Consider the following 57671-nt stretch of genomic DNA (forward strand, 5'->3'; position numbering starts at 1 on the left):
TCTTTTTGACTTCGAAGCTGACATTTATGGAGAAAAACTTGAAATTTCGTTATTAAAATACCTTCGCGAAGAACAAAAATTTGGATCGGTTGATTTGTTGAAAGAACAGTTAAATCTGGACAAACAAACGGCATTAGAATTCATAAGCAAAACTAAAAAACTCTAACACTATACTTTTCGTTATTTTTAAATCATTGTATTTATTTTTTTAGTAAATTTAATATACTTTACTGTTTACCAAATATTTACTATTAACCGCTTTAAAAATAACCATCATGAAATTACCAAAAGAAATTGTCAACGGATCACTAATATTCCTTGGCATAGGCATTTATTTTTTATTGATGAATGTACTAGGTTTAGCCGATTTATTTTATTTACGTACCCTGAATGTATTGTTTATTTTTTACGGAGTAAACAGAACCATGCAGATGAACCTTCACGAAGGAGAAACTAATTTTGTATCCAATGCTGTTTCAGCTATGGCTACGTCTGTAGTTGGTGTATCGATGAGCGTTTTCGGTCTGTTAGTTTACAGCTATGCAAGAGGCGGAGATGCTTACGTTCAGTCTTTATCTGAGACTTTTATGTTTGGAGGAAATCCTTCAGTACCTACTTATTGCATCTGTTTATTATTTGAAGGACTTGCATCTTCAGTTATTGTTACCTTGATGATGATGTTATACTGGAACAACAAATATATAGCCGATTAAATTTTTAAAATATAAAAGGGTTATTAAGCACTCTAAAATCATAAAAAACTACAATTCTATGATTTTAGAGTGTTTCTTTTTTGAAAATAACTGCCAAATATTCATTTACAGCAATCACCATTGGTTGATTAGAACAATTTAACTACTTTTGAAGCTTCAAAAACAATGTAGCAATGAGCATTACAAAACACAACTGGACAAAAGACGAAATAATCGCCATATATAACAAACCTATGATGGACCTGCTGTATGAAGCAGCAACGATTCACAGACAAAAACACGATCCGAACGTAGTTCAGGTTTCTACATTATTATCTATTAAAACCGGAGGCTGTCCGGAAGATTGCGGGTATTGCCCACAAGCTGCACGTTATAACACAGGAGTTGAGGGAAATGATTTGATGAGCGTAAGCCAGGTAAAAGCTCAGGCCTTACGTGCCAAATCGAGCGGATCATCCCGTGTTTGTATGGGAGCTGCCTGGAGAAACGTAAAAGACGGTGAAGAATTCGATCAGGTTTTAGAAATGGTTCGTACCATCAATAAACTCGATATGGAAGTTTGCTGTACTTTGGGTATGATTACCGAAAATCAGGCACAGCGTCTGGCAGAAGCAGGATTATATGCTTACAATCACAACTTAGATACTTCTGAAGATTATTATAAAGATGTTATTTCAACACGTGCTTTTGAAGACCGTTTAGAAACCATTGAAAATGTTCGTAAAACTAACGTTACAGTTTGCAGCGGCGGAATTATCGGAATGGGGGAAAGTATAGAAGACAGAGCCGGAATGCTGGTTGCGCTTTCTACTTTAAACCCACAGCCGGAATCAGTACCAATTAATGCTTTGGTTGCCGTTGAAGGAACTCCGATGGAAGATGAAAAACCGGTTGAAATCTGGGAGATGATTCGTATGGTAGCCACTACCAGAATCGTAATGCCTGAAACCCAGGTACGTTTGTCTGCAGGAAGAACTAATATGAGCCGCGAAGGACAGGCAATGTGCTTTTTTGCAGGAGCTAATTCTATTTTTGCAGGAGACAAATTACTTACAACTCCTAATCCGGATGTAAACGAAGACATGAAAATGTTTGAAATGCTGGGATTGAATCCGCAAAAACCTTTTACAAAAGTATCACAACCTAAAACAGTTGAAGCTGCTGATTCGCAATTTGCTCCTTTAGGCGAAAAACCAAAATGGTCAAGACCTGGACACACTATTGAAAGAAATGTTGAAGCTTCGGGAAAACTAAAAGTTTAAGTTTTTTTTTCAACCCATAAAAAATGCTTTTGGCTCATTGTCAAAAGCATTTTTTTACGTTTTTATCATTTGAAATGGATTTCATTCCTTTAAATGAATTAGTAAAGTTATTTTTCTCATAGTACAAGTATATAATCTGCCGGTTCTATAGTGGCTTTGCTATTCGCAATCACGCATTGAAAACTATGCTTTTAGTTTTTTAACGTTTTATCTGCAACTATAATTCTCTCAAGCGCTTTTGGATTGTTATCGCTACATACATGATAAATCCTATCACCTTCAAATTCTATTTGATACTATAATGATCTTTTACATTTGTAGTATCATAAACATAATAAATACTTTTTCCACAAGATAATAAACTACAGCAAAGAAAAATAAGGGTCAACTTTTTCATTAATAATATACTATATGTTTATTTCTTTCTTTTAGGGCTATTCAAATTCAAATGCTGAATTTTTTTTCCAAATTTTGTATAATCAATTTTATCAACTTTTACCATATAAGGAGGGAACCATTTTATGCCATTTTCTTTAAAACCTTGTCCTTCTTTTAAATATTCAAAATCATTATCAGCGGTACTATAAATAGTATCACTTACTCCTCTACGATAAAGAACTGAGTAACCAGGTTTATCTACAAAATGTATAAAAAAGTGTTTAAATTCTGGTTCGTATCTGCTTCTAATATAACTTATATCAGATATACCCGAAACAAAGCTATAATGATTTTCATTTATATCTGTTGCAGATTTATCACTGTAGATATAAATATAACTATTCCTAGGATCACTTAGAGCCCAGTATTTATATGATGCTGCTCTGTAAATGATCTCTTTTTTACTTGTGATTTCTAAAGTACAATAACTGTAATGGTCTTCATCCTTACTAGTATCATAAACATAATAAATACTTTTTCCACAAGATAATACACCCAGATAAAGAGCTATTAATATTATTTTTTTCATTATTTTAGTTATTTAACTTCCTTAAAATAATTATTTTGCTTTCCAGTTTTTTGCATTTCACACCACTGCCATTGATAGTAAGATTTGCGTTCAAAATTAGAATTTGTGTTTCCACTGGAATCCTGATAGTAATCCATATAATTTTCTTGTGTTTTAGATAAGTTAGTTGCTTTACTATATATTTTTGCTTCTTCAGCATTCTTTCTTTCTATTTGTAACTGTACTAATTTTTCCTTTGCTTCATTTATTTTCATATCAATTTCAGTAATTGACATACTTGTTCTGTCAGAAGCAACATCAAGTGAGTTCGCTTCAATCGCAACGGCGCTTTCATTATCTGAATTTAGATGCCTGATAAAAGTACTTTCAAAGTATTCAATTTCAAATGAATTTTTCGAATCTATACAATGTTGTAATACTGAATATTTCCCTTTTAATCTTGAAAGCATCATAATTTCATTTTCATTAGCATTTGTCTTTTGATTTTTTTCAATATTCTTTTTTTGATTTTCTAATATTCTTATTTCTCCCAAATATCCTGTTTTTTTATCCCCTTCCAAAGAAGCGATTTCTTTCTCAATATCATCTTTATATCTTTTTCCACTTTCTTTTATGGAGTAAGTCCCTAAATCTTCACGATCAAAACTATGATGTAAGCTTAAACTGTGTCCTAATTCGTGAAGTATAACTGAATTTGCATCTTGACTTTTAATTGCAGATTCAAAAATATGTGCAATTCCTGAAGATATTGATGAGTATGCTAATACTTTGCTTTCTGGATTTTTCCCAGCATGAATATCGTTAGTATAAAAAAAATGTAGCATTCCAGCTTTGTTTAATCCAATGCTGTTACTACCAAATACTTCATAATTTGATTTTGAAATTTTATAAGCTTGATAAGCTTTTTGAACTTTAGGGTCATTCCACGCTTTTGTTGCAATTTTATCTTGATATTGTTTCATCGTGTATTTAGTATCACCATCTTTCTTAAAAGAATATTCTTTGTCAAACTGTATTAAAACCTCTTTCACCGACATCTTTAATCTCTCTTCAGCTTTCTTTTTTTCTATTCCTCCTTTTACAAGTGAAGCTGCATAACGTTCCTCAATTTTATCATTATAATCCCCCGTTGACTGATCGGTTTCACTATCTTTTTTTAAATACAGTTTACCATCTTCTTTTGTTGAGAGTAATCCTTTATTCTCAAACTCACTTTTATTTAAAGCAATTTTTTTTGTACTTAGAGCTAACTCTCCATAAATATATGCTTGATTAAAAGATTTGTTATTGAAATCCTTTACCAAATTTTGAATAAATGTGGTATGAGATATATCTGGTATTCCAAAATTTTCAGTTGATCCAAAACTTAATTCAACAGGTTGTATTATTGTCTTGTAAATCACTGCATTTGATTTTATAATCAATCTGCCCAATATTTGGGATTCCCCTTTTACCTTAGCTTCAATAAAAACATCTTTCTCGAAAGTACCTTTACACTCAATAATAAGTGGTTTTGCTTCTCCATTCAAAACCATATTTATAGTAGAAGAACCATTAATTATAATATTAGAATCAGAACATACAAATTCAATATTAGCATTGTTTGCCAATTGTGTAAGTACTTCTTCTGCTTTTACATAAAGCGTAACCTTGCTTTTTGCATTGTCTTGGTTACCCTCTACGTTAGGAGGCCAAATAGAAAGGTAAGCACATAGGTATTTCTTGATTCCTGAAATTACTTCTATTTTAGGCACTATGCCTTTTAAATCCTGATATTCTCCTATTAACCCTTCAGCGCAAACTTTTTTGTCGAATTTATCAAAACCAAATGATCCCTTATAAGAAGAATCTGCAACTCCATATTTCCCAACAGCATGTTCTTTTGATCGATAAAATTGAATACAACCAGCAAAAGTTATATTTTCTTTAATTTCTCTCTTCTTTCTCTCAGTTGGCTCATAATTCCCATAACTAATTCCCATCTACTTTTATTTTTTTTGCACTGTTAAACTGTAAATTACTTTCGGTAGCTTCTATCGTTACTTTTTTAGCGGTCATTGTAAAATTTCCAGCATAAATGATATCTGCTTTTTTAATGGTTATATGTATATTTTTAGCTTGCTTTATAATTGCCATAATTTTATCTTTTTTAACTAATTGTTTTTTCGCCACTATTCAATTGTACTACAGCTTTACTTTTTAAAAGCATATCTTCATCTGTACTGTGAACTGTGACTTTTTTAGAAAACACATCGGCGGTCTCTCCAATATCTCTTGTATAATCTTTCTCTACTATTTCTATCTTACTGTCTCCGCTTTCTATTATATCTCCAGCTGCATTTTGTGTAAGATCATGACCTGCCGTTTGAACTATATCTTTACTGGCATCAATTTCAATATTCTCACCTGCACTAACAGAAACATTTTTACCAGCAGTAATATTTACATTCTCCCCGGCATTCAAAGTAAAATTCTTTGGCGCATTCACATCAATATTTCCCTGACCATCCATTTTCCAGGTATTGCCGCTCGGGTCTTCAATCAGAATACTTCCCTCTCCGTCGTTCAAAATAATTTTAGTACCTGAACGTGTATGAATCGCTTTTACATTATTCTGACCGTCTGAATAACCGCTGGTAGCGCTTCCATTGTATTGTGTTCCCAAAATATACGGATTCTGTGCATTGCTTCCTTCAAAGCCTACCAAAACCTCTTCATCGATTTCCGGAATAAAATAAAAACCTTTTCCTGAACCTGAGTGTGGCTGTATCATACGAAGCCATTCGCTTGAATTGTTTCCGCCTGCCCAATTGAACTGTACTTTTACACGTCCTAATCCTTCCGGATCGTTGTTGTCTTTTACTTTCGCGGGCTGTGTTTCGGCTTTCGCAAATACATGTACATCTGTAAAATGTGGTGCTGCAACATCTGCCGGAATGGCCTTGAAATTACAGGAGTAATTTCCGTGGACCTGAGAGATGTGTGTTACTTCTGTCACGATCAGTTCATGTTCTACAGTTTGGTTTATGATGCTGAAAACCTGTCCAAGACCTAACGGAAAATAAGAGGTTCCGCTGTAATAAACACTATTGGCATCGCTGCCTGCTGTCTGCAGTTTGACCATTTCCTGGATTTCTTCGCTGCTTTGGGCATTGGTGGTGTAAGCTCCGTTATTAAGGTCGTTTTGGGTAACGGTTCCCTGATTATGTCCTACAACAGCAGAGAAGCTGTCTTTGCTTCCTGCTGAAGTTCTCAATGAGGAGTTACGGATATTGGCAGCACCATTGTAATCATACCCTCCCAAAGCAATTTTATGGGAAGCCATGTTGGTCTGGATTTTAAAACCATGCAGCGAAGATCCGTTGATGAGTTTTATTTTACTGGTTTTGGTTTGTCCGAACTGCATTCGCATTCCGTCAAAATAGAACCATTGTCCGTAACGTCTGGCCAATCGTTTTAAGAAATCAAAATTGGTTTCATTGTACTGCGCCAGATATTTGAATTCCTGAAGGTAAGTGGCTTTTATAGCATCTCTTTCGTAGAATTCTCCCGGACCTTCTGCTAAAATATCCAGCACGATATCATTCATGCCTCTTTGCTGATAGGTTCTTGATTTTTTCATGTCATCCAGAACGATAGTATGACTAATTCCTTTAACATGTAATCCTTCGGCGCTGCCATGAAGATCTATAGAAGATAGTTCTGTTATGATTCCTTTGCTCATTAACCGGATTCCGGTAAGGCTTTTAAAGGTAAAGATAACTTCGTCTCCAAGATACTTTCGCAATGCCTTTGCCTGATCTGCCGGATTGATGATCGCTTTGCCTGTATATTGCCATACAAAAGAAAAATGATGGTGATCTGCCATCTTTTGCGACAGTTCTAAATTATGATAAACCACGTTTTGGGTAAAACTCCCTATGCTGATATGTACCTGTTCTGAAAAATGTCCCATAAATGATTTGTTTAATTTATTAGTAAGATTTTATTGTAAAAATAGAACTTTAAATTACTTAAACAACGCATGCGTCGAAAAAGTATAGCTCTTTTATTACAGAACTCTACAGGCATTTACATTCAACTTGTCACACAAATTACTCGTTAGGCGAAAAACCTAAATGGTCAAGACCTGGACACACTATTGAAAGAAATATTGAACATTCGATTAAATCAAAAGTTTAAGATTTTCTGCCAACACTATAAATAAAAATGCTTTTGACTCATATTTGTCAAAAGCATTTTTTTATTTCAATCATTTGAAATCGTTTCTCTTAATTTATTTCCGAGTTTTTCAAATTCTCTAAAAGTATTTCCCGAACTTAATTCTTTGTCGACATTCATTTTTAAACTGCCTTTTTTAAAAGTGACGCCATAGACAATTTCATCGGCATCCAGTTTTTTCCAAATCAAAACTTCACCTTTAGAAATCAGGTATTTCTCGTCCAAATGATCCATTAGCATTCTTTTTATTTTATCATTTTTATCAGAATCAAAAGAAGCTTTGAAACTATAAGATGAATCTGAATCCTGAACCGAAACAGATGAACTGGAACTCGTAGTTTTTGTTTCTGATTTTTTAACTTTTGGAGGATTTGGCACTGTTGGCCTACTCTGGCTATGCGCTAAAAAACTAATCGCTGTAAAAATAAGTACTATAATAATTTTCATAATCATTTGATTTAATTGTTAATCTTAAATTCAAAACCCAGGCCTCTTACACTTAAAATACTTATAGCAGGATCTTCTTTAAAATATTTCCGTAAACGGCTGATAAAAACATCCATGCTTCTGCCTGAAAAGAAATCTTCGTTGCCCCATATTTCCCTTAAAATCTCTTCCCTTTTTATAAGCTTATTTCGGTTCTCATGTAAAAAAATGATTAATTGCGCTTCTTTTTCAGTAATTCGGTGTATGATTGCATGATGTTTCAACAAGTAATTTTGATAATCAAAAATATAAGTGCCAATTTCGAACGTCTGTTCTAAAACAATTTTTTCATCATTTTTTTGAGAACGTTTTAAAATATTACCTACTCTTAAAATTAACTCTTCTACTTCAAAAGGTTTTACGATATAATCATCTGCACCCAATTTCAGCCCTTTGATTTTGTCCTCCTTCAATGATTTTGCCGTTAAAAAAACAAATGGAGTATCCGGAAATTGATCCACTATCTTTTCGGCTAAAGTAAAACCATCCATTTGCGGCATCATTACATCCAAAATACAAATATCCGGTTTGACAGAAGAAAGAGATTCTAAAGCTTCTTTACCATTCTTTTTCCAGGATACTTTAAATCCTGAAAACTCCAGATATTGTTTCAAAACTGAAGCATAATCAAAATCATCTTCTACTAATAAAATATGTTTCATTATAACGGAATTGATATTAAAAACAAAGCACCTCTATTTTCTTCACTTATTACTTTTACATTTCCACGATATGCTTCCACTAATTGTTTTACATAAAACAATCCCAAACCAAGACCTTTTGTATTGTGAAGATTTCCTTTTTCTACTCTGTAAAACTTATCAAAAACGGCTAAGTGTTCTTTCGAAGAAATCCCTTTTCCATTATCTTTTATACTGAGTAAAAAATTATTATCCATACTTTTCATTTCAATATTTATTTCTGTAGCACCATATTTTACGGCATTATCCAAAAGATTAATCAAAATTGTATTGAGATGAAAACGGTCTATTTTTAGCGTGATGGTTTCCTGATTCTGCTGGCATGTAATGAGAATATCAGGTTGAGAAAGTCTGAAATCCTCTATTATTTCTTTAATTTCAGTACAACTTATTTCGATGGAAGAACTTACATCAGATACTGGATTAACTGAAACATTCGCAACCTGCTGAAACAGTTTCTGAAGCCTGCTGTTCTGTCTTTCCAATAAAGATAAAGTCGTTTTATATTCTTCATTCGACATTTGATCCTGCTTTCGCTGCAATGTTTTGATTGCAATATCCATTGTGGCCAAAGGTGTCTGAAATTCATGTGTAATGTTGTTTACAAAATCTGTTTTTATATCAGCAATCCGTTTTTGGTTAATTAAGTTTTTAATAGAGAGATAATACAGGTACACGACAAAAAACATTAACACTAAAGAAAATAATAACAATCCGGCCATTTGACCCAGAATCGTTTTTTGCCAGCTGGCAAAACTGTAATATTGTTCTGTTTTCAACATGAGTGTATATTTTTTCTTTACAGAACCTGGATTATCTGATTCATTCGTATTTTGCCACTTTCCGGTAGAAGAAGAAATCTCATTAGTACTTTTTACTTTATTATCAAAAATCAACAGTTTACCATTATAAACAGAATCCGTTTTATTATTGTTTACAATTACAAGAGACGTTAAATAATCGCTGTAACCAATTTCAAAATCTTCTGGTTTTTTAAACTTTTCCATATACCTCTTCATAGCATCAGAAAGGGAATCCTGATTTTTCTGAATAAGTTTTAGATATTCTTTTTTTGCTATTTTTTTATACACATATTCTTCAGATAATTTGCCGGTTTGCTCCATCCAGCTATCTTTTATGGCATCAAATTCAGGATGGTCTTCCAGCTCGGTTATTTGCTTTCTGATTTTTGTATTTACTTCCCTTTCGGTCAATTTATAAGTATTGTATATAAAATAGCCCTGAATAGCCGCCAATGCTATTACAGTAAAAATACATGCTCCGATTAAATACGCAATTTTCCTTTTGTTTTGCATGATGTAACAATTAACAAAAACAAATTTACCTTAATAATTGTTTTATGCTTTTAATAAATAACCGATTAACCCTTTATTAACCCAATGTTGAAATGAATGTCTTAAAAAATTGGGAGTTCAGCTTATTTTGTTTTTTCAAAACTAAACTATCCAAAACTCTTTAACCCATCATTAACCGTCTATTAACCCAATACTCCGTAGCCGTTTCAGAGATTTGCTCCAAACAAATCATCACATCATGAAACACTATCTTTTTATATTCTTACTCTTTCCTTTTATCGGAACTGGACAGCACAAGATTTCAGGAACTATTCTGGACGCTAAGAATAATCCCGTAGAATTTACCTCTGTTTCGTTATTAAAACACCAGGATTCAGTATTTTACAAAAGCACTCAAACTAACGAAAAAGGCTTTTTTGAAATAGCAGACGCTGAAAAAGAAAAATACATTTTGAAAATCAGTTCTTATGGACATTCTGAAAAATACCTCCATATTGATGTACAGTCAGATCTCCAACTCTCTCCAATTCTACTGGAACAAAATGCAGAACTACTAAATGATGTTACCATTACGACATCAAAACCAATCTTAAAAAGAAAAATTGACCGAATAGAGTTTACTGTAGAAAACTCTTCACTTTCTACTAATAATGCCTGGGAAATCCTGGGCAAAACACCTGGTGTGACTACAATGAGCAGCGGCAATATGACTGTTCGCGGAAGCAATAGTATTTTGGTCACTATTAATGACAAAAAAGTCTATTTAACAGGTGATGAATTAAAACAGTTTTTAGAAAACACAAACGGTGAAGATGTAAAATTAATTGAGGTCATTACAAATCCACCCGCTAAATATGAAGCTCAGGGAGCAATCGTATTAAATATCAGGTTGAAAAAAAATGTAAAATTAGGTTATAAAGGAACGGTAAGCGGTTCTTACACACAATCTATTTATGCAAAAGGAAATATTTCTACAAGCCATATTTACAAAGGAGAAAAACTATCACTATCCGGACGTTATACCCTTGGTACTGGTACGTATGTGAGAGAAGGAGAAGATTTCATTCATTATTTGGATAATTCAGGCGAAACGAACTCGATTTGGGAAAGCACCCTGAGAAGAAAAAACAAATCGGCATCGCAAAATTCATTTCGAGTGGATTCAGAATATGAAATAGATAATTCAAATACAATCTCTTTTGGCGTAACTGGTTCTATCAATCCAAATGTTCATGGGTTTTATAATGTGCCCACTTCTATTTATGACCGTAACAGAAATCTGGATTCGCTTTATGTGACTCAAAACAACAGAAAAAAAACTTCCCGAAATAATGATTACAATTTTTCTTATGATCATAAATTTAAGGAGAAAGAGAAACTTTCTTTTTCTTCAGATTATACGCATTACTATTACAATGAAAATCAGGATATTTTCTCTTCATTTTCATTACCCAATAGTCCTCCTTACCGACAAACGCGATTTGTAAGCGACAACACGCAAAAAATTCAGCTTTTTTCAGCACAATCCGATTATGCAAATGAAGACAATGGAATCGAGATGGGAATGAAATTTGGAAAAGTAAAAGCAGACAGTCAGCTTATTTTTAAAGATGAAATTAATGGCGAATTAATTGAAAACACAAACAGAACTAACCAGTTTTTATATGATGAAACCATTTTTGCAGGTTATACAAGCTATAGCAAGGAAATAGAAAAATGGACGCTGAAAGCCGGATTAAGAGGAGAGTACACCCGGCTAAAAGGCAATTCGGTTACGGTAACTGAAATAAACCAGCAAAAATATTTTAAACTTTTCCCCACTTTTTATGCGCTTTACAAAGCCAATGAAAACCATCAAATTGGATTTTCATACGGAAAACGGATTAGCAGACCTCAATACAGCTGGCTTAACCCATTCAGGTCTTACTACAATTCCTATTCATATTTTGTTGGAGATCCAAAGCTTCAGCCTACCATCATTCACAACCTCAATCTGACTTATACTTTAAACGACAAATACAACTTTGATTTGTACTACCGACATGAAAAAAATCCTTCAATGGAAATCTCGTATCAGGACTACGAAACGACAACAGTTGTCTATCATCTTACGAATATCGAAAAAAATACTGCATTAGGATTAGAATTCAATGCCAATTTAGTTTTCTTTGACTGGTGGGAATCCGGAATTCAGGCCGGTATCAATTATACTCAGGATACCTTTTTGGGAGTTGATGAAAAATTATATCAAAACAAACGTTTGCAGTATAATGGAAGCACCAATAACCGATTTACGTTCAACAAGAAAAAAGATTTTACCGCCGAAGCCAATTTTTATTACAACTCAAAATCTGTTCAGGGCACTTTTACTATTAGTCAGTTTACCAGTTTAGATTTTGCATTTCGAAAAAAGATATTTGATAACAAATGGGAATTTTTTGCCATCTTTTCAGATGTTTATCGCGGAGAAAAACAAACGGTTACCACTAAATATGCAAATCAGTATAATTATTTTACAGATTATAGCGATACCCAGAGTTTTAAGATTGGCTTTAAATATAATTTTGGGAATCAAAAATTGAGTGAAAAAAACAGAACACAAACTGAAGAACAGAAAAGAATTTAACTCACACGAATTATTCTATCTTGTTGAATGACTGAACGTACTTCAATCAAGTCAAAATTTTAATTAATAGAGTTAAAAAATCTCAATAAATATTTTTAAATTGCTTATAGCTAACACTATAAGCAATTTTTTTTATTTTAAAACAGATGAAATTAACACAAATTGAAAGGGTAAAAAAAATCTCAAAATCTGAGTTTATATCCCAATATGTAAAAAATCAAATACCGGTTGTTATTGAAGAGCTGACTGAAGACTGGCCGGCTTATGAAAAATGGAAATTATCTTATATCAAACAAATAGCAGGCGACAAAGTTGTTCCTTTATACGATGACAGACCGGTAAACCATGAAGATGGTTTTAATGAAGCACATACTTGTATGAAGATGAGCGATTATATTGATTTACTTGAAAAAAAACCAACCAATTACCGCATTTTTCTTTACAATCTAATGAAAGATGTTCCTGTCTTAAAAAATGATTTTTTATGGCCGGATATTGGCTTAAAATTAGTCAAGCAAATGCCTATGCTGTTCTTTGGCGGTCAAAATTCTAAAGTGTTTATGCATTTTGATATAGACTACTCCAATATTCTTCATTTCCATTTTCACGGAGAAAAGCAATGCATGATTTTTCCTCCTGATCAGTCAAAATATATGTATAAGGTTCCTCATGCGTTAATTTCGAGAGAAGATATTGATTTTGACAATCCCGATTATGAAAAATTCCCTGCCCTGAAAAATGCACAGGGATACATCACAAACCTGAAACATGGTGAAATGTTATATATGCCTGAAGGTTACTGGCACTATATGAAGTATCTTACACCCGGGTTTTCTATGAGTTTACGCTCTTTTCCTAAAAACATTACCAACTTATCTAAGGCTGCTTATAATGTTTTTATCATGCGACATTTTGATATTTTGATGCGAAAATTCAAAGGTCAAAAATGGATTGACTATAAAAATGAAAAGGCAATTCAGAATACGCATGAAAATTTGCTAAAAGAAGCTGTCTAAATCCACTGAAAAAGATGAATTTAAATCTGATTTAATTTATCTATAATCGGAGTCAAAGACTTTTAAAAAGGAAAAAACCTTTGACTCCATTGTTCTTCTATCTTAATTTTACCGATAATTAATATATTATTTTTTCCGTTTTCAGGCTTTCTTCTGTTTGAATTTTAAGTAAAAGAAGCTGATTTTCTGGTTTCAGATTAGAAATTATTATTGAATTTTGATTCGTATTTTGCTCTAAAATCAATTTTCCACTTATATCGAAAACCTGAACTTTTTGAATATTTGAATTTTCTGATTCTACCACTAATTGTCCCTTCTTTTGATAAATTACAAATTCTTTTTTATTTGGCGAAATATCTTTTAAATGCAATGTTTTATCTATAAATCTTAAAACAAAACGAGTATTAAAAATTCCTTTTTCAGTTAAAAATACATAAGGTTCTTTTTTTAAATCATGTAAAATCATTTTGTCCTTATCTTCAAGATAAATGGATTGGTCCGTAAAAGTTTGATCCAAATGATCTATACTTATCGTGAAATTTCCCTTGATTTCAGTTTTATAACCCAGAACTATTTCATCTGAATCTTCAAAAGGGAATTCCCTGCCTTGTATAGTCCAGCTTTTTTCTTCATTAAAACTATAAAAATCAATATACTTGTTTCCATTGAATGACTCTCCGTCAAAAGCCGAATCATACCCGTTTGTTGCTCCTTCAATATAACCAATTAAAAGCTGTTTGAATGCACTTTCTTCATTCGTAAGGTTAAGCCATATTCTGCTTCTCTCTGGTTTTTTCTTTTTTTCGGAAATCTTAGCAGGTTTAAAAAATTGTGAATTTTGTTCTATAACACGCATACTATTTTCAAATTTCACTTCCCCGGCAATTAAACTCTGAACAAAAAAAGATTGTGCTGAAGCAATCTTTCCTGCCGGCAAAGTTTCATTTTCACCAGAAGCCATTGCTGCTCTTGTTCCTACACCTCCTAAAAGTGTATAAACTGCATAATCATCTGTATTATATTTATTATAAGAGAGTGGTGTATTATGAGTCCAGAAATATAGTGTTCCTTTAATAACATCCATGTTGTCTTTCAAAAATACATCTGCATCAATAGCGGATGGGTATGGATTGCCTAATAAATTGAAACTATCCGTATTGCAAACATTTATTTTAATTTTTCCGTTAACCGGTATTCCTTTAAAAACCGCTTCATATTTTTCAGGAACAGAATCTGAAAAATTTTGCGGCCCGCGAATAATATAACCTTTACCTGAACTCATAATTGTTGAAGGAATTTCCTCTTTCCAATAATTTACTTCAGGATCAAATGAAAAAAACTTATCTGGTAATGTAGCCGGCGAAACATCTGTCAAATTTTGACCTTCAACTGGAGAAGACCAATAGGTATAATCGGACTTTCTCATAGGTGTAGTTTTCCGTTTAAGATGAATAATCCCGGTATTGATCATTTCATCATCATATTGGTACAAAGATGCAGTATCTTCTAAAATCAACCTTCCGGATCCCGAATAATCTAAGTTTAATCCCAAAGTTTTTCCGGCTGAAACCGTTACTGTCTTTCCAGAGTTGATATGACAGCTACATGCATTTGTTGAAGCAGAAAACAAATAATCATCTTCAAAATTTAGTTCTTTTTCGACTGAAGGAAATCCATTTGACCAATTCGTACCATTCCATTTTGAGCTATGAGTACATAATTTCAAACGGGCAATTCTATGTTTTGCCACTCCTGATACTGAGTTAAAATTCCCCCCGATAAGCAGTTTATGATCAGATGTAAAGCCCATAGTATATAAAGTGCCGTTTAAACCAACTGAAAAAGAGGAATCAAAAACGCCATTAGAAGATAACCGTAATAATCGTAAAGAAGCTGTACCGTTATAATTTCCTGAAAATGCGCCTCCAACAAGGATCCTATTGTCTGGCTGTACTAAAATACTGCGAACATCTCCGTTACTAAAACCCGTTCCGGAGTTAAAAGTTATGTCTAAAGTACCATCTGAATTAAGTCTTAAAATTCTTTTTTTTGAAGTTCCATTATAATCTAAAAAAGAACCACCCACAATAATTTTTCCATCAGATTGCAATTCAAGTGCATACACATTTTTGTCAAATCCAGTACCTATAGAAAAACTGCTATCTATACTTCCGTCAGCATTTAACCGTACTAACTTCGAATATACTATGCCGTCGAATGTATCAAATCTTCCTCCTAATATAATTTTTCCGTCTGGCTGGACTATCATAGCATCTACAATTGCATTTGCAGCTACAGCAGCATTAAAACTACTATCAATTGTGCCGTCTTGCATGAGACGCACTATTCGGCCAAATGTAACGCCATTATATTTTGTGAAATTACCTGCTGCTAATATTTTCCCATCCGATTGAATCGATACCGAATATACCTGACCATTAAAACCGCTTCCGGAAACAAAACTATTATCTAAACTCCCATCAGGTAAGATTCGGGCAATGCGATTACAAATTGTATTGTTGTAAGTCGTAAAACTTCCAGCTATAATCATTTTTCCATCTACTTGCCGGACTGCCGTTTTTATAGTATTATTAGCCCCTGACTGTGCTGAATTAAATCTATTATCTAAATCTCCCTCTGGCAAAATACGCGCAATTTTTGAACATGCAACTCCGTTAAAATTTGAGAAATTACCAAAAACCATTGTATTATTATTAGGCAATGGTAATACTTTTGAAACCGAATTATCAAACCCGGCTCCCGCCGACAGATAACTTATATCATGAATTCCACTAGCATCTGTTTTAGCCAGTTTTCCCTGGTTCAAATAATCAAATACTGAAAATGACCCACCAATGTACCAACTGCCATCATCTGAATTTTCTAAACTAAATACTGATGCTGAGCCAGGTCCGCCTCCTGCATTGAAATCCGTTTTAATTGTGCCGTCTGGATTTAAAAGTAATAATCTGTTTACATCGCTTCCATTATATAAAGCTGTAAAAGAACCTCCGAGCATAATATTTCCTGACAAATCCGTTTTTATAACGTTTACAGTACCGTTATTAAAACCTGTTCCTGAAAGAAAACCAGAATCGATTGATCCATCTGAATTCAACCGAATAATCCTGTTAGAAGCAATTCCGTTATAATCTGTAAATTCACCACCCAGTATAATTTTTTCATCTGATTGTAAACACATTGCATGGATTTCATCATTAAAAGCAGTTCCAGCATTAAAACCCATATCAATACTACCATCTGAATTTAAGCGAACTATTCTATTGACATCGGCACCATTAAATTTTATAAAATTTCCTGACAGAATAATCTTCCCGTCGTGTTGGATCTGAACACAATTTATATTTGAAGGAGCACCTGAACCAGTTAAAAAAGTGGCATCTAAATTTCCATCAGGTAAAATCCTGGCTATCCTGTTTACAGTAATTCCATCATACTTTGTAAAGCTTCCAACGATTATAAATTTTCCATCTGATTGCTGGGCAATTTGATTTATAATGCCCGTACCTGCTGCTATAGAAGTATTAAAAGTGCTATCATGCGAGCCATCATTATTTAAACGAATTAATCTGCCTGCAGCAACTCCATTATAACTGGTAAAATTTCCTCCAATAATAATTTTGCCATCATTTTGTATGTAAGATGAATATATCTTTCCATTAAAACCTGAACCTGTATTAAATTCTTCATCTATAGTTCCGTCTGTTTTGAGCCGTGTCAAATAAGAAAGTGGTTTTCCGTTAAAGCTCAAAAATTCACCTCCCACAATTAAATTCCCATCTATTTGCATTGACAAGGTTCTAACTGCATTATTAAAACCATCACCATTAAAACCATCATCATAACTATTAAAACTGACGTCTGGTTTACCTTGTTGGGCTTTATTTGAAATAGAAAATAAACTAAAAAGAATTATAAACAAACAATGTAATTTTGATTTCAAGATATAATGATTTGGAGTTATAAAAATTCAGGCACATTCTGTTAATAAGAATTTACGTGCAATTTATAATTATCATTATGCTGTTACAATACCAACATTTAGTGATTTTTAAGAATATAAATATTATCTGTTAACACAAAAAAACCGATAACTTATTGAACATGCCCCAAAAAGTTAGACACTATTTGGGGCATTTTTTATGAACAGAAAAGTAAAATTCAATTATGCATTTAAGTTAGAATGTGTAGAATTAGTTTTAAAGAAACATTATTCGAACGTGTATGTTTCAAGATTGAAGGGTTTGGACGAGTCCAATATCCGTAAATGGGTAGCTTTTTATAAAGCATACGGCAAAGACGGCTTATTACCTAGAAGGAATCATAATTATACGGTTGATTTTAAGTTAAAGGTTCTAAAAGCCATTAAAAAAGAATCACTTTCCTTACGCGAGACCTCGGTGAAGTTTAATATTGCCGATGCAGCTATTCTGTTAAAATGGCAAAAAGATTTTGCTAACTTTGGAGTTGAAGCATTACAACCAAAACCCAAAGGCAGGCCCAAATCTATGAGCAATTTCAAACGTAAAAAACGCAAATCAGACAAGCCATTATCCAGGGAAGAAGAACTTCTCTTGGAAATTGAAGCCCTGCGCTGTGAGAACGATTTGCTAAAAAAGCTACAAGCCTTAATTCAAGCCGAAGAAGCAGCCAAAAAGCGCAAGCCATAATGGAATTAAGGCATTTATATGATTTAGATTTACTTTTGAATCGTACTAATATGGCACGTAGCAGTTTTTACTACTATGAAAAACAAAACAAATCTGTGGATAAGTATCAAATCATAAAAGAATTTATAAAATCCATTTATCACAAGCACAAAGGTCGTTATGGCTATAGAAGAATTACCGACGAATTGAACAATAAAGGGATAACTATCAATCATAAAACAGTTTTCAGATTGATGAAGCTATTAGGGCTAAAAAGCATTATTAGAATAAAGAAATATAAATCATATAAAGGGGAACAGGGCAAAATCGCACCTAATATTTTGGAACGCAATTTTAAATCAGAAGCTCCAAATAAAAAATGGGCAACCGACATAACCGAGTTTAATGTATCAGGAAAAAAACTATATTTATCGCCTATTATAGACTTATTCAACCAAGAAATTATCAGTTATGAGCTAGCGGAACGACCCGTATTTAGTCAAGTGGTCGTGATGTTAAAAAAAGCATTTAAGAAAATACCAAACAATACTAATTTGACCTTACATTCTGATCAAGGCTGGCAATACCAAATGAAACAATACCAGCATTTATTGAAAAAAAAGGAATCGTACAGAGTATGTCCAGAAAAGGGAATTGTCTGGATAATGCGATTATAGAAAACTTCTTCGGGATATTAAAATCCGAATTGTTTTACCTTAAAAAGTACAGTTCTATAAGTCAATTAAAACAAGATATCGAAAATTATATTATCTATTACAATAGAGAAAGAATCAAGTCAAATTTAAACAAAATGAGCCCGATACAATATCGAGCTCATCATTATCAAAATTAATTATAAATTTGTCTAAACTTTTGGGTGCAGTCTATTATGCTATCGGTTTTTCTAATTTATAGTTTGTAGTTTTATTTAAAGATCACTTTTTTGGTCGTCTGGTAGCCATTCCCCAGCACTACTTTGATCAGCAAAACCTGTTGTGCAAAGGGCTGGTTCTGAAGAATCAATTCAAGATTGCTAACCTTATCTTTACTATACAATTCTTTTCCCGAAACATCATAAATAAACACCTTGTCAATGTTTTCTGTGGTCGAATTTACTGTAATGGTTTTGTTCTGGGCAACAACCCAAACAGCATCATCAACCGTTTCTAAATCACCGGTCCCCAATGTTGTGTTCTTGTAGCGAAGCACAAATCGATTCTTGAAGGTACCTGCCTTGGTCGTAAAAGTATAGTTTTTCGCCGTCAATTCGTTTATTGTTCCGGTCTGCTTGTCTTCCAGATAAATTCTCTGCGTAGCCAGCTTACCATCGGCCTGATCTATTGCAATGGTGAAATCTCCCGCAATTTTCGAACGATACCCTAAAGGAACAACATCTGAATCACTGAATGGCAAGGCACGTCCTTGGATGGTCAGATCGGTAGCATCGTTGATACTATAAAAATCAATGTAACTGTTGCCGTCATAACTCTGTCCGTCGAAAATCTTATCATATCCATTGCTAGCACCTTCTATGTAGCCAATAAGCATTTGTTTGAATGCACCTCCTGCATTGGTTAGGTTAAGCCACAAACGGTGTTTCTCCATCAATGCTGGTTTCGAGGTGTTACCAGGTTTGAAAAACTGCGAATTATTGGTTCCGCCAAAACGCATTTCATTTGTGAACTCAACATGACCAGAACCAGATTCTGCACTGGTGAAAAAAGACTGCCCTGCAGCAATGTAACCAGTGGGTTTCATTCCTTTATCTACTCCGTTAACACTGTGCTTTGGATCACTAAGCGCAGAGGCAACACCTCCTGTAAGGTTGTAGCTCGCATAATCATCCGAAACATAAGCATACTGGGCACCAACTAGTTTGACTGCCGTGTTATGAGTCCAGAAATAAACCGTTCCACCTAAGATACCACTGTTGTTTGCATTATCATACAAAAACGAGTCTGCAAAGATAGCTGAAGGATAAGGATTACCTATAAGGTAATATTTATCTTTCTCCATATACTGCCCGCTGGTAATCTTTCCGTTATTGGGTTTGCCTATAAATGAAAGATTCTGTACATAGCTGCTGCCATTCCAGGTCTCACCGTTTGGATATACTGTTTTTATATCAGGAACACGGATGGCATAACCGATACCAGCTTGCATCACAGTCGAAGATGGCTCTTCGTTCCATCTGTCTCCTGTATAGGACAAATATTTATCCCAGCGCGTATTAGGAGATAAATTATACAATGTTTGGCCTTCTACAGGTGAGGACCAATACGTGGAATCGTAATTCTTCATCGGCTGAGAACTACGCTTATAGATGATTTTACCAGAATTGACAGCATTCGTCAGCTGAATTAAACTAGCATTATTCTCAAATATTAAATTTCCATCTGTATCAACTGTAACCCCATTTGTTATAGTCAAAGTACGTCCTGTTTTTATAGTAACTTTTGTAGTGCTTCCTGAAACCCTGCAACTGCAGCCATACAAATCAACATTTGGATCGACAGCAGGCGGATAGTTACCAGTGAAAACAATATTTTGATCTAAAGTTGGTACAGATCCTGTCGACCAAGCAGTTCCGTTCCAGGTATTCGTTGTCTGACTAATAATTGAAGCAGCAGCTGTTAAAGGTGATTTACAGCCGCTACTATTATCCGTTACCCTAAAAGTATAGGTTCCAACTGCTAAACCAGTGACAGTCGTTGTAGATCCGGAACCGGAAGTATTTACCGTACTGCTACCTGAATTTATTTCCAGGGTCCATGATCCTGAAGGTAAACTGCTCAAAGAAATAGTTCCCAATGAATTACAAGTTATGTTTTTTATTGTTCCTATCGTTGGAGGGGTCAATAAATTAGTTACTGTCTGGATATCATCTCCGATAGAATTACCTGAAATATCTTCAACCGTGTTCGCTGAAGGATCTACCGCTGTAACTTTTGCAGAATTGACCACTCTTCCTAAGGCTACATCAGCTGCGGTAATAGTATAATCTGCGGTTAAAGTTGTCGTTGCACCAGCGGCTAAGGAGGCGATAGGAGAACCTGATATTGTACCAATCATAGGATCAGTTACTACTACATTAGTTAACGGAACGTCTCCAGTATTAGTAACTTCAAAAGTATATCTAATTTTACCTCCTACTCCGCATCCCAATAATGTTGCTTTTTTTACTAAAGCTAAAGTTGCTATTTTTAATGAGTTGGTATTAAAAGCAATGAATGCACAATCAGAGCTTCCTGAAAAATTAACCACAAAGCGGTCTATCTGTGAGGATGTAGCATCTGTAATTCCAAAAGCACTCAAATCAAAGGCAAGCAAACGAATATCACGGGTGTCATTTGCACTGAAGCCAGTGGCCGGAGCACCGTTATTAGTATTAAATAAATCCAGTCTGTAGGTCCCAACAGCCGGAATGGAACTAGAAGTAAAATCTACATTAACAGAATTACCAATAACAACTCCTGCTGCATTAACAAAACTGAATTTGTCAACTACTGAATTTGGCTGAGCAACCTGACTGACTATAATATCAGGAATTCCATCTCCAATTATTCCCAATTGTATATTATTTGTACCTATTTTGAATTCAGCCAAAGTATTTGCTTTAATATTTGCAATCCCTGTACCCAAAGCCAATCCATTAATACCGTCTGTAAGTCTATAAGCTAATTCGGCAGGCGTTGATAAAGCTCCTCCCAGAGCAGGAGTTAATATCCTATTAGTTAAAGAGCCATCAATATTAGAGCCTTGCAAGTAGTAGCTGGATGCGTCATATGGTAAAGATTGTATTTTTAAAGCTCTGAAACGACTATTCACAAAATTAACAGAATTCGCAGTCAAAACAGCATTATTAGCACCTGTTGCATACGTTTTTCCCTGCCAGTCAAAGGCAAGCAAATTATTTTCTGTATTAGGCTGATTTGCCACAACATTAGTCGCAGAATTTGAAGTAAAATAAGTATTCCAATCGGTATATATTCTTGTTACCGAAGTTTGGCTTAACGTTTTGGAAGTAATGAGTAAAAAAAATAAAACAATAATTTTTAAAAATAAAGAACGTTTCATCAAAAATAATTTTCTAGTCATTGTATCGGCTTATAAAGATTAAATTAGTCTTATGGAAATACTTCCTTATATGTAGTTTTTCTAATAATTTTTCACCGTTCGATATTAAAACAATTGAAAAAATATCTTTTAATACCCACACTAAGAAGCATATAAGTCACAAAAATAATCCTTTGTGCAACTTATTTTAATTGAAACGGGACAAATTCGATTAAAAGCACATAAACCCGATGTAGAACATATGTATTTTATAACTGAAAAATTATATAAGTAAAAAACTACATGAAAATACACTCAATTCTATTAAATCATTCATTTTTAACCATAAAAGATTTTTTTAAATTGAAATTGGGTAGTTATGATATTTAAAACAAAAATCCGATAACTTATGCTATCGGATTTTCTAATTTATAGTTTGTAGTTTTATTTAAAGATCACTTTTTTGGTAGTCTGGTAGCCATTCCCCAGCACTACTTTGATCAGCAAAACCTGTTGCGCAAAGGGCTGGTTCTGAAGAATCAATTCAAGATTGCTAACCTTATCTTTACTATACAATTCTTTTCCCGAAACATCATAAATAAACACCTTGTCAATGTTTTCTGTGGTCGAATTTACTGTAATGGTTTTGTTCTGGGCAACAACCCAAACAGCATCATCAACCGTTTCAAAATCACCGGTCCCCAATGTTGTGTTCTTGTAGCGAAGCACAAATCGATTCTTGAAGGTACCTGCCTTGGTCGTAAAAGTATAGTTTTTCGCCGTCAATTCGTTTATTGTTCCGGTCTGCTTGTCTTCCAGATAAATTCTCTGCGTAGCCAGCTTACCATCGGCCTGATCTATTGCAATGGTGAAATCTCCCGCAATTTTCGAACGATACCCTAAAGGAACAACATCTGAATCACTGAATGGCAAGGCACGCCCCTGGATGGTCAGATCGGTAGCATCGTTGATACTATAAAAATCAATGTAACTGTTGCCGTCATAACTCTGTCCGTCGAAAATCTTATCATATCCATTGCTAGCACCTTCTATGTAGCCAATAAGCATTTGTTTGAATGCACCTCCTGCATTGGTTAGGTTAAGCCACAAACGGTGTTTCTCCATCAATGCTGATTTCGAGGTGTTACCAGGTTTGAAAAACTGCGAATTATTGGTTCCGCCAAAACGCATTTCATTTGTGAACTCAACATGACCAGAACCAGATTCTGCACTGGTGAAAAAAGACTGCCCTGCAGCAATGTAACCAGTGGGTTTCATTCCTTTATCTACTCCGTTAACACTGTGCTTTGGATCACTAAGCGCAGAGGCAACACCTCCTGTAAGGTTGTAGCTCGCATAATCATCCGAAACATAAGCATACTGGGCACCAACTAGTTTAACTGCCGTGTTATGAGTCCAGAAATAAACCGTTCCACCTAAGATACCACTGTTGTTTGCATTATCATACAAAAACGAGTCTGCAAAGATAGCTGAAGGATAAGGATTACCTATAAGGTAATATTTATCTTTCTCCATATACTGCCCGCTGGTAATCTTTCCGTTATTGGGTTTGCCTATAAATGAAAGATTCTGTACATAGCTGCTGCCATTCCAGGTCTCACCGTTTGGATATACTGTTTTTATATCAGGAACACGGATGGCATAACCGATACCAGCTTGCATCACAGTCGAAGATGGCTCTTCGTTCCATCTGTCTCCTGTATAGGACAAATATTTATCCCAGCGCGTATTAGGAGATAAATTATACAATGTTTGGCCTTCTACAGGTGAGGACCAATACGTGGAATCGTAATTCTTCATCGGCTGAGAACTACGCTTATAGATGATAGGCCCTGAATTATTATTTACATTATTAATTTGTACCAAACTGGCATTATTATCAAATGTCAAAGAACCATTAACTGTTACTTCATTTGTTATAGTTAATGTAACTCCTGATGGTACTGTTGCTACTACACCTGGGTTAATTGTCAAAGCGCAAGCTACTAAATCTGTTGTAAAAGGAGAATTAGGAATTACTGCAGCTATTATAACATTCATAGAAGCATCAGGTTGTACTCCTTTACTCCAGCTACTACCATCCCATGTATTAAAATTATTGAAAATGGTAACTGTACTCACTGCTGAAGTACATCCATCAGAATTAGTTACGGTGAATGTATAACTTCCGGCTGATAGACCTGAGATAGTTCTGCTTGTTGTATTAGGAATCGTATTACCATAACTTGCAGCAACATCTCCCGTTTGATTAATTGTCCAATCACCAATTGGCAGATCTCGTAATTCTACACTACCCGTATTTGTTGTACAATTAATATGGGTTATTGTACCTACAGTTGGAGCTGTTGGATTTTGATTTATTGTTATTGATTCACTATTACTATTAGTTGTACCACATCCATTAGTCGCATAATATCTGATTCTTTTTCCATTGTCAGCGAAAGAAACCGTATAAGGAACTATCAAATTGGAATATGAACCGCTTCCCACTGCAGTTTCTAATTGCCAGCCGGAAACTAAAATAGCAGAACCGTTAGCTGTAACTGTTGGAACAGAAGGATTCAAAGAAGTTCCTGAACATAATGGAGATAGTACAGAAATTGAAGCTATACTAGGTACATTATTTACTGATGTTATATTTATTGGCATACTTACAGAACAGCCAGCAGCATCTGCATAATTTAAAGTATAACTTCCAGAATCTAATCCTGTTCTGTTTAACGTACTTACAGCGTCTGACCATGTAACATCCAACACATTTACATCTATAACATTAGTTCCGGTAACACCTCTCAAATCAACCGTTTTTGCATACACAACATTATGGGAATTGTCAAACAACTCCAATAACATATTCTGACCTCTAAAAGCATAGGCATCATTACGATTATAAATTCGTAGATAATCTATATTTTTAGGCGAAGCCAAACTTATTTCCAGATACTCGTTTCTATTTGGTGTATTACTATGATACATATTTCCGTTATTCCCATCTATAGCCAGTGAAGGACCATAGGATGCAGCATCGTTCAAATAAACTGAACTTGCCGCCGCACTAGCTCCATTAGAACTCAATGCCACATTTTGACCAGTAAAAATTTCAAACGCATTTACCTCTCCAACTTGTAACCATGCATCAGGATTGTCAAATTTTTGAGTTAACCTTATATATCTCACATTAGCAAGACCACCTGAAAATGTTGGCGAAATAGTTCCATTATTTGATGTAGGACAAGTTTCATCAACTTTATTAGGTGTAATTACAGGTGTAGCATTTAACATTACCGTAACATCCAATCGAGTTGTACTCTCACATCCTGAAGTTTGCGAAGCATAATAATGATTTCCACTTATTAGCGGCGTTGCTGCTGCCAGCTGATTTCCTCCTATTAGTGCATCATACCATTTTACACCTGTTCCTATGGCTGTCAGATTTGCTACTGTTGGCGAACCTGCTGCACAAAATGTTTGAAACTCTGAACCTGTAGGCGCTGCTGGTACAACATTAAATGTTATTACTACATCATCAGTAGAAGAGGTACATGGTGAATTAGAAATTGTCCATCTCAATGTGTATGTTGACCCTGCTGTACCGGTAAATGTGCTTGTAGGACTTGATGGATTTGCAATTGTTCCTCCAGTTCCACTTACAATAGACCATGCACCTGTTCCAACTACAGGGGTATTCCCCGCTAATGTTACTGAAGTCAATCCACACGTAGAAATACCATTTTGGTCTGAACCTGCGTTTGAAACAGTTGGATTTTGATTAAAAGTGATTACGACATCATCTGTAGAAGAACACACACCGTTTGTAATTGTCCATCGCAATGTATAGGTTGAACCTGCCGTTCCTGAAAAAGTACTATTTCGGGTAGATGGTGATGCAATTGTTGCGCCTGTTCCGCTTACAATAGACCAGGCACCTGTTCCAACTGTAGGATTATTACCATTTAAGGTTACTGATGTCACACCACAGGTTGCTGAATTTGTTTGATCTGCACCAGCATTTGCTACTGTTGCTGTAGCATAATTAGTCAAAACAACATCATCTGTAGAAGTACAAGTTCCATTAGTAATTGTCCATCGTAATGTCGCACTGTTTCCTGCGGTAATTCCTGTAACCCCAGATGTATTTGAAGTTGGAGTAGTAATAGTTGCTGTTCCGCTAACTACTGACCACACACCTGTTCCTATCGTCGGCGAATTACCAGCTAACGTAAATGAGGCTGAATTACAATTGGATATATCCAATCCTGCATTTGAAACAGTTGGAGTAGCATAATTTGTCAAAACAACTTCATCCCTTGCAGTACAGCTACCATTTGTAATTGTCCATCGCAATGTTGCGCTGGATCCTGCAGGAACTCCAGTAACCCCAGATGTATTCGAAGATGGAGTAGTTATAGTAGCCGTTCCGCTTACCACACTCCATAAGCCTGATGTCCCAATTGGCGCAGCAGTTCCAGCGAGGGTAAAAGTAGCATTGTTACATTGGACTTGATTAGATCCTGCCGATATTACGACTGGGACAGTGCTCACTGATAATGTTGTAGTTATAGTAGTAAAATTTGCAGTACAATTTGGAGTAACACTTGTAGTGGTAACTCCAGTTATTCGTAAAGTTTGGCCACTGTTCAAAACAGTTAAAGCTGTGCTTGTAAAACTCCCCGCTCCAGAGCCATTAGCAACAACTCCTGTTATTGGCGTTTGTACAATATTAGCTATAGTATAACTAATTGTTGAAGTACTATTTGGTAACAACCCTGTTAAATTAATTAAGTTACCAGTTCCTAGACAAGCCGTTCCCGATCGTGCTGCTCCAGTTAAAGTTGGGGTTGGATTAATTACAACACTTCCACTCATAACTTTACATTCCGTAGTTCCAACTACAGCCATTACTGTATAAGTACCCGCTGTAGATTGAGTTCCAAAACTGATATTTGTTCCTGTTCCAGCAACTGCAGTACCTACATTTGTCGTACCATTACGTTTTAATTGATAATTAACTCCTACTTGAGAATTATTAAGCCCCATTGTAATATTAGTTCCTGCGCATCCATTTGAGCCAGTCATCAAATAATCTGTTGGATCACTTGCAGTCAATTTAACATCATCGATTAGCCAGTCATCTCCACCGGTTGTACTGCTACAATTTCCTGTTCCAGCAGAGCTGGTTGAAGATGATGCTACAAATTCGAGATCGGCAGTTACTCCTCCTGCCCAAGAGGGAATCGTAAGTGTTATTGTGCCTTGACCTAAACTACTTTCGGGCATACCTGGCTTAGTTGCTGAATCCCTACCTACAGCTATTGGGAAACCTGATGCTACATAGCTTGTTCCTGGAACAGGTGTGGTAATATTAGCTGTAGTAATTACAGCATAACCTGCATTAGTAGTATTAAATGATGGGTTTACAATAGTCATGTAAGTAATGCCCCCAAGTTTTATATCAATAGTTGCATTTGTATTACAATTCAATCTATCCGCATTTTGTCCTTTAATTTTAAAGGTAAGCGTTAAGGAACTACCTAATAAACCCGTTACAGATTGCTTTAGCGATATATTGCTTGTACTATTTACATCGATATATGCCTCATTCCCATAACGAAACCAACCAGTATTAGAACTTTCTGGCAATGTCCAATTACTGCCATCAGCAGAACTATTAAATTCTCCTCCTTTAACAACATTACAACCTGACTGCCCATAACCCATTTGAAATACAAAAAAAGCAAAACAAAGACATTTAGCATTATTACTAAATAAGTTTGTTGCTATAATTTTCGGAGTATATTGATTTTGTTTAAAAAAAAATGAACCAATAATAGTAAGTAGTTTTTTAATCATGTTTGGGGCGGATTAAATTTAAAAAAAGTAAACTTATTTTTATTAAAATTGTTTTTTTGACAAATTTTATCAAATAACAACTTATAATACCCTAAACTGAATTAGTATTAAAACTGTAAACACATTGATGTCCTGATAATCAAAACATAAGAATTAAAAAACAAATACTAAATTATTTGGGGCTAATTTATAGAACAAAAATAACAGTTCTGAATGGTTTTTTTATCAAATTTTAAACTATTCGATAAAAAGCAAAAAAAAGCGATAAAAAGAACATTTTATTAGATAAAAAAAAATATTTACATGTAAAATCTTACTAATTGTGAAATTTATTTGATATTAATTTATTTCGTTATCACACTTAAAAATTTTTTACGATAAATTATGCTTAAAAAATCCGATAGGATTACTATCGGATTTTTATGAAAAACAATTATTCTTATTACCTGAATATGATTTTTCTTGTTTGTTCGTTATCGTTTTCAAAAAACACTTTCACAAGCAAAACCTGTTCTGCTGTATTTAACTGTGTGATTGAAAATTGATTGCTATTTATCTTATCTTTTTTATAAATCAATTTCCCAGAAATATCATATAAAAAGACTTTGCTGATATTATCATCATTTAAAGATGTAATGTTAATGACTTTACGATTCACTGTAACAATCAGATTATTTTTATTATTGTCTAAATTACCTGAACCTAAATTTGAATCGCTGTATTTCAGGACAAAACGATCATCAAAAGTTCCGGCTGCAGTAGTAAACATATAATATGATGATTGCAGATTATGTATAGTCTGTGTTAGTTTGTCTTCAAGATATATGGCCTGATTTGATAAATTACCATCAGTCTGATTTATTGCCATCGTAAAATTTCCTTGAATTGCACTTTTATATCCCAAAGAAACAGTGTCAGTATCTTCGAAAGGCAATGCTCTTCCCTGAATTACAAGTTTTTTGTCTTCGTTAATACTATAAAAATCTAAATATGGATTGCCGTCAAAAGTAATTCCGTCAAACTGATCTTCATAATTATTAGTTGCTCCTTCAATATAGCCTACTAAGGTTTGTTTATAAGCTCCTTGATCATTACTCAATTCAAGCCACAAACGATGTTTTTCTATTCCAGAATCCTTTCCGGGTTTGAAAAACTGATTATTATTTCCTGAAACACGCATTGCATTTGTAAATACAACTGTACCTGCTGCTTTTGAAGTAACAAAAAAGGACTGTCCGGCAGCTATTTTCCCTGTTGGTTTTCTGCCTAGATCCAAATCAGGATCATCATTATGCCCCGGTGCGCTTTTTGCGGATATACCTACTCCTCCCGTAGAGTTATAAGAAGCATAATCATTTGAACTATAAGCATATTTTGAACCAATTAGTCCTATTGGTGTATTATGAGTCCAAAAATAAATGGTTCCTTCTAAAGCTGTATTATTTGCAGATAAAAATAAACTTGCGTCAAGAGCTGAAGAATATGGGTTGCCTATTAAGAAATACCGAGTAGCCGCAGCCGGAGTTATTTCCTGAGCAAAAACATTACCATTATTAGGAACCCCAATGAAGCTTAGTTGTTGGGAATAAGGAAAAACCACATTTTCTCCATTGCCCCAAATTCCTTCTTCAGGTGTCCTGATAGCATAACCTTTTGTAGCTGTCATGCGATTCGATGGAAGTTCTTCCTGCCAATGATCCAAAGTTGAATTGTATGACAAATATTTGTCAAATCTCGTATTTGGCGACAACGCAATGAGTACCTGATCATCTATTGGGGAAGACCAATATGTAAAATCATACTTTTTCATTGGCTGAGAAATTCTCTTATATATAATATTTCCCGTATTACTGACATCATTTGTCTGTAAAAGACTTGCATTGTTTTCAAAAGTTAGCGTTCCTCCGGTTGTAACTGCATTGGTTATAGTAAAAGTATGACCGGAATTTACTACAACTGAAACACCGGAATTTACAGTACAGGTACAGCCACTTAAATCTCCTGTTGAAGTATAATTACCAGCAAAAACAATATTATTATTAATTGTGGGTGGGGTAGACCAGCCAGAACCATTCCAGGTCGAGGTTGGAACCATTAAAGGATCCAGTACAATATTAGCTGAACTAGGAGAATAACACGCATCTGTCTTAACGGCAGCAGTAAAGGAACTTCCCGGGGCAAGGTCAGATATAGTAACACTTGTCCCACTTCCTGAAAAAGTCTGGCCTGTTGAAAATTGTAATGTCCATTCTCCGGCCGGAAGACCATTCAATACAACTTTGGCGGTTGGATTAGCACATGTGGCCTGAGTTATTGTCCCTACAGTAGGAGCTGTAGGACCTGTACTAACTAATATTGAAATGGTATTAGACGAAGTTATCATCATACCACAGGAAGCATTTCCTGAACGAGCCCTGTAATAATAGTTAGTATTAGAACTCAGCCCTGTAATTTCAACACTCGTTACATTTCCCACATTTGAACCATTATAACCCGTAACAAAACTGCCAAAAGCAGGATCTGTAGAAACGTCTAAATAATAGGCATTAGCACCGGCAACTGCATTCCAATTGGCTCTAAAACTGGTACAGGATAATATAGCAGCAGCAGTTGCAACCGGAGTTTTAACCTGTTGCGTCTGATATTCAATTACATTAGAATTAGCACTTACACCACAACTTGTATTTCTGCGCACTCTGTAATATATAGGTCCTGGAGGAACGTTATTGACAGCATAGGTTGTAACCGTCCCGACATTTAAGCCATTGTAGCCCGTAACAAAATTAGTAAAAGCAGCATCTGTAGCTACATCCAGTACATAACTTGTAGTTCCTCCAACTGCATTCCAATTTGCATTAATAGTAGTAGTACAATTCGCTCCTGTTCCGGCTATTGCAACAACTTCTGCAGCTGAACCCACTGTAAAAACTTTAGCATTTGGACTGCTTACACCTGTAAGTGCTACTGTAACCCTATAATCACCAGGAGTCAGACTAGTCAGGTTTTTAGTAGTGGCAATAACAGTATTATTTCCTACTCTTTGCCAGGCATACGTATAAGGATCAACCCACTCAGGAGAATTTACAAATGTACCATTGAATCCCGCAGGTATAGAGGTTAAGGTAGTTCCTGAACCATCATAAAAGTTATAACCTGCAATTATTCCGGGTTCAAAACCAGAATATACAGTAGGTCCGAATGCTAGGCTCTGAATTCTTGATGCAGAAAGAGCGGTGTTATAAAACGCAGCCTTTAAAATACTACCGGTAAAAGTTTCACCATTTGTATCAGAAAAAACACGGCTTCCTATTTTAGTAGTAAAGGTTGACGCTCCATAATTGGTGGTGCTCACTACCCCTCCAGTTACGGGTACACTGACACCATCAATATAAATCCTTATACGTGCACCATCACCTGTAACTGCGATATGGTGCCAAGCTTCGTTTCCTAATGTAACGGGAGTAAAGGAAGCCGTTACAGGTCCCGTTACTGAAGTCCATAATTCAAACGTTGATGGAGATGAAAAACCAAATTCTATTGCATCATTCTGACCAAACAAGCTCATTCTGCCTGTTATATCAGATGCCTTAAACTTTATCCAGCCACCCATGGTAAAAGCTGCTCTATTAGACAGCATCTGACTTCCCAGATCTATGTAATCATTATCTGCCGCCACAAATCTGACACTGTTGTTCATATTGGTTATGGTGATACTTCCATCATTTCCGGTGGAACAAGAAGCAACTCCTACAGTTCCTACAGGCTGTGGTAACAAAGGAAAAATTGTCATCTCTGTAGTGGCAGTTACGCAGCCTCCCACATTGTAGGATATGGTATAAGTTCCTCCTAAGCTTGCTGTTAAATTTACCTCACCAGTTGATGTACTTACAAAAGACAGACCAGACGGAGTTGCAGAATAAGTACCTCCTGTATCTCCGGATTGTGTAACTGCTACCGTACCTGTTGCTATAAAAGCATTTCCGGGATAGGAAATTGTGGGAGGAGGCGTAAATCGATAGACCTGTCCTGTAGCAGGTTTTGCATTAAGGGTAAATATAAAAGAACTGGAAGTTGTTGTTGGACTCGCGGTCACATTATTCAAAAGCAAATATTTTCCATTGGCATCATATAAACCTATAGTAGCACTTGGATTTCTCAATGCTCCCGCACCCTGCTTATAAATGTATTCTATAACGTTACTTTTTTCATATAGCCATACCTGAAATGAAATGGCATCAGTTGCTCCTGCATAATCCCACTTCTGCTTCGAAAATTCAAGTTTAAAAATTCTGTTAGGTGCTGTACCCGAAACCTGGTATTTTGGAATTACGGTAAGTTCAATATCATCCCACAATGGAAATAACGCGGGTTTTATAATATTAGCATTCGCAATATTATTGGTATAATTTTGTGATGCTGTTGGAGTAGGTGATGCAAATGTAATCCAGCCATTACTGGAAACCCTTATATTAGAATAGAAAGCTCCTGCAAAATTGAAGCTAAAAGGTAAAGCAACCGTACTTGAAAGTACATCATCTGAACTTGCAGCCAGAGCGGGTACATCTGTAGCTGACAATAAATTATCATAGGTCCTTGAACTTGCAGAAAAACAGTAATTATTAGCCTCTAAACCTCCGGTAACTGGTGGAGTAAATCTATAAATTTGACCTGTTGCAGGTTTTGTACTAATGTTCGTTGTAAAAACATCCGGTTGGGCAACAGGTGTCCCGCTGGAATTATTTAATGTCAAATATCTGCTGGAACCATCATATATTCCTATTGAAGCTCCGCCGGAAGACCCAGTATTTGCTGCTACAGCTCCCTGATTGTACAAAAACTCAACCACATTTGTTGTCTCAAATAACCACAACTGAAATGAAATCACATCTCCGGCAACTCCATTATTCCAGCTTTGCTGACTCCACTCTACCTTGAACCTTCTGTGAGGGGCAATTCCGGTTGTTACATAACGTGGTGCAACATTACATTTTAAATTATCCCATAATGGAAATAAAATTGGCTTTCTTGTTTCTGCATTTGCCTGAGTATTATCATTGGATTCAGCCGGTGTTCCTGAACCTAAATATATCCACCCATTAGGAGAAACCCTTATAGAAGTATAAGCTGTTCCAGCAAAAGTAAAGGTAAAAGGAAGTGTTATTGCGTTAGAAATTCCTTCATCTGCTGTGGCTGGAATTGAAGTATCGGTTACTCCGGCAACACCTGTAAGCGAAATATAATTTCCCTGGATTGACGTAAAAGTGTAATTGCTTGCCGATTGCCCATATGAATATATAAAAATTAAAAAGAGACCTAAAGTTATATATATGTTTTTCATTTTAATTTATATTTAGATTAAGTTGTTTCCTACTCAATAAACTACCTCAAAATGCATTTATGACTTTTGTAAATCTTAAAACACATTATTAAACACAACCTAAAGTACTGATAATCAATACGAAAAATTAACTTGAATAAATTAAAGATTATCCCAAAAAAAAATATTTTAGAATATTATATGCATGACAAATCATCTATTTAAATTTAATTTTAAATAAATGTGAATGATTTTATAAACTGGATTTTACAAAAAATCCGACAAAACAATTTTGTCGGATTTTTTAAAGAGTAGTAATATTTTTATTTAAACAGTGTCTTTTTAGTAATAGATTTTCCATTCTCTAACAGCACTTTTACTAATAAAATTTGCTGTGTAGCCGATAAGTCCGTAATCATTAACTGTGTATCTTTAATGTTTTCTATATTTGATAATTGTTTACCTGTAACATCATAAACAAAGATTTTATCCATATTTTCAACATTTGAGCTTATCGAAATTACATTATTTTTAACTCCAATTGAAATTATATTATTTGCAGATTCAAAATTATCTGTACTTAATGTATTACTAGTATATCTTAAAACAAACCTATTATTAAAAACCCCTGTTTCAGTAGTAAAAGTATAATCATTTTGTCTTAAATCAATAATTGTATTATTTAATTTATCTTCTAAATAAACAGGATGAGTGAAAAACATACCATCCACTTCGTCAATAGAAATAGTAAATTCGCCCTTTATAATAGTACGGTAACCCAAAGGCACAACATCAGATTCGTTGAAAGGCAGAGCACGGCCCTGAATCACAAGATTACGATTTGAATTAATACTATAAAAATCTATATACGGATTCATATCCAAACTTATTCCGTCAAATTTACTGTCATATCCATTTGTTGCCCCTTCAATATAACCAACTAATAATTGTTTAAAAGCTCCTTCTGTATTTGTCATATTAAGCCAAATACGATGTTTTTCTAAAGCACTGGTTTTAGAAGTTGTGGATGATTCAAAAGATTGAATATTGTTCTCAGAGATTGCATTATTGAATGCATTTGTTTTTGATTGTCCAAACGAGCATATACTCACCAATATGCCTACCGTAATAAAAATCTTTTTCATCTCAATTAAATTTTAAATGAATAATTCAGTTTTAACAAAAAAAGGCACCAAAAATTCCTTTTTGAGTATTTATCAAAGAGCACCATTAAGGTAACATTTTTTTTATTCCGTAATCGTTGAAAAGCATAAAAAATCGATTAAATGCATTTATATAATTAATTTAACAAACTGAAATAAATAATTCATTAAAAATCAACAAGATAGAAACAAACATTAAATGAACAAAAGTTGAGCATAATGTTAAATTTCAGTAAAAGAAAATACTAATTAAAAGCTTTTGTAAGTTTTTTTTTCTTATCGAAAAACCTAAATAAATCTTTTTAGCTGTTTTTTAAATTTTTTTCAATATTTACAATATTTAGAAGTTAATTATTTTGAAGTAGCTATAATTTTTTATTTACTATATTATTGTGTGTTAAAATGATTTTAAGTAGCAAGATTTCATTTTTTAAATTGGAGGTTACTGATTAAACTTCAGAAGCTAAAATTTCTGAATCGCTATAAACTAATTTTCCTGTAAGATCATACACAAACACTTTATCAATAGTTTCTTCAAGAGAATTAAATTTTAAGCTCTTTTTATTTATGAGTGGTATTGAAAAAGCCAATACTGTCAGAACTGTGGGGTTTGTCTGCAACAGCTACTTTTGCTCAAAAAAACATATTCACTAAACAACTGAATTTGAGTTGCTTCTAATGGGGTTTCCAAAAGTATAAAAAAAACAATTCCAATATGTTAAATTTTCTTACTTTTTTTTACATTCATTAAAGCTTTTCCACAATTATATTAAATAAGCTACTTTTGTTTTTAATTAATCATTTTCATTTTTAAGTATGACCATCAAAGAAGCATTACAAAAACTAGAACATTTTTGTGCCTATCAGGAACGTTGCCATGATGAAGTCGTAACTAAACTATATTCTTTAAAAATGTCTCCAGAGGAAATCGACATTATTATTGTCAAACTAATTGAAGATAATTTTTTAAACGAAACACGCTTTGCCTGCAGTTTTGCACGTGGTAAGCACCGTATTAAAAACTGGGGAAAAATTAGAATAGTAAATGAACTTAAAACAAGACACATCTCTACAGCCAATATTAATCTGGCTTTAAAAGAAATTTCCGCTGAGGAATACGCAACAACATTTGATGAGCTTTCTCAAAGATGCTGGGAAAGTTTAACAGAACGAAATACCCTAAAAAAACGAAAGAAATTTTGCGATTATCTACTGCGAAGAGGTTATGAAAACAATTTAGTTTATGACAAGGTAAAAGAACTTGAACTACTGAGTTGAGTGAATTGTTTAATCTACTAATAAAAAATCCGATAACTTATGCTATCGGATTTTCTAATTTATAGTTTGTAGTTTTATTTAAAGATCACTTTTTTGGTCGTCTGGTAGCCATTCCCCAGTACTACTTTGATCAGCAAAACCTGTTGCGCAAAGGGCTGGTTCTGAAGAATCAATTCAAGATTGCCAACCTTATCTTTACTATACAACTCTTTTCCTGAAACATCATAAATAAAGACCTTGTCAATGTTTTCTGTAGTCGAATTTACTGTAATGGTTTTATTCTGGGCAACAACCCAAACAGCATCATCAACCGTTTCAAAATCACCGGTCCCCAATGTTGTGTTCTTGTAGCGAAGCACAAATCGATTCTTGAAGGTACCTGCCTTGGTCGTAAAAGTATAGTTTTTCGCCGTCAATTCGTTTATTGTTCCGGTCTGCTTGTCTTCCAGATAAATTCTCTGCGTAGCCAGCTTACCATCGGCCTGATCTATTGCAATGGTGAAATCTCCCGCAATTTTCGAACGATACCCTAAAGGAACAACATCTGAATCACTGAATGGCAAGGCACGCCCCTGGATGGTCAGATCGGTAGCATCGTTGATACTATAAAAATCAATGTAACTGTTGCCGTCATAACTCTGTCCGTCGAAAATCTTATCATATCCATTGCTAGCACCTTCTATGTAGCCAATAAGCATTTGTTTGAATGCACCTCCTGCATTGGTTAGGTTAAGCCACAAACGGTGTTTCTCCATCAATGCTGATTTCGAGGTGTTACCAGGTTTGAAAAACTGCGAATTATTGGTTCCGCCAAAACGCATTTCATTTGTGAACTCAACATGACCAGAACCAGATTCTGCACTGGTGAAAAAAGACTGCCCTGCAGCAATGTAACCAGTGGGTTTCATTCCTTTATCTACTCCGTTAACACTGTGCTTTGGATCACTAAGCGCAGAGGCAACACCTCCTGTAAGGTTGTAGCTCGCATAATCATCCGAAACATAAGCATACTGGGCACCAACTAGTTTAACTGCCGTGTTATGAGTCCAGAAATAAACCGTTCCACCTAAGATACCACTGTTGTTTGCATTATCATACAAAAACGAGTCTGCAAAGATAGCTGAAGGATAAGGATTACCTATAAGGTAATATTTATCTTTCTCCATATACTGCCCGCTGGTAATCTTTCCGTTATTGGGTTTGCCTATAAATGAAAGATTCTGTACATAGCTGCTGCCATTCCAGGTCTCACCGTTTGGATATACTGTTTTTATATCAGGAACACGGATGGCATAACCGATACCAGCTTGCATCACAGTCGAAGATGGCTCTTCGTTCCATCTGTCTCCTGTATAGGACAAATATTTATCCCAGCGCGTATTAGGAGATAAATTATACAATGTTTGGCCTTCTACAGGTGAGGACCAATACGTGGAATCGTAATTCTTCATCGGCTGAGAACTACGCTTATAGATGATTTTACCAGAATTATTGTTTACAGTCGTATTAACATCTTGTAACAAGCTGGCATTGTTTTCAAATGTCAAAGTACCTCCGTTAACTGTTACCTCATTTTTAATAGTTAATGTTCTTCCTGAAGTTACAATTACATTGCCCGAATTTACTGTACAGCTACAACCCGATATATCACTTGTTACATTGTAATCACCCTCAAAAACGATTTTATCTCCGGCAGTTGGTAATGTTGTATCACCTGTTTTGGACCATTTCGAACCATCCCATGTATTTGCCACCTGACTCATATTTAAAGTTGCAGAAGCATCAGAGATACAGTTTCCTTCTTTAACAGTAAAAGTATAAGTACCAGCAGGCAAACCTGTAAGCGCATAACTTGTTGTATTAGGAGTTGGATTAGTATAGATTGGCGTTGGATTTCCATTTCTGTATAATTCCCAATTTCCAGTAGGTAAATTATTCAAGACTACACTACCCGTTGCAACTGAACATGTAGGATAAGTTGTTGTACCTAAAGTTGGCGCATTAAAGGCGTCTATGTTAATTCTGGATTCTATAGAAGTCTTAGTACAAATACCACTTTTCAATATAACCTGATACGTTCTAAATGCACCTGGAAATGCTGTTGGTGTATAAGATATTTGGCCTGCAGTTCCTGGAATATCATTCCAGGTCGCATTATTTAAGTCGTCACTGTATTGCCATATTAAAACTAATGAAGAATCCGGATAAACTGCATTTCCTGCATCATTTCGCAAGGTTAAAGTTGGTAAAGGGCTTCCTTTACAAATATGTGTTCCGCCATTTACCCTTCCTCTGTCCAAAACAGTTACGTTTGTAGTGTAAATAGCTGCTACTGCACCATTACATCCATTAGAATTAGTATAATTAACGGTAACAATTTTAGAACCCGCAGTTAACCATTCAATCACAATATCATAATTTGTACTTGTACCTCTAGCAATAAGTCTATAATCTGTATTCAGAACTCCTGAAACAGTCCAAGTATAATTAGATTGTCCACTCTGGGTGGTATAACTCATATGTTCTCCTGCACATGTTTGCACCTGCGGAGCGGTTGTGAATGTTGGCGTTGGAGTTGGGTTAGGTGTAATATTTCCTGTAGTTGATGCAGAACTTGTACCACATGTATTTGTTGCTGTTACAGATACTGTCCCTATCCCTGAACCAGCTGTAATAGTTGCAGATGTAGTTGTTCCTCCTGCTGTTACTGACCAGCCTGTTCCTGTTACTGACCAGGTATAAGATGTAGCCCCTGCTACTGGTGATATGCTAAAGGTATTTCCTGTTGAACCTGCACATATATTAGCTGGCTGTGTAATTGTTCCCGGTGTTGCTGGAGCTGTAGTTGGAGCAACACTACCTGTAGTAGAAGCTGAACTAGTACCACAAGCGTTAGTCGCCGTAACAGAAACTGTTCCTGAACCTGAACCAATTGTAATGGTTGCAGATGTAGTTGTTCCTCCTGCTGTTACTGACCAGCCTGTTCCTGTCACTGACCATGTATAAGATGTAGCCCCTGCTACTGGTGATATGCTAAAGGTATTTCCTGTTGAACCTGCACATATATTAGCTGGCTGTGTAATTGTTCCCGGTGTTGCTGGAGCTGTAGTTGGAGCAACACTACCTGTAGTAGAAGCTGAACTAGTACCACAAGCGTTAGTCGCCGTAACAGAAACTGTTCCTGAACCTGAACCAATCGTAATGGTAGCAGAAGTAGTTGTTCCTCCTGCTGTTACTGACCAGCCTGTTCCTGTCACTGACCAGGTATAAGATGTAGCCCCTGCTACTGGTGATATGCTAAAGGTATTTCCTGTTGAACCTGCACATTTAGTAGCTGGCTGTGTAATTGTTCCAGGTGTTGCTGGAGCTGTAGTTGGAGTGATATTTCCTGTAGTTGAAGCAGAGCTGGTACCGCAAGCATTAGTTGCCGTTACTGAAACCGTTCCTACTCCAGAACCAATTGTAATGGTTGCAGATGTAGTTGTACCTCCAGCTGTTACTGCCCAGCCTGTTCCTGTTACAGACCAAGTGTAAGATGTAGCTCCCGGTACTGAAGTTATACTAAAAGTATTGCCTGTTGTACTTGCACATTTATTGGTTGGCTGGTTAATTGTTACTGGTGTTGCTGGTACTGCTGTAACTGTTATAGTCCCCGTAGCATTCCTTGTGCCTCCACAACTACCACCCGTTAATGGAATAGTGTAATTAAAAGTTCCTGAAACAGTAGGAGTACCGCTAATAGTCAATGTATTGCCTGATAAAGATGGAGATACTCCAGATGGTAAACCGGTCACAGTTCCAATACCTGTAAAGCCAATTACAGTATGTGTTATTGGGGTTAATGCTGTATTAATACAGACTGTTGGGGTTGATGAAGCTGCAGAAATAGAATTATTAACTGTTACTAATACCGGATTAGAAAATGAACTGCAATAAGAATTAAATTGATTTTGTACAACAGCTCTAAAATAAGTACTTGTAGTTAAAACACCAATTTTAGCAATAGACAAAACATTTGTTGTTTCAGAAATATCAGATACATTAGAAGTAAATCCTATATCACTTGCTTTTTGCCATTTTACTATTGCCGTATTTGTAGTTGTATATCCACTTAATGTAAGGTTGGATGTTAGAGAATTTCCTGCACAAATAGTTTGCGCCGGAGAAACCGAACCTCCAACAGGAGCTGTTGTTTGAAAACTTACAACATTAGAATTTCCTGTTACTATACAATTATTGTATGCTCTCACTCTATAATACAAAGTACCAGCAGGAAGATTATTCGATGGACCAATTCCATTATTACCTGTAACATTAAAACCATTGTATCCTGCTACAAAATTTGTAAACCCGCTATCTGTAGCAATATCTAAATAGTATCCTGTTGCATTAGCTACTATATTCCATTGAGGTTCAGCATAATTACATTGTACGTTACCACTTATAGAAGTTGCAACCGGAACTACTGGGCTAGGTGTTGTTGCATAAGTCATTACAGAAGAACTTGTACTTGTACCACAATTACCATATGCTCTAACTCTGTAATAATAAGTAGTTCCTGGATTTAAACCTGTTATAGGGTATACTAAAACATTTCCAACATCAAGATTAGTATACGATGGAAGTATAGTTCCTGTACTAAAACTACTATTTGTTGCGACATCTATAAAATATTTTGTCGCTAATGCTGTATAAGCCCATTGAGCATTAAAACTTGTACATAATGGACTATCAGGATTAGCTGTTCCTGGTGCGGCAGGTGCTCCAGCAACAGTTACATTAAAACCAGCTCCATATCCACTTCCACAAGCATTAGTCGAATTCACAACTATTTGTCCTGAAGTAGCATTTGAAGCAAAAGTTGCAGTAGCAGAACGTCCATCGGCTGATGTAACAAAAGTAACTCCAGTACCACTATAACTCCACGTATGATTATAATTAGCACTATTAGATGTTACTGTATAATTAGCCGAAGTATTTTGACATTGTGAATTAGAGCCATTAATAGCGCTTACTCCTCCTCCTGGTCCATTAGCAACATATACATTTCTTGTAGCTGTAACACCTGATCGGGTATAAGTAATTGTTGCAGTTCCTACTCCAGCAGCTGTGACTAACCCTGTCGAAGAATTTACAGTAGCAATTGAAGTGTTGCTGCTAGACCACATGCCCCCTGATGATGTAGAACTAAAAGTCGTTGTATTGGTACCATAAGTACAGATATATTGATTACCTGACAAAATACCTGCCTGATTTATACCTCCATTCGAAACAATTTGAGTAAAAGAGGGTACATTGCTTCCATTACAATTTGCGACAGCAGAACCACCGATTGTTATTAAGTCAGATGCACTGCAACTATTATTACTTTTTATGGCTGAACCTGATTCAAACACAATAGAAGAACCTGCTCCCAATTTCAAATCTTTATTACTACCAGCATCAAAGTCCAAAGTAGCATTATTTCTAACGATAAACTGAATAGCCCCTAAACATGTAAGATCTAAATTGGCATCCATGTTTAAACTCATAGCGTTCGTACCATTACCAATATATAAAATCCCACCACATGCAGATATAGGTGCATTACCACAAGTGAGAGCAGATGTATTTGTAGTTGTGGTGATCGAACATTGCGCATTTACACTGGTGTAAAAAACAGCAAAAAGCAGAATAAGTAAAATTCTCTTCATAAAAAAAATTTTTAAATTCTTATAAACAATAGTTTTATAACTAAATTTTGTTGATTATTTCTTTCTAATAGTACTCCCTGTTTCAGGATGATAAAATTAAATTTCTTTAAAATTTTGTACTTTCCTGTACCTACGTAAAAACCCGTAAGAAGGTTTTATTTTTGTAATCCATTTTAACTTAGAGTATGAAACAAAATTAACTGGTAAAATCAGCATTTTTATGGATTTTCCGACCTTTTAGATGAAAGACATTATTAGTCGATGAGCGACCTGTTTTGAATTAAAAAAAGTAAGAATCGAAAGTATTTACTTACAGTAAAAATTGGATAATTCATAATAAAAAGTAAGTTTAAAACTACGTATAAAAACATAAAACGTCTGATTTTCAACATTCCATGTTTTTTTTATAACTAAAGAGGATATAAAAGTTAAATTTCTTTTAGTCAGTAGGAACATAGAAAACTTTAAGTCCTTTTTAACTTTAGGTTTTTTCATTTAAAAAATACGGTTGTATCTTTGAGAAGTTATACAATACCGCAAAATATGAAATACACTATTCTCCCTAATACAGCTATATCAATAAGCAAAATCTGCCTGGGTACAATGACCTTTGGGGAACAAAACACAGAAACTGAAGGGCATCAGCAAATGGATTATGCATTTGAAAATGGTGTCAATTTTTTTGATACAGCCGAAATGTATTCGGTTCCGGCACGTGAAGAAACTTATGGAAGTACCGAGAAAATAGTGGGTAGCTGGTTCAAAAAAACCGGTAACCGTGATAAAATAATCCTGGCTTCAAAAATCGCGGGACCAAATCCAAATTTTGGCTACATGCGTGAGAAATTGGATTTCTCTCCGGCAAGTGTCAAATATGCTTTGGAAAACAGCTTAAAACGCCTGCAGACAGATTACATAGACTTATATCAACTGCATTGGCCGGAACGCAAAACTAATTGTTTTGGTCAACGGGGATTTAAAGTTCAGGATGAAGCCTGGGAAGATAATTTCAGGGAAGTTTTGGAAACTTTTGATGTTTTGATTAAAGAAGGTAAAATAAAACATATTGGTGTTTCAAACGAAAATGCCTGGGGAATGATGCGTTTTCTGGAGGAAAGCAAATACCAAAACTTACCAAGAATCAAAACGATTCAAAATCCATATAATTTATTAAACCGCCTTTTCGAAGTGGGTTCTGCCGAAGTTTCTGTACACGAAAATGTTGGATTGTTAGCCTATTCGCCATTAGCTTTTGGAGTTTTATCGGGTAAGTTTTTAACAGGAGAACCGCACACAAATGCCAGAATCAATCTTTTTCCGCAATACAAGCGTTACAACAGCGAAGAAAGCACTCGGGCAACTCGTTTATATCAGGAAATAGCTCATAAACATGGATTGACTTTGACTGAACTGGCTTTAGCTTTTGTATTACAGCAGCCTTTTTTAACAAGTGCAATTATTGGTGCTACAACATTAAATCAGTTAAAAGAAAATATTGCAACTGTTGATGTAACCCTTTCAAAAGAAATCATAGCTGAGATTGAAGAAGTTCAGGCTATTATTCCGGATCCTGCTCCTTAAATTCAAATCATTAAATACAAAATCCCGACAACCTTACAGTTATCGGGATTTATTTTTAGGATTCATTTAATAATACATAACCAAAATGATTTTCTTTTTTGAATGATCAATCAGCTTTTCCACAGTTCCAAAAAACTTTTCATTCACCATTGGGCAGCCAAGACTGTTGCAGATAGTATAAGGCTGTTCTTCAAAAGGGACATCGAAATATTTATGAAGGACTATATTTCGGTCAAAAGCATTACTGTTTGTTTTTTCTAAACCATATAATTTATACGATTTACCAAATTTTCCGGTGTAAGAACCGCCAATTGCATATTTTCCTAAAGAACTGCAATTAGAATTTTTTACGTTGCTAAACTTTAGTTTACCAATAATACCCGTTTCTGATCCTGAACCATGTCCTACCAGCCCTTTATCGAGTAATTTATCATGTTTTAAATCGTAAATAAAAAACCGGTGTTTTCCTGATGCTATCTTCATGTCTAATAAGAAAGCAACATCTGAATTATATTTCAGAGATTCCCCCAAAAATCTCCTTATAACAGCTGCTTCCTTTTTTAGATTCTCTTCATAAGAATAAACCGGCTTTTCATTTATACTTTTTAAATCTTTGTCCTTGTCATTTCTGCATGCAAAACCCGCGCCAAAAATTCCAGTTAAAAGCAAGATTAAAATATTCTTTCTCATATTTACAGATTGGCTTTAGGATTGCTATTTTTCAACCGTGTATCCTTTCACCTTTGCAAACCCCAATATTGATGTATTGATAGCATTACCTAAATCATCTTGCTTTTTACTTTTCTTAGACTCTGAATCAATATATTCCTGACGCTTTTTAGCCAACACACTAATTTCTTTTTGGATTGTTTCTCTTTCCTTTGATTTTTGAGCCACAAAAGTTTTTATCTCTTCTGCTGATTTATTTTGAAGCTCAACAGGCAACTCTTCTTTTTTGATTTTCGAAATAGCCGTTGCATCATCTTTTACTTTGTCAACCAGATCCCAGCTTTCGTTTTTATAAATGGCTTTTGATTTACTCACAGCGCGTTCTGTATAATTGGATGCCGAAACTTTTTTTGCGTTTTGGTCCTGCATATTTTGATTCATTTTTTTCTCATATCCTTTTGAACCATAATTGATATACGTTTTATTTATTTTTTCGTCGCATTTTGAAATTTCATTATCATACGGAGTAACTATATACTGCACAGCCTGATTTGAATCGATATTAAAATATTTTCCTTTACCATAATCGGCACCATCTTTCCAGAGAATGTTTATACCTTCGGTTTTATTGCCGCAAAAAATAGTGTTAACGTAAATATCATGCTGCAAGGCATCACTAATCGCTTCCTTATAATTGATCCCGCCCTGATTAAAATCTTCATTTCCGGCAATATAAATGAGTTTCATATTACTTTTTTCTCTCGCCCATTTTAATTGTTTGGTGGCATCCTGAATTACGGCTCCGCAATATTCATTTCCGCCATTGGTTCTTAAAGCAAACAGCTTTTCAGAAATCAAATCCAAATCTGTCGAAAGGGGTGTTACTTGTCGTATATAATTGGATTGCTTCGATAATCCGTCATTTCCGTATTCATACAAAGCAATTTCGATATCCGGGGTTTTGCCATCGTATTTCAAAGTCGTCAAAGTATTGACAATATTCCAAAGCCTTGATTTCGCCTGATCGATTAATCCGTCCATACTGCTCGAAGTATCCAATAAAAGCGCGACCTGAATTTTTGTGTTTTCATTTGTAATTGTTTTTTTAATCCTGGTATCTTTCGTTGGATTTGCATTGGATGAATTGCAGCTTACAAAACTGATTACAGTTGCCAAAATTGCGGAGATAAATAAGTTTGATTTCATGGTTGTCTGATTTTAAAGGTTCGATTACAGACCAAACTTAGAAACTAAAAATCCTCGTTTTTTGAAGAAATGGTGAAACCGTGTTTTGACTTGGTGAAACAAGTTGTAAACGGAACATAAAATACTTTACTTTACATTGTTATTTTTAAACGTTCGAAATTTCCGGAACTCAAGTAACATAATTGTAATAATATGAGACGTTTATTATCCATTACTGTTTTTTCGTTATTTATATTGTTGTTGCTACCTTTTAAAATAGCAGCACAGGATACTATTTCAAAAAAGAAAGCGATCCGTGTATCAAAAATGAGCAAAGCAGCAAAAAACTTAGAGAAGTCCCTGGATGTAAACGATGAAGGACAAATTGCCAAAAACTATGAAACGCTGGCAAATGAATTTCTAAATAAAGGGAATAATGTAAAGGCGGAGGAATATTATAAAAAAGCATTGACAAGTTATACAAAACTTAAGCTTACTGAAGACAAGGTCCGTGTTACGAGAAATCTTGCAAAAGTTCAGGAAAACCAAAAAAACTTTGATTTAGCAATTAAAAATTATGAAGCCGCAGGTTCATTGGCAAAAGATGCTTCTGAAGAAAAAATCAATATAAATGATGCCAATCGTTTACGTAATAGTTCAAATCCCGCCAGTCAAACCGATTATGTCGATTCGAATATTGAATTGCTGAAAAAAGAAAATAAAAGCAAGGAAGTTACGGAAGCTTATGTCCAGAAAGCGCAGAATTCATTAGACCTTAAAGATAAAAAGGTTGCCATAGAAAGCTATAAAAAAGCCCTTGTGTATGCAAAAGACAAACCTGAAGCTGTAATTAAAATCAAAAACGAAATTGCCAAAGTTTACGCATCAGATAATCAGTTTGAAGAAGCAATTGGCATTAACGAAAAGCTTTTGGCGGAAGCCGTCACAAAACAGGATTTTAATACCCAAATAAAACAATTACAATCGCTGGCTTCGCTTTATTTAAAAAAAGAAGAACCAAACAAAGCCGTTTTATCATTGAAAGAAGCGTATGATTTGGCCTCCCGTAAAGGAAATTCAGCAGAAGCGAAAAAAACGTTATTAGAACTGGTGCAATATTATAAAGCTGAAGGAAATGAAAAAGAAAGCATGGCGCTTTATGAAGGATTTCTTAAAAATTTCGATCAGTTAATCCAATCGGATACGACCTTAATTAATACTAAAAAATTCCAGATTACCGAAGGTAAAATTCGCCAGCTGGAAAAAGAAAAATCGCTTAAAGATGAGTTAATCACAAAGAAAAACACCTTCAATTATTTTTTAATAGGATCTGTTATATTGCTCTTGGTTCTGTTTCTTTTTATTGTAAAATCGCTTTATTCCATCAAAACAAAAAACAAAGAAATCGCTTTGCAGTCATTACGCCGGGAAATGAATCCGCATTTTATTTTCAACAGTTTAAATAGTGTGAATCAGTTTATTTCTGAAAATAAGGAACTCGAAGCTAATAAATATCTCACTTCCTACTCTACTTTAATGCGCGATATGATGGAAAACTCTAATAAGGATTTCATTATTTTGGATAAAGAAGTGGAACGGTTACAAAAATACCTGGATCTCGAACATTTGCGTTTTCAGGATAAATTTGATTTTGAAATTACGGTGGATAAAGAACTAGATGCCGAAACTGTTTTTGTACCCAATATGATCATTCAGCCACACTTAGAAAATGCGATTTGGCATGGTTTGCGTTATCTGGATAAAAAGGGATTTTTACATCTAAAATTTCAATTAAGCGAGGGAAAAGTAAATGTAATTATTGAAGACAACGGAATTGGTTTAACCAAAAGCCAGGAACTTAAAACCAGTAATCAGAAAGTACATGAATCACGAGGGCTCAACAATACAAAAGAGCGAATCAGTTTGCTGAATGAATTGTATAAGAAGAACATTTCTTTTGCAATCAAAGAGAAAGAATTGCCCGAATCCGGAACTGTAGTTGAAATCATTTTTCCATTAATCGATACGATATGATGCCTTTTAAAAAGATAAAAAGTGTAATTGTAGAAGATGAACTGGCAGCACGAGAAGTGCTCAAAAATTATCTGAGCAAATATTGTCCACAAGTAGAGGTAGTTGGTGAAGCACAGAACATAAAAGAAGCGGTTCCGTTGTTACATGAAATTCAGCCACAATTGGTTTTTCTGGATGTGGAAATGCCTTTCGGGAATGCTTTTGATGTTTTGGAAGCCTGTAAAGACCTGCAATTCGAAACCATATTTGTAACAGCTTTTTCTGAATATTCCTTAAAAGCCTTAAATCAAAGTGCTGCTTACTATCTTTTAAAACCTATTTCTATAGAAGAATTGATTGTAGCTGTAAACAAGGTGCATCATCAAATCATGAATCAGGAAATCTTTAACCGGAATAAAATTATTGTCGAAAATTTTCATGAGTCAAAACCTGAAAAACAACAGGTCATCCTGCCAACTCTGGAAGGATTTGAAGTCGTAAAAATGGAAGAAATCGTACGACTTCGAGGTAACGGCAACTTCACCGATTTGTATTTGAATAATGGCAGTAAAAAAATGGTCTGCCGGTTTTTAAAACACTTTTCAGAGATTCTGCCATTGCCTTTTATACGTGTCCACAAATCACATATTATCAATATGAATTGTGTGAAATCGTATAATAAAGGAGGAATCATAACGCTCAATAATGGATCTGAAATTGAAGTTTCACCAACTTACAAGGAAGAGTTTTTGAAGAATTTTAAATAGTGTTGCCACAAGGCAGAAATTTTTAACCCCCAATATTGTCATTTCGACCTTTTGGGAGAAATCACACTAGAAACTCGACAACAGTGAGTTGCGCTCCCTCAGTGATTTCTCCTTTCGTCGAAATGACAAACCTTAACAATAAGTTTATAATCATCACAAAATTCTATAAATCAAACTCATCATTCACTGACAAAGAATCAACAGGAATCTGAGTCGAATCCGGCACTTTAATTTTGATTAAAGAACGTGCATTGCCAGATATGTACACCGGCAATTGACCAAGTGTATCCTCCGGAACCAAAAGACCTCTGCGGAACATCAAATTCTTTAAGAATTTTTGATTTTGCAAGGCGTAATCTTTAAGGTTTCCCTGATCATTAAACTGATACATGAATTTTCGAGGCTTTGGGATAATCGTTGCCAGGTATAAACATTCATCAACACTTAAATCAGATGGACTTTTCTGGAAATAAAACTGACTTGCTTCTCCAATTCCGTACACATTTGGTCCCCATTCAATAATATTGAAATACACTTCCAGCATTCTTTCTTTACTTACAATTCGGTTATTTTCTAAAATATAGACCAATAAAATTTCTTCCAGCTTTCGCGAAAGTGTTTTTTCACGAGTTAAAAAAACGTTTTTAATCAACTGCATACTAATGGTACTGGCGCCACGAGAGAATTTTTTCGTCCTGATGTTTTTTAGAATCGACTGCTTGAAAGCTTCATTGATGAATCCGCGGTGCGAAAAGAATGACGGATCTTCGGTCGTCAATACACATTTTTGCAAATAAGGTGATATCTGATCCAAAGGCGTATAATTAGGATTTGCAGCTCCTACTAAAACAGGACGCTGCAATACATTCTGAATAATAGCACGATAAACAAACTCACCGTTTAGTTTATTCAGATTAGCTTCTCCGTATTTCGTAATTCTAAGATTCTCTTTATTAAGTTTACTGTCAAAAACTAAAGTATTAGGTTTGTTTTTATTGAATTTAAAATCCAGTTTATAATCAAAATTACCAGTCGCTTCCATTCCCTGAAAATGCGTAAACAATCCATCAGGCAATGAAACAATAAAATCCTGTGCCTTCATTTTAGGAATATCCACTTTCAAAGTATAAACTGTATCCGATTCTGTATTGTACGAAACATACGGTTTCACTTTTATTTTGTTGAGCTGCATGGTTGATGTGCTGTCAATCGAAATAAAATCAGATCCTAATAAAAAGCGATAATCAAATCGTGCATTTTTTATGACAACATCCTTACTCGCAATTTTAGGATGGTTAATTTTTAAATTGGCAATAGAAGTATATCCGTCAATATGTAACTCGCTTCCGTCTTTATCAATATTAGCAACATTTAAGCGTATCGAATCAAAACTTGCTTTTAAATTATACCGTTCGTCTAAATAAGGAACTCTGATAGCTCCGGTATCCAGATTGAAAAACCTAATGTCCGCTTTTTTATTTCTTGGATCAGCAAAACCTTTTATATTCCAGCGCTGATCAAAATTTTTGCTTTGAACATGCAAATTTGTGGTTAGTTGTTTGTTCTGCAAAACCAGTTTATTAATAGCAATACTTGCTTTTTTACCATTGTCATCAATTTTGAAATCCAGGTTTTCCAGTTTCATATCGGTCGGAACCAGATTCAGTAATTTTGTAATAATGCGATAAGCAACATCAGCATATTTACGTTTTTCATCTGATGTTTCTTCAGTATCATTCTTTTTCAGAAAGGCATCAAAATTTCGAATCTTACCTTTTTTAACTAATTGAATGTAACCGTCGTTAATTTTTAAAGTGCCGAGCTGTACATCACCAATTAACAGATTACTAAGGCTTATGGTAGTTTCTACCTGTTTAATATTGAAAAGAGTGTCAGCATTTTTTGGAACTAAAACAATATCAGTAAATTTAACTCCCGACAAACCATCAAAAGAAGCTTCCTTTATTGAAAAATCACTATTGTAATCAACAACCATTTTGTGCGTTACCTTTGCAATAACTTGTTTTAAAAGCGAATTACGAAAAGAGTATAATCCGATACAAAGCAAAATAAACACTACCAGAAGTATTTTAAGAGCTTTGACTATTTTTTGTTTTGGAAATCGCATAAAGAAATTTATAAAAATTAACCAAACAGAATACTTGCCACATCTTCAATTTTAGCTACAAGTTCAATTTTAATACCTGTATTTTTCAGGGCAATTTTATTATATCTGGATACAAAGATAGTATTGAAACCTAATTTTTCAGCTTCCTGAATACGCTGATCTACACGGTTAACAGGTCGAATTTCACCCGAAAGACCTACTTCACCGGCAAAACAGAAACCTTTTGTAACCGGAATATCTTCATTAGAGGATAAAATGGCAGCCACAACAGCCAAATCAATCGCAGGATCATCAACAGAAATTCCACCCGTCACATTCAGGAAAACGTCTTTTGCGCCTAATCTAAAACCGGCTCTTTTTTCAAGAACAGCTAAAATCATATTAAGCCTTTTGGCATTGTAACCTGTTGTACTTCGTTGTGGCGTTCCGTAAACAGCTGTGCTAACCAGCGATTGTATTTCAATCATCAACGAACGCATGCCCTCCATAGTTGTAGCAATAGCAGTTCCCGACATTTCTTCATCTTTATGCGAAATCAAAATTTCCGATGGATTGCTTACTTCTCGTAAACCGCTTCCCAGCATTTCGTAAATGCCCAATTCAGCAGTTGAACCAAAACGGTTTTTTAGGGAACGTAAAATTCGATAAACATGATTTCTGTCGCCTTCAAATTGTAAAACGGTATCCACCATATGCTCCAGAATTTTTGGCCCGGCAATATTTCCATCCTTGGTAATATGCCCGATCAAAATAACAGGAATATTGGTTTCTTTTGCAAATTTGATCAACTCGGCTGTAGTTTCCCTAATTTGAGAAATACTTCCCGCAGTAGATTCGATATAATCAGTATGAAGTGTCTGAATCGAATCAATAATTACAATTTCAGGCTGAATTGCTTCAATCTGTTTGAAAATATTTTGCGTTTTGGTTTCCGTGAGGATATAACAATTATCACTGTCTGGCGTAATTCTTTCTGCACGCATTTTTATTTGTTTCTGGCTTTCTTCACCGGAAACATACAAAGTTTTGTAAGGTAATTTTAATGAAATTTGCAGCAAAAGAGTACTTTTACCAATCCCGGGTTCGCCACCCAAAAGTGTTAAAGATCCGGGAACTATTCCTCCACCCAGTACCCGGTTCAGTTCACCGTCAGTAGTATCCATTCGGATTTCCTGAGCCGAATCGATTTCATTAATTTTTAAAGGCCGAGGTGCTTTTCCTGTTGGGGTTGGTTCACTTTTCCAGGCTACTTTTTCCTGCTTCTGAATAATTTCTTCGGCAATAGTATTCCATTCCTTACAGGCGTTGCACTGCCCCTGCCATTTGGCATATTGTGTACCACAGTTTTGGCAAAAGAAGGAAGTTTTAACTTTAGACATTATTTTGATTTTTTGGCAAGCGTATTCATTTCATCAATTTTCTCGTACATCATATCTTTTGTCAGCTCACCAATTGGCTGCATTTGTGAAGCATTTTGATATCTTTTTGATGCTCTTTTCGGATCACCTCTTTTTTCATACATCAAACCTAATTCGTACTCTCCCAACATTGCCAAAGGATAATCAACATTTGCAATTTCTGCCATTTTCTCTAACTCATCGTAGGCATTTCTTTTCAAAATAAGATTTTCAACAACTTTAAAATCATTTATTCTAACAGGAATATCGACACCCAAAACTTCTGACATCGTATTGTATTTATTTTCTAAATAATTAGCATAGCCCGATTGGAGTATAGCGATCTTATCTTTAAACTCAACCGAATTAATAGGTTTGTAAACCTCAAAAATATGATACAAAGCATTTGGAATAGAGTATAAAACTTCTGAATAATGAGTCGAATTTTTAAACACATCATATTTAAAGTTGACCAAAGGATTATTAGCAATTTTAATATTGCCGGCTAACTTTTCTATTGGTTCTTTTATTTTAGTAATATCTCCGTCTGCCGCTGATAAATAATAAAAAAATGGTTCTTTTACTTTCGCAAATTTCTCAGGTATACGTACTTCCATTTTTGGTGCAAGCTCAGGACTTAAACATATATAGCCATTAAAAAGAGGGATTTCTTTATATAAAAAGAAGTTTGTAAAACTGGCTGTTATATCATGTCCTGCAATAATCCTGAAAGGAGCGGTACGATATTGTTTTTCAATATAAGGAACCAATTCAGCTCCGATGAATTCAAAAAATTCTGCACCTTTTTCAAACGGAACACCCTGATTTTGATCGATTGTAGAATCATCATGGCGTTCTCCGTCGTGATTTTGGTGAATTCCGATAATAATCATTTCAGGTAAGTCATCCCAGTAAACACCGTAGCTTAAAGCTCCTGAAAAAGCATCAAACAGATAATCTCCATCCAGCAAATACAAAACAGGGTATTTCTTAGAGGGACTTGTTTCATAAGAGGCAGGAAGTCCAATAGTAATTCTTCTGTCAGCACCCAGTTTTTCAGATTTAACGGTATCGAATTTCTTTTGTGAAAAAACTGACGCAGAGAGTAATAAAGCAAAAAACAAATAAACTTTTTTCATGAATTGGGGAAAATTAAAAAGTATTAAAATAAGATGGCAATATAATACTTTATTTGCTTTTTTGTTAAAGAGGGCTTTTAAAAAGAAAAGAAATTTAAGACAAAAGAAATCTGCTTTGTGCAAAATAAATTTGACAAATAAAAAAAATTAAAAAGAAGTAGTGATTAAGTTAGGGAATTATCATTTTCATTAGGAAAAACAATCCATGGTTTGAAGGTTTTAGCTTCTTCAAATTCCAGGGTTGCATAGGATATAATAATGATAATATCATCTTTTTGAACTTTTCTGGCTGCAGGGCCATTCAGTGTAATTTCGCCTGAATTTCTCTCACCTTTTATAGCGTAAGTTTCAAAACGTTCTCCATTATTAATATTAACAATAGATACTTTTTCGCCTTCAATAATATTTGAGGCTTCCAGTAAAGTTTCATCAATAGTAATACTGCCGATATAATTTAAATCAGCCCCTGTTACTTTAACACGATGAATTTTTGATTTTATAACTTGAATTTGCATGTTGCAAAGGTAAATTAATTTAATGAAATGGTATCAATTAGCCTTATAGAATTAACAAATACCGCTATAAATGCACGGTATTTTTTGTCATTAATTTTATGCTCTATTGGTAACAATGTCGATTCGTCAGCAATTACAAAATATTCGAGATCAAATCTTTCATTGTCCTTAAAGGAATTTTCTACAAATTCTATAGTTTCCTCCGGGCTTTTAGTACTGAATATTTCTTTAGCTTCGGTCAGGGTTTTGTAAATAATGGCTGCTTCTTTTCGTTCCTCAGAAGTTAAACGTTCATTTCGCGAACTCATTGCCAATTGGTTTTCTTCTCTAAAAATAGGACAACCTACTATTTTAACCTGCAAATTGTTTTTTTCAACCAGTTTTTTCACAATCTGCAATTGCTGAAAATCTTTCTCTCCAAAATACGCATTTGTAGGTGAAACAATTTCAAACAATCGCTTAACGATAGTTCCAACACCGTTAAAATGTCCAGGTCTGAACTTCCCTTCCATCTGATTTTCTAATCCATCAAAATCAAATGATTGTGAAATTGTATTTCCTTCGTAAATATCATCTACAGAAGGAGCATATAAAATTATTTTATCACTTAAACCCCTCATTTTCCTTACATCTTCTTCAAGTGTTCGAGGATATTTTTCAAGATCATCAGGATTATTAAATTGTGTAGGATTTACAAAAATACTCACAACAGTATCATCATTTTCTTTAAGCGAACGTTGCATCAAAGCCAGATGACCCTGGTGTAAAGCACCCATTGTTGGCACAAATCCTACAGTTGAATTTGCTGTTTTGATAGTTTTCAAATAGGCTATCAGGGCTACTTTGCCGTAGAAAATATGCATGTCGGTATTATTAAAATTTAGTGCAAACATAATATATTAGTTATAAACTGCATAAATTTTTGTAATTTTGCAACGTTTTTATTACCAAAAATTAAGTAAATTACTATTATGAAAGAGAAGAGGATATTATATGTATCATCTGAAGTCGTGCCTTATTTGGCTGAAAATGAGGTTTCATTAATGTCTTACGATGTGCCTAAAATGATAAACGATCAGGGCGGCCAGATAAGAATTTTCATGCCTAGATATGGAAACATTAATGAAAGAAGGCATCAATTGCACGAAGTAATCAGACTTTCAGGGATGAATTTGGTAGTGAATGATTTAGATATGCCCTTGATTATCAAAGTAGCATCTATTCCGAAGGAAAGAATTCAGGTTTACTTTATAGATAATGATGAATATTTCAAAAGAAAAGCAACTTTTGCTGATGAAGAAGGTGTCTTATATCCTGACAATGATGAAAGAGCCATCTTTTTTGCAAAGGGTGTGGTTGAAACTGTAAAAAAACTGAATTGGGTTCCGGATATTATTCACGTTCATGGATGGCTTGCTGCTATGCTGCCAATTTACATGAAACATTACTATAAAAACGAAGCTTTATTTTCTGAAACCAAGATTGTGACCTCTGTTTATGGTCAGTCTTTTGATGAAAATCTGGATCTGGAAATGATCAACAAAGTAAAATTTGATGGTGTGCCTCATGAGAATATTGCTGATTTAGAAACCCCTAACTACGAAAACATTCTAAAAGCAAGCATTTTACATTCTGATGCCGTGATAATAGCTTCAGAAAACGTGTCGCCAAGTTTAACAAAATTTATAGAATCTTCAGGAAAACCTTTTTTACCTTTCACCACGAAAGATGCATTCGCAGAGGCGTATACAAATTTCTATAAAACTATGGGGCTTTAAATTTTAACATTATTATTAAACATGTACAATACTTCTTTTTTTAAGAAAATTCTTTTAATAGCAACAGTTGCTGTGTTTTATTCCTGCGATAAAGATTTCAATACAGTTGGCGAAGACTTAATTGGGAACAATGATAATTTTGATCTGGAAGCAAAAGACGACTATACTGTTACCGCCTATAATAAAAAAGTGACTCCTGTTGCCTCTAATAATTTGCCTATAAATGCATTGGGAATTTATGAGAATCCTGTTTTTGGCACAACTACAGCAAATTTTAATACTCAGGTGAACTTAGCCTCTTATGCCCCTGCATTGGGATTTGGAGCAGTTATTGACAGTGTAACATTAAATATTCCTTACTTTATAGATCCAACTAAAACTACAATAAGTACAGAAGGTAAAAGAACCTATGTATTGGACTCTATTTATGGACCTGAAACCGGAATATTTAAATTAAGCGTTTACGAATCTGGCATTCTACTAAACAACTATAATGCTAATAATTATGATATCAGTCAATTTTATAATACTGATAGAAACAGTGACTTTCAAACACAGGCTACAACTAACCCTAATGTATTTGGATTAAGATTAAACAACTCAACCAATACAGCTGAAAATGATCAATTCTTTTTTAGCTCAAAACCAATAATAGAAAAAACTGCAGCAACTACCACTACCGCAGAATCGTCTAAAATAATCGACCCTGAAATGCGTTTGCATTTGGATAAGGATTTTTTCAAAGCCAAAATATTTGATGCGCCAGCAAACAAATTAGCCTCACCCGATGTATTTAAAAACTACTTTAAAGGATTATATTTTAAAGTTGAAAAATCAGGAACTTCTGCAGGCAGGATGGCTATGATGAATTTTAATAAAGGAAAAATAACAGTTTTTTATAAAGCTAAAACAGCTGAGAAAGATGCTGAAGCTGTAGCAAAAACCTTTGTTATTAATTTAACCGGAGACAGCAATACTAACGTAAACACCGTCAGCCTCTTAGAAGAAAGCAATCCTGTTTCTGATTATACAACTGCTACCGCAGATGATGTTACCCCAGACGAAAAGCTCTATTTAAAAGGAGGCCAGGGGTCAATGGTCGTAATTGAACTTTTTGATAAAACCGATTTAGTACATTATGTAAATGGAGAACCTGTAACAGGATCCAATGGTGTATCTGATGAATTAGACGAGATCAGAAACAATGTTACTTATAAAAAATGGCTTGCAAATGAAGCTAATTTAGTTTTTACTATTGATTCTCAAAAAATGTCAAGTCTAATTGGCAATGACCCAAAAACAATTGCAACCGAACCGGGCAGAATCTATTTATATGATTTAACAAATAACACCGTATTAACTGATTACACTTTAGATCGTACATCAAGTATTAACGGTGATCCTAAAAAAAAGAGGACGGTTTTTAATGGCATGATTAGTATTGATCCAACAACGAAGATAGCTACTTACAAAATAAGAATCACAAATCACATTCGAAATCTTATTAAGAATGCTGATGTTACCAATGTAAAATTAGGCTTAGTTGTCACTGAAAGCATCGATATAACATCTTCATCAAAACTGGATAAAACTAAAGTATTACCTAAAATTAACAATGAAAGCTTTTTAACTGAAATACCGACAGCATCAGTGATGAGCCCATTAGGAACAGTATTATTCGGAAGCAATATTCCGGAAAGCGATCAGGCTAATTATGATAAAAGAGTAAAACTTCAAATTTACTACACAAAACTGAAACCAAATTAAAAAAATAACATATGTGTGGAATTGTTGGATATATAGGTCACAGAGAGGCTTATCCTATTGTTATTAAAGGATTAAAGCGCCTCGAATACAGAGGATATGATAGTGCCGGCGTAATGTTATACGACCAGAAAAACATAAAACTTTGTAAAACGAAAGGAAAAGTTTCCGATCTTGAAGAAAAAGCAAAAACAGATTTCACAACCAACGGAACTATAGGAATTGGTCACACACGCTGGGCAACCCATGGAGTTCCTAATGATGTAAACTCCCACCCGCACTTTTCAAATTCCGGAGAGTTAGTCATTATACATAATGGAATTATTGAAAACTATGCTCCGCTTAAAGAAGAATTAATCAAGAGAGGTTACAGCTTTAAATCGGATACGGATACTGAAGTTTTAGTAAATCTTATTGAAGAAGTTCAGAAAAATGAAAATATAAAACTTGGAAAAGCAGTGCAAATTGCCTTAAATCAAGTAATAGGCGCTTATGCTATTGCCGTTTTTGACAAAAAAAATCCGGATGAGATTGTGGCTGCACGATTAGGAAGTCCATTAGCTATAGGTGTTGGAGAAGATGAATTTTTTATCGCTTCTGATGCTTCCCCATTTATCGAATACACTTCAAATGCGGTATATCTGGAAGATGGAGAAATGGCAAACATCAGATTACACAAACCTCTTAAAATCAGAAAAATAAAAGATGATTCATTAGTTGATCCTTACATACAGGAACTTCAGATGAATTTGGAACAAATTGAAAAAAGCGGCTACGATCATTTCATGCTAAAAGAGATTTATGAGCAGCCAAATGTCATCAAAGATACTTACAGAGGAAGACTTCACGCCAATGAAGGAATAGTTCAGATGGCCGGTGTCGAAGATAATATTGAAAAATTTCTGAACGCACAAAGAATTATAATTGTAGCCTGTGGAACTTCATGGCATGCAGGATTAGTTGCAGAATATATTTTTGAGGAATTTACACGTATACCTGTTGAAGTAGAATATGCTTCTGAATTTAGATACAGAAATCCAATCATAAACAAAAACGACGTTGTTATTGCTATTTCTCAATCCGGAGAAACTGCTGATACCATGGCTGCTATTAAATTAGCAAAAGAAAACGGTGCTTTTGTATTTGGAGTTTGTAATGTTGTTGGATCATCCATTTCAAGAGAAAGTCATGCTGGTGCCTACACACATGCAGGACCTGAAATTGGAGTAGCTTCTACTAAAGCTTTTACAACTCAGATTACAGTTTTGACAATGATTGCTTTAAGATTAGGAAAAGCTAAAGGCACCTTATCAAACACTGACTTCCATACCTTTTTACAAGAACTGGAAATAATTCCTGAAAAAGTAGCCGAAGCATTA

36 protein-coding genes (2 of these 36 cut by a window edge) are annotated in these 57671 nt (G+C 34.7%); 15 read left to right on the plus strand and 21 right to left on the minus strand.

Going from position 1 to position 57671, the window contains the following annotated elements:
- The 3 genes from OZP09_RS11600 to bioB form a co-directional block, all read left to right on the plus strand.
- A protein-coding gene (locus tag OZP09_RS11600) for a bifunctional riboflavin kinase/FAD synthetase (RefSeq protein ID WP_269233840.1) crosses the window boundary here: on the plus strand, window positions 1–166 show its end. Its footprint begins 773 nt before the window's first position; the window shows 166 of its 939 coding nt (coding positions 774–939); the start codon falls outside the window, past its left edge; the stop codon is at window positions 164–166.
- 109 nt (window positions 167–275) lie between these two features.
- Entirely contained in the window at window positions 276–713 is a 438-nt protein-coding gene (locus OZP09_RS11605; protein ID WP_223682094.1) for a hypothetical protein, read from the plus strand.
- Between the two features lie 173 nt (window positions 714–886).
- Window positions 887–1975: a biotin synthase BioB gene (gene bioB / locus OZP09_RS11610; protein ID WP_269233841.1), complete on the plus strand. Its 1089-nt coding sequence runs from the start codon at window positions 887–889 to the stop codon at window positions 1973–1975.
- A gap of 415 nt (window positions 1976–2390) precedes the next feature.
- Here the strand turns inward: bioB and OZP09_RS11615 are convergent, their stop codons facing one another.
- From OZP09_RS11615 to OZP09_RS11645, 7 genes are all read right to left on the minus strand, one after another.
- On the minus strand, window positions 2391–2942 hold the full coding sequence (locus tag OZP09_RS11615; protein WP_281309422.1) for a hypothetical protein: 552 nt from the start codon (window positions 2940–2942) through the stop codon (window positions 2391–2393).
- A gap of 8 nt (window positions 2943–2950) precedes the next feature.
- Complete coding sequence (locus tag OZP09_RS11620; RefSeq protein ID WP_281309423.1) at window positions 2951–4924, minus strand: hypothetical protein; 1974 nt, start codon at window positions 4922–4924, stop codon at window positions 2951–2953.
- Complete coding sequence (locus OZP09_RS11625; RefSeq protein WP_269233847.1) at window positions 4914–5078, minus strand: hypothetical protein; 165 nt, start codon at window positions 5076–5078, stop codon at window positions 4914–4916. Before OZP09_RS11625 ends, OZP09_RS11620 begins: the two co-directional genes overlap by 11 nt.
- A gap of 13 nt (window positions 5079–5091) precedes the next feature.
- Complete coding sequence (locus OZP09_RS11630) at window positions 5092–6897, minus strand: type VI secretion system Vgr family protein (RefSeq protein ID WP_269233848.1); 1806 nt, start codon at window positions 6895–6897, stop codon at window positions 5092–5094.
- A gap of 293 nt (window positions 6898–7190) precedes the next feature.
- The gene (locus OZP09_RS11635) at window positions 7191–7610 is read right to left on the minus strand and encodes a hypothetical protein (protein WP_269233850.1); all 420 of its coding nucleotides are present in this window, start codon (window positions 7608–7610) and stop codon (window positions 7191–7193) included.
- 11 nt (window positions 7611–7621) lie between these two features.
- Entirely contained in the window at window positions 7622–8311 is a 690-nt protein-coding gene (locus tag OZP09_RS11640) for a response regulator transcription factor (RefSeq protein ID WP_269233852.1), read from the minus strand.
- Window positions 8311–9666, minus strand: a complete 1356-nt coding sequence (locus OZP09_RS11645; RefSeq protein ID WP_269233853.1) for a sensor histidine kinase — start codon at window positions 9664–9666, stop codon at window positions 8311–8313. Before OZP09_RS11645 ends, OZP09_RS11640 begins: the two co-directional genes overlap by 1 nt.
- Before the next feature lie 238 nt (window positions 9667–9904).
- On the opposite strand from OZP09_RS11645, the gene OZP09_RS11650 reads away from it, so the two are divergent.
- Both OZP09_RS11650 and OZP09_RS11655 read left to right on the plus strand, forming a co-directional pair.
- Window positions 9905–12292, plus strand: coding sequence for an outer membrane beta-barrel family protein (locus OZP09_RS11650; protein ID WP_281309424.1), 2388 nt, complete (start codon window positions 9905–9907; stop codon window positions 12290–12292).
- 146 nt (window positions 12293–12438) lie between these two features.
- A complete protein-coding gene (locus OZP09_RS11655; protein ID WP_281309425.1) occupies window positions 12439–13308 on the plus strand; it encodes a cupin-like domain-containing protein in 870 nt (289 codons plus the stop codon).
- 118 nt (window positions 13309–13426) lie between these two features.
- On the opposite strand, the gene OZP09_RS11660 is transcribed toward OZP09_RS11655, so the two are convergent.
- Entirely contained in the window at window positions 13427–17272 is a 3846-nt protein-coding gene (locus tag OZP09_RS11660) for a DUF8693 domain-containing protein (protein ID WP_281309426.1), read from the minus strand.
- Between the two features lie 199 nt (window positions 17273–17471).
- On the opposite strand from OZP09_RS11660, the gene OZP09_RS11665 reads away from it, so the two are divergent.
- Genes OZP09_RS11665 through OZP09_RS22655 form a run of 3 tightly spaced genes read left to right on the plus strand, consistent with a single transcriptional unit; the run spans window position 17472 to window position 18831 of the window.
- A complete protein-coding gene (locus OZP09_RS11665; RefSeq protein ID WP_269235004.1) occupies window positions 17472–17999 on the plus strand; it encodes a helix-turn-helix domain-containing protein in 528 nt (175 codons plus the stop codon).
- The gene (locus OZP09_RS11670; RefSeq protein ID WP_281309427.1) at window positions 17999–18655 is read left to right on the plus strand and encodes an IS3 family transposase; all 657 of its coding nucleotides are present in this window, start codon (window positions 17999–18001) and stop codon (window positions 18653–18655) included. The genes OZP09_RS11665 and OZP09_RS11670 overlap by 1 nt, the downstream gene beginning before the upstream one ends.
- On the plus strand, window positions 18616–18831 hold the full coding sequence (locus tag OZP09_RS22655; RefSeq protein ID WP_432419431.1) for an IS3 family transposase: 216 nt from the start codon (window positions 18616–18618) through the stop codon (window positions 18829–18831). Before OZP09_RS11670 ends, OZP09_RS22655 begins: the two co-directional genes overlap by 40 nt.
- 71 nt (window positions 18832–18902) lie before the next feature.
- On the opposite strand, the gene OZP09_RS11675 is transcribed toward OZP09_RS22655, so the two are convergent.
- The 5 genes from OZP09_RS11675 to OZP09_RS22730 all read right to left on the minus strand — a co-directional run bounded on the left by OZP09_RS11675 (window position 18903) and on the right by OZP09_RS22730 (window position 35005).
- On the minus strand, window positions 18903–22076 hold the full coding sequence (locus OZP09_RS11675; RefSeq protein WP_281309428.1) for a DUF8693 domain-containing protein: 3174 nt from the start codon (window positions 22074–22076) through the stop codon (window positions 18903–18905).
- 402 nt (window positions 22077–22478) lie between these two features.
- Complete coding sequence (locus OZP09_RS11680) at window positions 22479–27905, minus strand: DUF8693 domain-containing protein (RefSeq protein WP_281309429.1); 5427 nt, start codon at window positions 27903–27905, stop codon at window positions 22479–22481.
- 442 nt (window positions 27906–28347) lie between these two features.
- Window positions 28348–33243: a DUF8693 domain-containing protein gene (locus tag OZP09_RS11685; RefSeq protein ID WP_281309430.1), complete on the minus strand. Its 4896-nt coding sequence runs from the start codon at window positions 33241–33243 to the stop codon at window positions 28348–28350.
- A gap of 302 nt (window positions 33244–33545) precedes the next feature.
- Window positions 33546–34367, minus strand: a complete 822-nt coding sequence (locus tag OZP09_RS11690; protein ID WP_269233869.1) for a DUF8693 domain-containing protein — start codon at window positions 34365–34367, stop codon at window positions 33546–33548.
- A gap of 467 nt (window positions 34368–34834) precedes the next feature.
- Entirely contained in the window at window positions 34835–35005 is a 171-nt protein-coding gene (locus tag OZP09_RS22730) for a DUF8694 domain-containing protein (protein WP_269233870.1), read from the minus strand.
- Window positions 35006–35201: 196 nt separating this feature from the next.
- Between OZP09_RS22730 and OZP09_RS11695 the strand changes: the two genes are divergently transcribed.
- The gene (locus OZP09_RS11695) at window positions 35202–35663 is read left to right on the plus strand and encodes a regulatory protein RecX (protein WP_269233871.1); all 462 of its coding nucleotides are present in this window, start codon (window positions 35202–35204) and stop codon (window positions 35661–35663) included.
- A gap of 74 nt (window positions 35664–35737) precedes the next feature.
- Here OZP09_RS11695 and OZP09_RS11700 read toward each other — a convergent pair whose 3' ends face one another.
- Complete coding sequence (locus OZP09_RS11700; protein WP_281309431.1) at window positions 35738–41356, minus strand: DUF8693 domain-containing protein; 5619 nt, start codon at window positions 41354–41356, stop codon at window positions 35738–35740.
- Between the two features lie 543 nt (window positions 41357–41899).
- On the opposite strand from OZP09_RS11700, the gene OZP09_RS11705 reads away from it, so the two are divergent.
- A complete protein-coding gene (locus OZP09_RS11705; protein ID WP_269233874.1) occupies window positions 41900–42937 on the plus strand; it encodes an aldo/keto reductase in 1038 nt (345 codons plus the stop codon).
- 66 nt (window positions 42938–43003) lie between these two features.
- Here the strand turns inward: OZP09_RS11705 and OZP09_RS11710 are convergent, their stop codons facing one another.
- Window positions 43004–43627 (minus strand): murein L,D-transpeptidase catalytic domain-containing protein, encoded by a 624-nt coding sequence (locus OZP09_RS11710; RefSeq protein ID WP_269233876.1) that lies wholly within the window; start codon window positions 43625–43627, stop codon window positions 43004–43006.
- A 24-nt stretch (window positions 43628–43651) separates the two neighbouring features.
- Window positions 43652–44812 (minus strand): vWA domain-containing protein, encoded by a 1161-nt coding sequence (locus OZP09_RS11715; RefSeq protein ID WP_281309432.1) that lies wholly within the window; start codon window positions 44810–44812, stop codon window positions 43652–43654.
- Between the two features lie 192 nt (window positions 44813–45004).
- On the opposite strand from OZP09_RS11715, the gene OZP09_RS11720 reads away from it, so the two are divergent.
- Together OZP09_RS11720 and OZP09_RS11725 are read left to right on the plus strand one after the other, a co-directional pair.
- Window positions 45005–46825 carry a tetratricopeptide repeat-containing sensor histidine kinase gene (locus tag OZP09_RS11720; protein WP_281309433.1) on the plus strand — a complete coding sequence of 607 codons (1821 nt, stop codon included), beginning with the start codon at window positions 45005–45007 and terminating at the stop codon, window positions 46823–46825.
- Window positions 46822–47571: a LytR/AlgR family response regulator transcription factor gene (locus tag OZP09_RS11725; protein WP_269233880.1), complete on the plus strand. Its 750-nt coding sequence runs from the start codon at window positions 46822–46824 to the stop codon at window positions 47569–47571. The genes OZP09_RS11720 and OZP09_RS11725 overlap by 4 nt, the downstream gene beginning before the upstream one ends.
- 163 nt (window positions 47572–47734) lie before the next feature.
- Here the strand turns inward: OZP09_RS11725 and OZP09_RS11730 are convergent, their stop codons facing one another.
- The 5 genes from OZP09_RS11730 to panC form a co-directional block, all read right to left on the minus strand.
- Entirely contained in the window at window positions 47735–49699 is a 1965-nt protein-coding gene (locus tag OZP09_RS11730) for a transglycosylase domain-containing protein (protein ID WP_269233882.1), read from the minus strand.
- Window positions 49700–49716: 17 nt separating this feature from the next.
- Window positions 49717–51078, minus strand: coding sequence for a DNA repair protein RadA (gene radA / locus OZP09_RS11735; RefSeq protein ID WP_281309434.1), 1362 nt, complete (start codon window positions 51076–51078; stop codon window positions 49717–49719).
- Window positions 51078–52235, minus strand: coding sequence for an alpha/beta hydrolase (locus OZP09_RS11740; protein ID WP_269233883.1), 1158 nt, complete (start codon window positions 52233–52235; stop codon window positions 51078–51080). Before OZP09_RS11740 ends, radA begins: the two co-directional genes overlap by 1 nt.
- 164 nt (window positions 52236–52399) lie before the next feature.
- Window positions 52400–52750, minus strand: coding sequence for an aspartate 1-decarboxylase (gene panD, locus OZP09_RS11745; RefSeq protein ID WP_223682073.1), 351 nt, complete (start codon window positions 52748–52750; stop codon window positions 52400–52402).
- Between the two features lie 14 nt (window positions 52751–52764).
- Window positions 52765–53643, minus strand: coding sequence for a pantoate--beta-alanine ligase (gene panC / locus OZP09_RS11750; protein WP_281309435.1), 879 nt, complete (start codon window positions 53641–53643; stop codon window positions 52765–52767).
- Window positions 53644–53721: 78 nt separating this feature from the next.
- On the opposite strand from panC, the gene OZP09_RS11755 reads away from it, so the two are divergent.
- The 3 genes in view from OZP09_RS11755 to glmS are tightly spaced (at most 21 nt apart) and all read left to right on the plus strand, a layout consistent with a single transcriptional unit that may run on beyond the window.
- The gene (locus OZP09_RS11755) at window positions 53722–54528 is read left to right on the plus strand and encodes a glycogen/starch synthase (RefSeq protein ID WP_223682071.1); all 807 of its coding nucleotides are present in this window, start codon (window positions 53722–53724) and stop codon (window positions 54526–54528) included.
- Window positions 54529–54549: 21 nt separating this feature from the next.
- Window positions 54550–56295, plus strand: a complete 1746-nt coding sequence (gene bamH, locus OZP09_RS11760; RefSeq protein WP_281309436.1) for a BamH family beta-barrel-assembly machinery protein — start codon at window positions 54550–54552, stop codon at window positions 56293–56295.
- Between the two features lie 11 nt (window positions 56296–56306).
- On the plus strand, window positions 56307–57671 hold the 5' portion of the coding sequence (glmS, locus tag OZP09_RS11765) for a glutamine--fructose-6-phosphate transaminase (isomerizing) (protein WP_281309437.1). The gene runs 483 nt beyond the window's last position; only the first 1365 of its 1848 coding nucleotides appear in the window; it begins with the start codon at window positions 56307–56309; its stop codon lies off the right edge, out of view.

Source organism: Flavobacterium flavigenum, assembly GCF_027111255.2.
Taxonomy (GTDB): Bacteria; Bacteroidota; Bacteroidia; order Flavobacteriales; family Flavobacteriaceae; genus Flavobacterium; species Flavobacterium flavigenum.

Excerpts from the sequence above, each read along its gene's own strand:
- OZP09_RS11710 (WP_269233876.1), bottom strand. The coding sequence starts at position 43,627 with ATGAGAAAGAATATTTTAATCTTGCTTTTAACTGGAATTTTTGGCGCG.
- OZP09_RS11635 (WP_269233850.1), bottom strand. The coding sequence starts at position 7,610 with ATGAAAATTATTATAGTACTTATTTTTACAGCGATTAGTTTTTTAGCG.
- panC (WP_281309435.1), bottom strand. The coding sequence starts at position 53,643 with ATGTTTGCACTAAATTTTAATAATACCGACATGCATATTTTCTACGGC.
- OZP09_RS11685 (WP_281309430.1), bottom strand. The coding sequence starts at position 33,243 with ATGAAAAACATATATATAACTTTAGGTCTCTTTTTAATTTTTATATAT.
- OZP09_RS11755 (WP_223682071.1), top strand. The coding sequence starts at position 53,722 with ATGAAAGAGAAGAGGATATTATATGTATCATCTGAAGTCGTGCCTTAT.
- OZP09_RS11725 (WP_269233880.1), top strand. The coding sequence starts at position 46,822 with ATGATGCCTTTTAAAAAGATAAAAAGTGTAATTGTAGAAGATGAACTG.
- OZP09_RS11690 (WP_269233869.1), bottom strand. The coding sequence starts at position 34,367 with ATGAAAAAGATTTTTATTACGGTAGGCATATTGGTGAGTATATGCTCG.
- OZP09_RS11700 (WP_281309431.1), bottom strand. The coding sequence starts at position 41,356 with ATGAAGAGAATTTTACTTATTCTGCTTTTTGCTGTTTTTTACACCAGT.
- OZP09_RS11625 (WP_269233847.1), bottom strand. The coding sequence starts at position 5,078 with ATGGCAATTATAAAGCAAGCTAAAAATATACATATAACCATTAAAAAA.
- OZP09_RS11720 (WP_281309433.1), top strand. The coding sequence starts at position 45,005 with ATGAGACGTTTATTATCCATTACTGTTTTTTCGTTATTTATATTGTTG.
- OZP09_RS11645 (WP_269233853.1), bottom strand. The coding sequence starts at position 9,666 with ATGCAAAACAAAAGGAAAATTGCGTATTTAATCGGAGCATGTATTTTT.
- radA (WP_281309434.1), bottom strand. The coding sequence starts at position 51,078 with ATGTCTAAAGTTAAAACTTCCTTCTTTTGCCAAAACTGTGGTACACAA.
- OZP09_RS11650 (WP_281309424.1), top strand. The coding sequence starts at position 9,905 with ATGAAACACTATCTTTTTATATTCTTACTCTTTCCTTTTATCGGAACT.
- OZP09_RS11630 (WP_269233848.1), bottom strand. The coding sequence starts at position 6,897 with ATGGGACATTTTTCAGAACAGGTACATATCAGCATAGGGAGTTTTACC.
- OZP09_RS11640 (WP_269233852.1), bottom strand. The coding sequence starts at position 8,311 with ATGAAACATATTTTATTAGTAGAAGATGATTTTGATTATGCTTCAGTT.
- OZP09_RS11705 (WP_269233874.1), top strand. The coding sequence starts at position 41,900 with ATGAAATACACTATTCTCCCTAATACAGCTATATCAATAAGCAAAATC.
- OZP09_RS11620 (WP_281309423.1), bottom strand. The coding sequence starts at position 4,924 with ATGGGAATTAGTTATGGGAATTATGAGCCAACTGAGAGAAAGAAGAGA.
- OZP09_RS11670 (WP_281309427.1), top strand. The coding sequence starts at position 17,999 with ATGGAATTAAGGCATTTATATGATTTAGATTTACTTTTGAATCGTACT.
- OZP09_RS11615 (WP_281309422.1), bottom strand. The coding sequence starts at position 2,942 with ATGAAAAAAATAATATTAATAGCTCTTTATCTGGGTGTATTATCTTGT.
- bioB (WP_269233841.1), top strand. The coding sequence starts at position 887 with ATGAGCATTACAAAACACAACTGGACAAAAGACGAAATAATCGCCATA.
- OZP09_RS11655 (WP_281309425.1), top strand. The coding sequence starts at position 12,439 with ATGAAATTAACACAAATTGAAAGGGTAAAAAAAATCTCAAAATCTGAG.
- OZP09_RS11605 (WP_223682094.1), top strand. The coding sequence starts at position 276 with ATGAAATTACCAAAAGAAATTGTCAACGGATCACTAATATTCCTTGGC.
- OZP09_RS11715 (WP_281309432.1), bottom strand. The coding sequence starts at position 44,812 with ATGAAATCAAACTTATTTATCTCCGCAATTTTGGCAACTGTAATCAGT.
- bamH (WP_281309436.1), top strand. The coding sequence starts at position 54,550 with ATGTACAATACTTCTTTTTTTAAGAAAATTCTTTTAATAGCAACAGTT.
- OZP09_RS11665 (WP_269235004.1), top strand. The coding sequence starts at position 17,472 with ATGAACAGAAAAGTAAAATTCAATTATGCATTTAAGTTAGAATGTGTA.
- OZP09_RS11740 (WP_269233883.1), bottom strand. The coding sequence starts at position 52,235 with ATGAAAAAAGTTTATTTGTTTTTTGCTTTATTACTCTCTGCGTCAGTT.
- panD (WP_223682073.1), bottom strand. The coding sequence starts at position 52,750 with ATGCAAATTCAAGTTATAAAATCAAAAATTCATCGTGTTAAAGTAACA.
- OZP09_RS22655 (WP_432419431.1), top strand. The coding sequence starts at position 18,616 with ATGTCCAGAAAAGGGAATTGTCTGGATAATGCGATTATAGAAAACTTC.
- OZP09_RS11695 (WP_269233871.1), top strand. The coding sequence starts at position 35,202 with ATGACCATCAAAGAAGCATTACAAAAACTAGAACATTTTTGTGCCTAT.
- OZP09_RS11675 (WP_281309428.1), bottom strand. The coding sequence starts at position 22,076 with ATGACTAGAAAATTATTTTTGATGAAACGTTCTTTATTTTTAAAAATT.
- OZP09_RS11730 (WP_269233882.1), bottom strand. The coding sequence starts at position 49,699 with ATGCGATTTCCAAAACAAAAAATAGTCAAAGCTCTTAAAATACTTCTG.
- OZP09_RS11680 (WP_281309429.1), bottom strand. The coding sequence starts at position 27,905 with ATGATTAAAAAACTACTTACTATTATTGGTTCATTTTTTTTTAAACAA.